Origin of the sequence: Streptomyces polygonati, assembly GCF_042650325.1 — a bacterium.
In the GTDB taxonomy this organism is placed as follows: Bacteria; Actinomycetota; Actinomycetes; order Streptomycetales; family Streptomycetaceae; genus Actinacidiphila; species Actinacidiphila polygonati.
The window spans coordinates 1-54,014 of the sequence record NZ_JBHSBB010000022.1 but is presented as its reverse complement, the minus strand read 5'-3'; the positions used below and the strand labels follow the sequence as shown (position 1 = coordinate 54,014).

The 54,014-nt window shown below is 72.1% G+C and carries 52 protein-coding genes and 1 other RNA gene (1 of these 53 running past the window's edge); 25 read left to right on the top strand and 28 right to left on the bottom strand.

Annotated features, from left to right (window positions below; genetic code table 11):
• Nucleotides 1–547: the 3' portion of an ABC transporter permease gene (locus ACFO3J_RS27715; RefSeq protein WP_386434826.1), read on the top strand. 290 nt of this gene lie to the left of the window's left edge; the window shows 547 of its 837 coding nt (coding positions 291–837); the start codon falls outside the window, past its left edge; the stop codon is at nt 545–547.
• Nucleotides 548–584: 37 nt separating this feature from the next.
• Here the strand turns inward: ACFO3J_RS27715 and ACFO3J_RS27710 are convergent, their stop codons facing one another.
• A complete protein-coding gene (locus tag ACFO3J_RS27710; protein ID WP_386434823.1) occupies nt 585–4,460 on the bottom strand; it encodes an AfsR/SARP family transcriptional regulator in 3,876 nt (1,291 codons plus the stop codon).
• A 221-nt stretch (nt 4,461–4,681) separates the two neighbouring features.
• Here ACFO3J_RS27710 and ACFO3J_RS27705 point away from each other — a divergent pair, with 221 nt between their 5' ends.
• Nucleotides 4,682–5,455, top strand: a complete 774-nt coding sequence (locus ACFO3J_RS27705; RefSeq protein WP_386435014.1) for a site-2 protease family protein — start codon at nt 4,682–4,684, stop codon at nt 5,453–5,455.
• A gap of 43 nt (nt 5,456–5,498) precedes the next feature.
• Here the strand turns inward: ACFO3J_RS27705 and ACFO3J_RS27700 are convergent, their stop codons facing one another.
• Entirely contained in the window at nt 5,499–5,684 is a 186-nt protein-coding gene (locus tag ACFO3J_RS27700) for a hypothetical protein (protein WP_386434820.1), read from the bottom strand.
• 122 nt (nt 5,685–5,806) lie between these two features.
• Nucleotides 5,807–6,535 carry an NADPH-dependent F420 reductase gene (npdG, locus tag ACFO3J_RS27695; RefSeq protein WP_386434817.1) on the bottom strand — a complete coding sequence of 243 codons (729 nt, stop codon included), beginning with the start codon at nt 6,533–6,535 and terminating at the stop codon, nt 5,807–5,809.
• 124 nt (nt 6,536–6,659) lie between these two features.
• Here npdG and ACFO3J_RS27690 point away from each other — a divergent pair, with 124 nt between their 5' ends.
• Nucleotides 6,660–7,979: an MFS transporter gene (locus ACFO3J_RS27690; protein WP_386434814.1), complete on the top strand. Its 1,320-nt coding sequence runs from the start codon at nt 6,660–6,662 to the stop codon at nt 7,977–7,979.
• Nucleotides 7,980–7,997: 18 nt separating this feature from the next.
• Here ACFO3J_RS27690 and ACFO3J_RS27685 read toward each other — a convergent pair whose 3' ends face one another.
• Nucleotides 7,998–8,231, bottom strand: a complete 234-nt coding sequence (locus tag ACFO3J_RS27685) for a hypothetical protein (RefSeq protein WP_386434811.1) — start codon at nt 8,229–8,231, stop codon at nt 7,998–8,000.
• Nucleotides 8,232–8,307: 76 nt separating this feature from the next.
• Here ACFO3J_RS27685 and map point away from each other — a divergent pair, with 76 nt between their 5' ends.
• Both map and ACFO3J_RS27675 read left to right on the top strand, forming a co-directional pair.
• On the top strand, nt 8,308–9,165 hold the full coding sequence (map, locus tag ACFO3J_RS27680) for a type I methionyl aminopeptidase (RefSeq protein ID WP_386434808.1): 858 nt from the start codon (nt 8,308–8,310) through the stop codon (nt 9,163–9,165).
• Between the two features lie 92 nt (nt 9,166–9,257).
• The gene (locus ACFO3J_RS27675) at nt 9,258–10,223 is read left to right on the top strand and encodes a hypothetical protein (protein ID WP_386434806.1); all 966 of its coding nucleotides are present in this window, start codon (nt 9,258–9,260) and stop codon (nt 10,221–10,223) included.
• Between the two features lie 33 nt (nt 10,224–10,256).
• Here ACFO3J_RS27675 and ACFO3J_RS27670 read toward each other — a convergent pair whose 3' ends face one another.
• A complete protein-coding gene (locus tag ACFO3J_RS27670; RefSeq protein WP_386434803.1) occupies nt 10,257–11,039 on the bottom strand; it encodes a bifunctional DNA primase/polymerase in 783 nt (260 codons plus the stop codon).
• 235 nt (nt 11,040–11,274) lie between these two features.
• Here ACFO3J_RS27670 and ACFO3J_RS27665 point away from each other — a divergent pair, with 235 nt between their 5' ends.
• From ACFO3J_RS27665 to corA, 4 genes are all read left to right on the top strand, one after another.
• Nucleotides 11,275–11,952 (top strand): biliverdin-producing heme oxygenase, encoded by a 678-nt coding sequence (locus ACFO3J_RS27665; protein WP_386434800.1) that lies wholly within the window; start codon nt 11,275–11,277, stop codon nt 11,950–11,952.
• A 177-nt stretch (nt 11,953–12,129) separates the two neighbouring features.
• The gene (gene ddaH / locus ACFO3J_RS27660; RefSeq protein ID WP_386434797.1) at nt 12,130–12,951 is read left to right on the top strand and encodes a dimethylargininase; all 822 of its coding nucleotides are present in this window, start codon (nt 12,130–12,132) and stop codon (nt 12,949–12,951) included.
• A 47-nt stretch (nt 12,952–12,998) separates the two neighbouring features.
• Nucleotides 12,999–14,549 carry a phytoene desaturase family protein gene (locus ACFO3J_RS27655; RefSeq protein ID WP_386434794.1) on the top strand — a complete coding sequence of 517 codons (1,551 nt, stop codon included), beginning with the start codon at nt 12,999–13,001 and terminating at the stop codon, nt 14,547–14,549.
• Nucleotides 14,546–15,679: a magnesium/cobalt transporter CorA gene (gene corA, locus ACFO3J_RS27650; protein WP_386434791.1), complete on the top strand. Its 1,134-nt coding sequence runs from the start codon at nt 14,546–14,548 to the stop codon at nt 15,677–15,679. Before ACFO3J_RS27655 ends, corA begins: the two co-directional genes overlap by 4 nt.
• A 279-nt stretch (nt 15,680–15,958) precedes the next feature.
• Here corA and ACFO3J_RS27645 read toward each other — a convergent pair whose 3' ends face one another.
• Nucleotides 15,959–16,969: a small ribosomal subunit Rsm22 family protein gene (locus tag ACFO3J_RS27645; protein WP_386435013.1), complete on the bottom strand. Its 1,011-nt coding sequence runs from the start codon at nt 16,967–16,969 to the stop codon at nt 15,959–15,961.
• A 348-nt stretch (nt 16,970–17,317) separates the two neighbouring features.
• On the opposite strand from ACFO3J_RS27645, the gene ACFO3J_RS27640 reads away from it, so the two are divergent.
• Nucleotides 17,318–18,799, top strand: a complete 1,482-nt coding sequence (locus tag ACFO3J_RS27640) for a sugar transferase (RefSeq protein WP_386434788.1) — start codon at nt 17,318–17,320, stop codon at nt 18,797–18,799.
• A gap of 120 nt (nt 18,800–18,919) precedes the next feature.
• Nucleotides 18,920–19,402, top strand: a complete 483-nt coding sequence (locus ACFO3J_RS27635; protein ID WP_386434785.1) for a VOC family protein — start codon at nt 18,920–18,922, stop codon at nt 19,400–19,402.
• 225 nt (nt 19,403–19,627) lie between these two features.
• Here the strand turns inward: ACFO3J_RS27635 and ACFO3J_RS27630 are convergent, their stop codons facing one another.
• The gene (locus ACFO3J_RS27630) at nt 19,628–20,827 is read right to left on the bottom strand and encodes a glycosyltransferase family 4 protein (protein ID WP_386435010.1); all 1,200 of its coding nucleotides are present in this window, start codon (nt 20,825–20,827) and stop codon (nt 19,628–19,630) included.
• Between the two features lie 244 nt (nt 20,828–21,071).
• Here ACFO3J_RS27630 and ACFO3J_RS27625 point away from each other — a divergent pair, with 244 nt between their 5' ends.
• On the top strand, nt 21,072–21,857 hold the full coding sequence (locus ACFO3J_RS27625) for a polysaccharide deacetylase family protein (RefSeq protein ID WP_386434782.1): 786 nt from the start codon (nt 21,072–21,074) through the stop codon (nt 21,855–21,857).
• Nucleotides 21,857–23,119 carry a YVTN family beta-propeller repeat protein gene (locus tag ACFO3J_RS27620; RefSeq protein WP_386434779.1) on the top strand — a complete coding sequence of 421 codons (1,263 nt, stop codon included), beginning with the start codon at nt 21,857–21,859 and terminating at the stop codon, nt 23,117–23,119. Before ACFO3J_RS27625 ends, ACFO3J_RS27620 begins: the two co-directional genes overlap by 1 nt.
• Nucleotides 23,120–23,160: 41 nt before the next feature.
• Here the strand turns inward: ACFO3J_RS27620 and ACFO3J_RS27615 are convergent, their stop codons facing one another.
• The 3 genes from ACFO3J_RS27615 to ACFO3J_RS27605 are packed head-to-tail and all read right to left on the bottom strand — an operon-like array spanning nt 23,161 to nt 25,882.
• The gene (locus ACFO3J_RS27615; protein ID WP_386434776.1) at nt 23,161–24,327 is read right to left on the bottom strand and encodes a serine hydrolase domain-containing protein; all 1,167 of its coding nucleotides are present in this window, start codon (nt 24,325–24,327) and stop codon (nt 23,161–23,163) included.
• Nucleotides 24,293–24,508, bottom strand: a complete 216-nt coding sequence (locus ACFO3J_RS27610) for a hypothetical protein (RefSeq protein WP_386434773.1) — start codon at nt 24,506–24,508, stop codon at nt 24,293–24,295. Before ACFO3J_RS27610 ends, ACFO3J_RS27615 begins: the two co-directional genes overlap by 35 nt.
• A gap of 48 nt (nt 24,509–24,556) precedes the next feature.
• Nucleotides 24,557–25,882 carry a multidrug effflux MFS transporter gene (locus ACFO3J_RS27605; protein WP_386434770.1) on the bottom strand — a complete coding sequence of 442 codons (1,326 nt, stop codon included), beginning with the start codon at nt 25,880–25,882 and terminating at the stop codon, nt 24,557–24,559.
• A gap of 56 nt (nt 25,883–25,938) precedes the next feature.
• On the opposite strand from ACFO3J_RS27605, the gene ACFO3J_RS27600 reads away from it, so the two are divergent.
• Nucleotides 25,939–26,991, top strand: coding sequence for a Gfo/Idh/MocA family protein (locus tag ACFO3J_RS27600; protein WP_386434767.1), 1,053 nt, complete (start codon nt 25,939–25,941; stop codon nt 26,989–26,991).
• A gap of 84 nt (nt 26,992–27,075) precedes the next feature.
• Here ACFO3J_RS27600 and ACFO3J_RS27595 read toward each other — a convergent pair whose 3' ends face one another.
• Nucleotides 27,076–28,350, bottom strand: a complete 1,275-nt coding sequence (locus ACFO3J_RS27595) for a glycoside hydrolase family 71/99-like protein (protein WP_386434764.1) — start codon at nt 28,348–28,350, stop codon at nt 27,076–27,078.
• Nucleotides 28,351–28,813: 463 nt separating this feature from the next.
• On the opposite strand from ACFO3J_RS27595, the gene ACFO3J_RS27590 reads away from it, so the two are divergent.
• Nucleotides 28,814–30,340 (top strand): flavin monoamine oxidase family protein, encoded by a 1,527-nt coding sequence (locus tag ACFO3J_RS27590; RefSeq protein ID WP_386435007.1) that lies wholly within the window; start codon nt 28,814–28,816, stop codon nt 30,338–30,340.
• Nucleotides 30,341–30,443: 103 nt separating this feature from the next.
• On the opposite strand, the gene rnpB is transcribed toward ACFO3J_RS27590, so the two are convergent.
• An RNA gene (gene rnpB, locus ACFO3J_RS27585) (RNase P RNA component class A) lies at nt 30,444–30,844 on the bottom strand.
• Nucleotides 30,845–31,019: 175 nt separating this feature from the next.
• Here rnpB and yaaA point away from each other — a divergent pair.
• Nucleotides 31,020–31,802, top strand: coding sequence for a peroxide stress protein YaaA (gene yaaA, locus ACFO3J_RS27580; protein ID WP_386434762.1), 783 nt, complete (start codon nt 31,020–31,022; stop codon nt 31,800–31,802).
• 11 nt (nt 31,803–31,813) lie between these two features.
• Here the strand turns inward: yaaA and ACFO3J_RS27575 are convergent, their stop codons facing one another.
• The 3 genes from ACFO3J_RS27575 to ACFO3J_RS27565 are packed head-to-tail and all read right to left on the bottom strand — an operon-like array spanning nt 31,814 to nt 35,199.
• The gene (locus tag ACFO3J_RS27575) at nt 31,814–32,386 is read right to left on the bottom strand and encodes a YbhB/YbcL family Raf kinase inhibitor-like protein (RefSeq protein WP_386434759.1); all 573 of its coding nucleotides are present in this window, start codon (nt 32,384–32,386) and stop codon (nt 31,814–31,816) included.
• On the bottom strand, nt 32,383–34,731 hold the full coding sequence (locus ACFO3J_RS27570; protein WP_386434757.1) for an isochorismatase family protein: 2,349 nt from the start codon (nt 34,729–34,731) through the stop codon (nt 32,383–32,385). Before ACFO3J_RS27570 ends, ACFO3J_RS27575 begins: the two co-directional genes overlap by 4 nt.
• Nucleotides 34,732–34,761: 30 nt before the next feature.
• On the bottom strand, nt 34,762–35,199 hold the full coding sequence (locus ACFO3J_RS27565) for a MarR family winged helix-turn-helix transcriptional regulator (protein WP_386434754.1): 438 nt from the start codon (nt 35,197–35,199) through the stop codon (nt 34,762–34,764).
• A 127-nt stretch (nt 35,200–35,326) separates the two neighbouring features.
• Here ACFO3J_RS27565 and eda point away from each other — a divergent pair, with 127 nt between their 5' ends.
• Nucleotides 35,327–35,944: a bifunctional 4-hydroxy-2-oxoglutarate aldolase/2-dehydro-3-deoxy-phosphogluconate aldolase gene (eda, locus tag ACFO3J_RS27560; protein ID WP_386434751.1), complete on the top strand. Its 618-nt coding sequence runs from the start codon at nt 35,327–35,329 to the stop codon at nt 35,942–35,944.
• Nucleotides 35,945–36,000: 56 nt separating this feature from the next.
• Here the strand turns inward: eda and ACFO3J_RS27555 are convergent, their stop codons facing one another.
• The 3 genes from ACFO3J_RS27555 to ACFO3J_RS27545 are packed head-to-tail and all read right to left on the bottom strand — an operon-like array spanning nt 36,001 to nt 38,280.
• A complete protein-coding gene (locus ACFO3J_RS27555; RefSeq protein ID WP_386434748.1) occupies nt 36,001–36,639 on the bottom strand; it encodes a histidine phosphatase family protein in 639 nt (212 codons plus the stop codon).
• Between the two features lie 7 nt (nt 36,640–36,646).
• Nucleotides 36,647–37,390 (bottom strand): zinc ribbon domain-containing protein, encoded by a 744-nt coding sequence (locus tag ACFO3J_RS27550; RefSeq protein WP_386435005.1) that lies wholly within the window; start codon nt 37,388–37,390, stop codon nt 36,647–36,649.
• Entirely contained in the window at nt 37,387–38,280 is an 894-nt protein-coding gene (locus ACFO3J_RS27545; RefSeq protein WP_386435003.1) for a Nif3-like dinuclear metal center hexameric protein, read from the bottom strand. The genes ACFO3J_RS27550 and ACFO3J_RS27545 overlap by 4 nt, the downstream gene beginning before the upstream one ends.
• 233 nt (nt 38,281–38,513) lie before the next feature.
• Here ACFO3J_RS27545 and ACFO3J_RS27540 point away from each other — a divergent pair, with 233 nt between their 5' ends.
• Together ACFO3J_RS27540 and ACFO3J_RS27535 are read left to right on the top strand one after the other, a co-directional pair.
• The gene (locus tag ACFO3J_RS27540) at nt 38,514–39,977 is read left to right on the top strand and encodes a hypothetical protein (RefSeq protein ID WP_386434745.1); all 1,464 of its coding nucleotides are present in this window, start codon (nt 38,514–38,516) and stop codon (nt 39,975–39,977) included.
• Nucleotides 39,978–40,369: 392 nt separating this feature from the next.
• Nucleotides 40,370–40,501, top strand: a complete 132-nt coding sequence (locus tag ACFO3J_RS27535) for a hypothetical protein (protein WP_386434742.1) — start codon at nt 40,370–40,372, stop codon at nt 40,499–40,501.
• Between the two features lie 122 nt (nt 40,502–40,623).
• On the opposite strand, the gene ACFO3J_RS27530 is transcribed toward ACFO3J_RS27535, so the two are convergent.
• Entirely contained in the window at nt 40,624–41,877 is a 1,254-nt protein-coding gene (locus ACFO3J_RS27530; protein ID WP_386434739.1) for an NAD(P)/FAD-dependent oxidoreductase, read from the bottom strand.
• A gap of 89 nt (nt 41,878–41,966) precedes the next feature.
• On the bottom strand, nt 41,967–42,809 hold the full coding sequence (locus ACFO3J_RS27525) for an NAD(P)H-binding protein (protein WP_386434736.1): 843 nt from the start codon (nt 42,807–42,809) through the stop codon (nt 41,967–41,969).
• A 157-nt stretch (nt 42,810–42,966) separates the two neighbouring features.
• On the opposite strand from ACFO3J_RS27525, the gene ACFO3J_RS27520 reads away from it, so the two are divergent.
• The gene (locus ACFO3J_RS27520) at nt 42,967–43,365 is read left to right on the top strand and encodes a winged helix-turn-helix transcriptional regulator (RefSeq protein ID WP_386434733.1); all 399 of its coding nucleotides are present in this window, start codon (nt 42,967–42,969) and stop codon (nt 43,363–43,365) included.
• A 157-nt stretch (nt 43,366–43,522) separates the two neighbouring features.
• Nucleotides 43,523–45,286, top strand: coding sequence for a tetratricopeptide repeat protein (locus ACFO3J_RS27515; protein WP_386434730.1), 1,764 nt, complete (start codon nt 43,523–43,525; stop codon nt 45,284–45,286).
• 139 nt (nt 45,287–45,425) lie between these two features.
• Here the strand turns inward: ACFO3J_RS27515 and ACFO3J_RS27510 are convergent, their stop codons facing one another.
• The 4 genes from ACFO3J_RS27510 to ACFO3J_RS27495 all read right to left on the bottom strand — a co-directional run bounded on the left by ACFO3J_RS27510 (nt 45,426) and on the right by ACFO3J_RS27495 (nt 47,357).
• Entirely contained in the window at nt 45,426–45,794 is a 369-nt protein-coding gene (locus ACFO3J_RS27510; RefSeq protein ID WP_386434727.1) for a DUF2267 domain-containing protein, read from the bottom strand.
• 110 nt (nt 45,795–45,904) lie between these two features.
• Entirely contained in the window at nt 45,905–46,285 is a 381-nt protein-coding gene (locus ACFO3J_RS27505) for a hypothetical protein (RefSeq protein WP_386434724.1), read from the bottom strand.
• Nucleotides 46,286–46,311: 26 nt separating this feature from the next.
• Nucleotides 46,312–46,524 (bottom strand): DUF397 domain-containing protein, encoded by a 213-nt coding sequence (locus tag ACFO3J_RS27500; RefSeq protein WP_386434721.1) that lies wholly within the window; start codon nt 46,522–46,524, stop codon nt 46,312–46,314.
• Nucleotides 46,521–47,357: a helix-turn-helix domain-containing protein gene (locus tag ACFO3J_RS27495; protein ID WP_386434718.1), complete on the bottom strand. Its 837-nt coding sequence runs from the start codon at nt 47,355–47,357 to the stop codon at nt 46,521–46,523. Before ACFO3J_RS27495 ends, ACFO3J_RS27500 begins: the two co-directional genes overlap by 4 nt.
• Before the next feature lie 130 nt (nt 47,358–47,487).
• On the opposite strand from ACFO3J_RS27495, the gene ACFO3J_RS27490 reads away from it, so the two are divergent.
• Nucleotides 47,488–47,937, top strand: a complete 450-nt coding sequence (locus tag ACFO3J_RS27490; protein ID WP_386434715.1) for an ATP-binding protein — start codon at nt 47,488–47,490, stop codon at nt 47,935–47,937.
• A 49-nt stretch (nt 47,938–47,986) separates the two neighbouring features.
• Here the strand turns inward: ACFO3J_RS27490 and ACFO3J_RS27485 are convergent, their stop codons facing one another.
• Entirely contained in the window at nt 47,987–48,871 is an 885-nt protein-coding gene (locus ACFO3J_RS27485) for a class I SAM-dependent methyltransferase (protein ID WP_386434712.1), read from the bottom strand.
• Between the two features lie 47 nt (nt 48,872–48,918).
• Here ACFO3J_RS27485 and ACFO3J_RS27480 point away from each other — a divergent pair, with 47 nt between their 5' ends.
• Together ACFO3J_RS27480 and ACFO3J_RS27475 are read left to right on the top strand one after the other, a co-directional pair.
• A complete protein-coding gene (locus ACFO3J_RS27480) occupies nt 48,919–49,497 on the top strand; it encodes a helix-turn-helix domain-containing protein (protein ID WP_386434709.1) in 579 nt (192 codons plus the stop codon).
• Between the two features lie 147 nt (nt 49,498–49,644).
• Nucleotides 49,645–49,947, top strand: coding sequence for a putative quinol monooxygenase (locus tag ACFO3J_RS27475; RefSeq protein ID WP_386434706.1), 303 nt, complete (start codon nt 49,645–49,647; stop codon nt 49,945–49,947).
• A 29-nt stretch (nt 49,948–49,976) separates the two neighbouring features.
• Here ACFO3J_RS27475 and ACFO3J_RS27470 read toward each other — a convergent pair whose 3' ends face one another.
• Both ACFO3J_RS27470 and ACFO3J_RS27465 read right to left on the bottom strand, forming a co-directional pair.
• Nucleotides 49,977–50,423: a VOC family protein gene (locus ACFO3J_RS27470; protein WP_386434703.1), complete on the bottom strand. Its 447-nt coding sequence runs from the start codon at nt 50,421–50,423 to the stop codon at nt 49,977–49,979.
• Nucleotides 50,424–50,624: 201 nt separating this feature from the next.
• Nucleotides 50,625–51,788 (bottom strand): helix-turn-helix domain-containing protein, encoded by a 1,164-nt coding sequence (locus ACFO3J_RS27465; protein WP_386434700.1) that lies wholly within the window; start codon nt 51,786–51,788, stop codon nt 50,625–50,627.
• A 176-nt stretch (nt 51,789–51,964) separates the two neighbouring features.
• Between ACFO3J_RS27465 and ACFO3J_RS27460 the strand changes: the two genes are divergently transcribed.
• The gene (locus ACFO3J_RS27460; RefSeq protein ID WP_386434697.1) at nt 51,965–52,945 is read left to right on the top strand and encodes a hypothetical protein; all 981 of its coding nucleotides are present in this window, start codon (nt 51,965–51,967) and stop codon (nt 52,943–52,945) included.
• Here the strand turns inward: ACFO3J_RS27460 and hemC are convergent.
• Nucleotides 52,938–53,876 (bottom strand): hydroxymethylbilane synthase, encoded by a 939-nt coding sequence (gene hemC, locus ACFO3J_RS27455; RefSeq protein ID WP_386434694.1) that lies wholly within the window; start codon nt 53,874–53,876, stop codon nt 52,938–52,940. The two genes, ACFO3J_RS27460 and hemC, sit on opposite strands and share 8 nt — an antisense overlap.
• Between the last annotated feature and the right edge of the window lie 138 nt (nt 53,877–54,014).

Sequence of the window (54,014 nt, the reverse complement as noted above, 5' to 3'; positions counted from 1 at the left end):
CGCCCAGGCGGTCGGCACCGGGATCAACGACGACTTCAAGAAGGGGGTCATGGACCGGTTCCGGACGATGCCGATCGCCCGGTCGTCGGTCCTGATCGCCAAGATCGTGGTCGAGGTCGGCCGGATGATGATCGCCACCACGATCCTGCTGGGGATGGGCTTCGCGCTCGGGCTGAGCATCAAGACCGATGTGCCGCACCTGCTGGCGGCGATCGCGTTGTCGACGGTGTTCGGCGCCTCACTGATGTGGATCTTCATACTGCTGGGGCTGACCATGAAGACGCCCCAGGCCGTCCAGGGGGTGGCCCTGCTCGTGCTGATGCCGCTGCAGTTCGGAAGCTCGATCTTCGCCAAGCCCACCACGATGCCGGGCTGGCTGGAGGGATTCACCAAGGTCAATCCGCTGTCGAATCTGGCGGACGCGGCCCGGGCGCTGATCAACGGCGGTCCGGTGGCCCACTCGGTCTGGGTCACCCTGGCCTGGGCGGTCGGCATCACCGTGGTGACGGCGCCGCTGGCGGTGGCGCGCTTCCGCAAGAAGACCTGAGGGCCGGGGAACGGGCCACCCGGGCCGGGTCCGGCGGTCAGTCCATGTCACGCATCAGGGCGAAGGCCTCCTCGAAGGGGAGCCCTTCGCCCTCGGCGTACTCGGCGTCGAAGACTTCTTCGCCCAGCAGGGCCCGCAGCAATGCGATGTCCTCGTCCAGTTCCCGCTGTTCGGCGGGCGGGATCGCGGACGGGCGCAGCCGGTCGTGGGCGCCCACGAGGGCCGCGGCGCGGCGGAGCCTGCGGTGGTTCCGGCCGTCCCGGTCGGCCTGACGCGGGGGAGCGCCGTCCGGGGCGCCAAGCATGCGCAGCAGCCGTATCCCGGCCGGGGCGAGCAGGACCGCCAGCCGCGGGGTGATCACATTGGTCAGCGGATGGTCGGCCAGCTCGTCCAGGCCTTCGGAGAGCAGGGCGAGACCCTGCTCCGGTTCGCCCAGCTTGCCGAGCAGGGCGCCCTTGACGCCCCTCAGCATGCCGCCGACGAAGCCGGGGATGCCCGGCCCCGCGTTCTCGTTGCGCCGCATGGTCTCATCGATCAGCTCCAGCGCCTCGGCGGCGTCGTCGTGGCGGCCGAGCGCGCCGACGAGCAGGATCTTGCCGAAGAAGGAGGCACCGTCACTGGTCGACCCGAAGCGCTCGGCGTCCTCGATGCCTTCGTGCAGCAGCCGTACGCCCTCGTCCCACTCGCCGCAGTTGATCAGGGCGTCGCCCATCCGGACGGTGAGATTGGGGACATGCTGGTGCGAGCCGATCCGGCGGGCCAGCGCGATGCCCTGGACGCAGCACTCGACGGCGCGCGGCCAGTCGCCCGCGTTGCCGGCCGCCTCCGCCTCGGCCGACAGGGTCTCGGCCATCCCCCACTCGTCGCCCAGCCGCTCGAACAGCCGCCGGCTCTCGCTGATGTCCCGGAAGGCCTCCTGCCGGCGCTCCCGCACATCGTTGTTCACCTTCGCCCGCAGTTGCAGGGCGTAGGCGAGTTCCCAGGTCCGGTCGTAGGCGCGGCAGCACGCGACCGTCTCGTCCAGCAGGAGGTGCAGCCGGTCGAACTCGCCGGAGAAGAAGGCGCCGTAGGCGCGCAGGATGCCGGGAACCCGGGCGGACTGCGGCAGATGCGGCGGGTAACTGTCGATCAGCGCCTTGCCGATCCGCATCAGGGCCGGGTCGGTCCACCACTCGCCCTCGCCGTCCCGGGAGGCCAGGTCGATGAACCGGGCGTGGCGGCGGGCCTCCAGCAGCCGCTCGCCCCGGAGCGGCGGCGGGTCCTCCAGCGGACCGCGTTCCACCGGCACCAGGTTGGGCGGCTCCGCGAACGGGTCGGGGGCCATCGCGGACACCGTGCCCGGCCAGTAGCGGCGCTCCGAGGCGTAATTGCGCACCTCCCAGAACCAGTTGCAGCCCAGCACCAGCATCAGTGCTTCCTGCTCGTCCCCGGCGGCCACCGCCCGCCGCAGCGCGGCCCGCAGATTCTCGTGTTCCGTCTCCAGCCGGTCGAACCAGACGAGTTGCTGCGTGCCGCGCAGCAACGGGTCGGCGGTGCGGGCGTATTCACGGAAGTACGCGATGTGCCGCCGCTCGACGGCGGGGCGTTCACCGGTCGCGTCCAGCCGCTCGGCCGCGTACTCGTGAATGGTCTCCAGCATGCGGTAACGGGCGCCGCCGGCGGTGAGGTCGGCGAGGACGAGTGACTTGTCCACCAGGGAGGAGAGCAGGGCGGCGGCGTCCGGGGCGTCGATCCGGTCGGCGGCGGGATCGGCGGGGCTTTCAGGAGCCGGGGCGGCCGGGGCGGCCCGGGTGTCCGGCGGGTCGGCGCAGATCGCCTCGGCGGCTTCCAGGGTCCAGCCGCCCCGGAAGACGGCGAGGCGGCGCAGCAGGACGCGCTCGGGCGGGTCGAGGAGGTCCCAGGACCAGTCCACCACGGCCCGCAGCGTCTGCTGGCGCGGCAGCAGCGTGCGGCTGCCGCCGGTGAGCAGCCGGAAGCGGTCGTCCAGGCGGTCGGCGAGCTGCCGCGGCGACATGCTCCGCAGCCGGGCCGCGGCCAGCTCGATGGCCAGCGGCAGCCCGTCCAGCCGGCGGCACAGCTCGGCGCAGGCCACCGGATCGTCCTCGACGGAGAAGCCGGGCCGGGCGGCGGCCCCCCGGTCGGCCAGCAGCCGCAGCGCGGGCGGGTCCGGGAGCGGGTCCAGCGGGCGTACCAACTCCCCCGGTACGCCCAGGGGTTCACGGCTGGTGGCGAGGACGGAAACGCCTGGGCAGCTGGCCAGCAGCAGCTCGGTGAGGGTCGCGGCGGCGTCGATCACATGCTCGCAGTTGTCCAGCACCAGCAGCAGGTCGCGGCCCGCGCAGTAGTCGGCGAGCTGCCGGGCCGGGTCCTTCGCCTTGGTCTCGGCGGCTATCGCGGCCTCGGCGGCGCTGCCGGTGTGCAGCAGGGTGTCGCGCAGGCCCAGTGAGCTGATCACGGCCTCCGGCAGTGTGCGCGGGTCGCTCACCGGCGCGAGTTCGGCGTACCAGACGCCGTCCGCCCACCGCCCGGCCACCCGGTCCCCGGCCTCCTGCGACAACCGGGTCTTCCCGGTCCCGCCGGGCCCGGTGATCGTCACCAGCCGGGCCCGCCCCAAGTCGCCTTCCACCGCGGCGAGATCGGCCTCCCGCCCGACAAAGCTCGTCAGCCGCGCCCGCCCGTTCCCGGGCAACCGCCCACCCCCACCACCCGCACCCCGCCTCCCGGCGCCGCCCTCCTGCCCCGCCGGACCACCCGCCCCGCCGACCGGCCCCGCGGCCCCGACCCCGGACGCGTCTCCGTCGACAGCGACGCCCCGGCCGGCGCTGGACCAGTAGCCGCCAGCGGGCGCGCCTTGCCCGGCGCCGGACCGGTCGCCGTCGGCAGTTGCGTTCCGGCCCGGGGCGGGCGGGCAGCCGCCGGCCGTGCCACGCCCGGTCCCCGGCGGCTGGCCACCGACCGCGCCGCCCCGCGTCGGCTCGCCCTCAGCGGGGCCGCCCTGGCCGGCCCCGGCGCCAGCCGGAGACCCACCGACTCCATCCCGCCTGGCCCCCGCCGGCCAGTCTTCGGCGGCGCCGCCTCGCTCCGGCCGGGCGCCGATGGGGCCACGCCCGCCGGGCCCGCCCGCCCCGGTGCCAGCCGGAGACCCGCCGGCCTCGGCGCCACTGCCGCCGCTGCCGCCGGGCGGCGGCAGCGGCGCCGGGGCCAGCAGTTCCGCGTGCAGCATGCGCAGCTCCACGCTCGGGTCGGTGCCGAGGCGGTCGGCGAGGTCGCGGCGGACCGCCTCGTACGCGGCGAGGGCGTCGGCGGTGCGGCCCGCGGCGCGCAGCGCGCGGATGTGGAGGGCGCGGAGCGGCTCGTCCAGCGGGTGGCCGGCGGCCAGCTCGGCGAGTTCGGGGAGGATCTGGCCGGCCCGGCCGAGGCGGAGTTCGGCGGTGAGCCGGTGGCGCCGCGCGTCGAGGCGGTGCGCCTCGACGCGCACCGCGGCCGTACCCCGGTCCGGGAGGTCCGCCAGGGCCGGCCCGCGCCAGAGGGCCAGCGCGTCGCCGAGCAGGCCGGACGCCTTGACCGGGTCGCCGTCGCCCAGCGCCCGCGCCCCCTCCTCGGCGAGCCGCTCGAAGCGGTAGAGGTCCACCTCGTCCCTGGCGACCTCCAGCCGGTAGCCGCCGTCGACCGAGGCGACCGCCTCGTGCCCGATGGCCCGCCGCAGCCGTCCGACCAGTGCCTGGAGCGCCCCGGTCGGGCCGGCCGGCGGATCGCCGTCCCAGACTTCCCCGATGAGTGTCTCCGCGCCCACCACCCGGCCGGGCCGCAGCGCGAGCGCCGTCAGCAGTGCGCGCAGCCGCCCGCCCGCGAGCGTGGCGGGCGTACCGTCGTCGCGGAGGGCCTGGGTGGTGCCGAGGATCGCATAGCGCACCGCCCCATTCTTACGGAGTACGCGCCCCCCGCGCGCCCCGGTTACCCATCGGCGGAACACCACCCGCTCGCTGTGCGTTTTCCGGGCAGCGCCTGTGCCGGCAACGCCGCGGGTGGCATGATCGGGCGGCTGGGCCCATCTCCCGGCCCGTCCCCCCGTACACCGGTCACTCGTCCCCGCACCATGCCCCAGCAGGAGCCAGTCCCATGAGCGTCATCCAGATGCGTCGCGCGCGCAGCAGCGGCGGCGACAGCCGTGTCAGCCCGATCTTCCTCGGCATCGTCGCGGTGATGGTCGTCTCGGGCTGGGCGGTGTGGTCCGATTTCGCCGCCGACAGCCGCTTCGCGGTGTTCCTGTTCGTGGTGTCCGGCTGGGTCGTCTCGCTGTGCCTGCACGAATACGCGCACGCCCGCACCGCCCTGCACAGCGGCGACACCTCGATCGGCGAGAAGGGTTATCTGACCCTGAACCCGCTGAAGTACACGCACGCGCTGCTGTCGATCGTGCTGCCGGTGCTGTTCCTGCTCATGGGCGGGATCGGCCTGCCCGGTGGCGCGGTCTTCATCGAGCGGAACCGCATCCGCGGCCGGCTGAAGCACAGCCTGATCTCGGCGGCGGGCCCGCTGACCAACGTGCTGTTCGGGGTGCTGCTGATGCTGCCGTTCGCGCTCGGCGCGGCGGACGGCTGGCCGATCGAGTTCCAGTCGGCGCTGGCCTTCCTGGCGATGCTCCAGGTGACCGCGGCGCTGCTGAATTTCCTGCCGGTGCCGGGCCTGGACGGCTACGGGGTGGTAGAGCCGTGGCTGTCGTACGACATCAAGCGCCAGGTGGCGCCGTTCGCGCCGTTCGGGCTGCTGGCGGTCTTCGGGATCCTGTACATCCAGTCGGTCAATGTGAAGTTCTTCGAGCTGATCTACACGATCGTCGGCTGGTTCGGCGTGCGCCAGGAGTTCGTCCAGTACGGCGACTTCCTGTTCCGCTTCTGGCAGCGCTGAGCCGCTGCTGAGCCACTCCCCCGAGGCGGCGGCGGCCCGGTCCTCAGCGGGCGTTCGCCGGGTCCGCGTCCGCCTTCGCCTTGCGCCGGTAGTACCACCACATGTTGCTGGTCAGCCCGGCGAAGAGGATCCAGACGATGCCCAGCAGGCTGCCGTTGACGAAGGACACCACCGCGGCGGCGACCGCCAGCAGGCAGATGACGAGGGCGAAGACGGCGAGGCGGGGCATGGGTGGCGTGGCTCCTGTCCGGACGCGTACGGCGTTGCGTCCGGACATTGTCCCCCATGCCCCGCGCCGCTCACCGCGGTGCCCGGCCGGGCACCGGCAGGGGCCTCGGCAGGGCCCCCGGCTCAGACGTCGGTGACCCGCAAGCCCGCGTGCGCCTTGTACCGGCGGTTGATCGAGATCAGGTTGGCGACGAGCGACTCGACCTGGTGGGCGTTGCGCAGCCGCCCGGCGAAGACACCGCGCATACCCCGGATCCGTCCGGCCAGCGCCTGCACGATGTCGGTGTCCGCGCGGGACTCGCCCAGCACCATCACATCGATGTCGATCTCGTCGATCTCCGCGTTCTGCAGCAGCGGGGCCGACAGGTGGTGGAAGGCGGCGGTGACCCGGGAGTCCGGCAGCAGCGCGGCGGCCTGCTCGGCGGCGCTGCCCTCCTCGACGGTGAGCGGGTAGGCGCCCTTCTTGTCGAAGCCGAGCGGGTTCACGCAGTCCACCACCAGCTTGCCGGCCAGCTCCTCGCGCAGCGTCTCCAGCAGCTTGGCGTGGCCTTCCCACGGCACCGCGACGATCACGATGTCGCTGCGGCGGGCACACTCGGCGTTGTCGGCGCCCTCGACGCCGTGGCCGAGTTCGGCGGCGGCGCTCTGCGCCCGGTCGGCGGCGCGGGAGCCGATGATCACCCGCTGGCCGGCCCGGCCCAGCCGGTAGGCGAGGCCGCGGCCCTGGTCGCCGGTGCCGCCGAGGACGCCCACCACCAGGCCGGACACATCGGGCAGATCGCGCGGATCCTTGGCCGGAGTCTTGGCGGGGGCCTTGTCGGGAGCGGTCTTGCCATCGTCAGCGTCAGTCATACGGGTGATCCTGCCAGGTCGTACGGGAGTCGTACCGGAGCCCCGGACAGCTCGGCGCGCAGCCGCGCAGAATAACCGGAAAATACTTTGCCCGACCGGCCCCGAGCAGGGAGCATGCGGCCACGTGACCGACGCTCCCCCCGATCCCCCGCCGCCAGCAGCTCCGCCGTCCTCCCGGGGGCACGCGCTGCTGCCCGATCTGACCCCGTGGCGGACCTCGCGCGACTTCCGCCTGATGTGGCTCGCGGGGGTGATCACCACCTTCGGCAGCTTTCTGACGGTGGTGGCGCTGCCGGTGCAGCTGAAGGACCTCACCGGCTCGGCGGCGGCGGTCGGCGCGATCGGCGCGGTCCAGCTGGTGCCGCTGATCGTCTTCGGGCTCTACGGCGGCGCGCTCGCCGACGCGATGGACCGCAAGCTGCTGATCAACGCCACCGAGGCGGCGCAGGGCCTGATCGCCGTCGCCCTGCTGGTGAACACGCTGCTGCCGCATCCGATGGTCTGGCCGCTGTATGTGATGGCCGCGCTGTCCAGCGCGCTGGTCGGGCTCCAGCGGCCGGCGCTGGACGCGATCGTGCAGCGGATAGTGCCGCGCGACCAGCTCGCCGCGGCGGCCTCGCTCAACGCGCTGCGCTGGCAGGTCGGCGCGATCGCGGGCCCGTCGGTGGCCGGTCTGGTCATCGCCTGGGCCGGTCTGAGCTGGGCCTACGCCGCCGATACGGTGACCTTCGCCATCTCGGTCTGCCTCGGCCTCGGCCTGCGGCGCTCCCCGGCCGCACACGACGCGCAGCCGCCCTCGCTGAGCGCCATCGCCGAGGGCGCGCGCTACGCCTGGGGCCGCAAGGAGCTGCTCGGCACCTACGCGATCGACCTGGCCGCGATGTTCTTCGCCTATCCGGTGGCGATCTTCCCCTTCCTCGCGGACGACCTGCACGCCCCCTGGTCCCTCGGCCTGATGTACGCGGCCGGCTCGGTGGGTTCCCTGCTGGTCAGCCTGACCAGCGGCTGGTCCTCCCGGGTGCACCGGCACGGGCGGATGGTGGTGCTGGCGGCGGCCGGCTGGGGCGCGGCGATGGCCTGCGCGGGCTGGGCCGGGAAGATCTGGCTGGTGCTGCTCTGCCTGGCGGTGGCCGGCGGCCTGGACATGATCAGCGGCATCGGCCGCTCCACGATGTGGAACCAGACGATCCCGGACGAGTTGCGCGGCCGGCTCGCCGGGATCGAGGTCCTGTCCTACTCGGTGGGGCCCCAGCTCGGTCAGGTCCGCTCCGGCGGGGTGGCCGCGATCAGCTCCACCCGTGTCTCGGTCTGGTCCGGCGGCCTGGCCTGTGTCGCCGCGGTCGGCATGCTGGCGGCGGCCCTCCCGGCCCTGATGCGCTACGACGCCCGCCCGGCCCCGAGCGACCCGGCCGTCGGCGCCGGCGAACGTCGAGTCGCCCTGTAGGGGGCGGCCGGTCGGCGGCTACTTGTCCTCGTCGGTGGGGGCGCCGCGGTCGTGCCAGCGGGGGTCGGTGTCCCATGCGTGGTTGCGTTCGGCGGCGGCCTCCATCGCGCGCTGGGCCTCGGCGCGGGAGGGGTAGGGGCCGAAGCGGTCCTTGGCGGGACAGTCGGGGCCCTCCTCGACGGTCTTGTGCTCGATGCAGTAGAACCACTCTCCGGGCTTGCCGGCCGGCTTGCGGGCCTTGAACAGGGCCATGGTCGTCCTCCGAAGGTGATCAGGCGGGTGTCCCTGCCGCCAGCTTGCCCCGAGGAGCGCCGATACACTCGTCGGTATGTCTGGTCAGTCGCTGCTCGTCCCCGGGAAACTGTCGCCCACCCGGCCGGTGCCCGCCTCGATTCCGCGCCCCGAGTACGTGGGGAAGCCGGGTCCTACGCCGTACACGGGACCGGAGGTGCAGGACGAGGAGACGATCGGGAAGATGCGGATCGCCTCCCGGATCGCCGCCCAGGCGATGGAGGAGGCGGCGAAGGCCATCGCGCCCGGGGTGACCACCGACGAACTGGACCGGATCGCCCACGAGTTCATGGTGGACCACCAGGCGTACCCGTCGGACCTGGGCTACCGGGGGTTCCCGAAGTCGCTGTGCACCTCGCTCAATGAGGTGATCTGCCACGGCATCCCGGACTCGACGGTGCTGCGGGACGGCGACATCGTGAACCTGGACGTGACCGCGTTCATCCACGGGGTGCACGGCGACTGCAACGCCACCTATTTCGTCGGCGACGTGGCCGAGGAGTCACGGCTGCTGGTGGAGCGCACCCGCGAGTCGCTGGACCGGGCGATCAAGGCGGTGCGTCCGGGGCGGCAGATCAATGTGATCGGCCGGGTCATCGAGTCGTACGCCAAGCGCTTCGGCTACGGCGTGGTACGGGACTTCACCGGGCACGGCATCAACACCTCCTTCCACTCCGGGCTGATCATCCCGCACTACGACGATCCGCGGGCGACCACGGTGATGCGGGCCGGCATGACCTTCACCATCGAGCCGATGCTGACGCTGGGCACCCACGAGTACGACCTGTGGGAGGACGGGTGGACGGTGGTCACCAAGGACCGCAAGCGCACCGCCCAGTTCGAACACACGCTGGTGGTCACCGCGGACGGCGCCGAGGTCCTGACGCTGCCGTGACCGGCTCCCGATAGGGTGGCCGCGTTTTTCCGCGTGCTCGCGCCGTGCGCGTGACCGCGATTCCGCGTGGACGTGAGGGGGGCCGGCACGGCATGATCCGCCGCAGGTTGTGCTCGGGGGCCGCGGCCCTGGCACTGGCCGTGCCGCTGGCCGGCTGTGTGACGGTGCACGGCGAGCGCGCGAGCATCCCGTCGGTGCGGCCGGCCGAGGCGGCCCGGGTGCTGGCGCACTTCGCCGCGGTCAGCAACGCGGCGGCCAGGGCGTACGACCCCGCGCCGGTCACCGGGATCGAGGCGGGGCCGCTGGGCGCGATCGACGAGGCGGGTCTGCGGGCCAACCACGCGGTCCGACCGGCCGGCGATGCCGCGTACGCCCCGCTGGTCTTCTCCGACCCGCGGTTTCTGATACCCCGTCAGATCGGCTGGCCGAAGTTCTTCGTCGCGGACACCGCCGTCAATCGCGGTACGGACGCGCGCTGGCTGCTGGTCTTCCGCCGGGCCGCAGCGGACCGGCCCTGGAAGGCGGACTTCCTGGCGGCACCGGCGGCCGGCGCGCTGCCCGCGATGGCCGCCGACCGGCACGGGAACGCGGTGGCGGTACCGGCGGCCGGCACCGATCTGCTGGTGCAGCCGGGGCAGGCGGCGGCCTCGTACGCCGACTACCTCCAGCAGGGCGCCGGGGCCGTCTTCGCCGGGGGTCCGTCCACCTCGGAGCTGCGGGCGGCGCGGGAGGAGCACGCGCGGACCCCGGACTCGGTCACGCAGTACGCCGACCAGCCGGCCCAGGGCGGCGACTTCGACCCGGTGGCGCTGCGGACGAAGGACGGCGGCGCGCTGGTCTTCTTCGGCACCCGTCACCAGTCCCGCGCGACCTACCGGGCCGGCCACCGGCTGGCGATCGACCCGGACACCCAGGCGCTGATGACCGGCACGCCGCGTACCTCGGTGACGCTGTCCACGGTGGGCCAGCAGCTGGTGGCGGTGCCGAGGGCCGGGGGGACGGCCCAGGTGGCGTTCCTCAGCCGGATCATCGGGCTGGTCGGCGCGAAGGGCGCGTGAGGCGCGTGAGGCGCGTAAGGCGCTGCCCCGGGCTCAGCGGCCCCAGGCGACGGACTCGGTCTCGCTCTCGTAGCCGAACTGCGCGCACGCGTCGCTGAGGATGTCCAGCACCGGCAGCGGGTCGGGCAGCGGCAGGTCGGGGCCGTGCTCGGGCAGCCAGCTCATGATGCCGCCGGAGGGCAGCCGGGCCGGGGGCAGCAGGACGTAGCTGCCGCGGCAGTGCCAGCGGATGCCCGGGTGCTCGTCGGCGGTCTCGGGGTGGCAGTCCAGCTCGCAGGGCCACCACTCCTCCTCGTCGACCGGCGTACGGGTGGCGGTGAAGAACAGCAGCCGGTCCTCTTCCTGCGCGGCGACCGGGCCGAGGGTGGCGGCGTCGGCGGTGAGCCGCTCCAGCGCGAGGCGGCCCGCCTCGGCGGGGACGTCCAGCACGTCGTGGCTGATGCCGGTGGCGGTGATGAAATTGGCCAGCGGCTGCGTGCGCAGCCACTGGCCGATGCGTTCGGGTTCGGTGCTGGCCTGGGTCTGCCAGGCCAGGGAGACCGGATGCAGCCCCGGGATGGGACAGCCGATCCGGTCGCAGGAACAGCCGAAGCCCTCGGGATACACGGCGGGCGCGAGCGGCAGGCCGGCCTCGGCGGCGGCGGTGATCAGCTCGTCGCGGTGCGCGGTGACCAGGGCCTGGCGGGCGTCGCGGGCGCGCGAGCCGCGGGTTTCCTTGGGGGGGCGGGCGAAATCGTGGGTGAAGCCGCGGGCAGAACCTGACGCACCATCCGTACGGCCTCGCAGCCAGCCGGACAACCTGTTCCTGCCTGCCATCGAACTCCTTCCCTCGCCCCCGGGCCGTCTCCGGACCGTCCCTGTACACGGTACGCGGACGGTGGGGGTCATCCTTCCTCTTGACGGGAATGAACACCCGCCGGGGGTGGAACTCTTCCCGCGGACCCTTTCCGACACGGCGTCGGGAAACCATTGACCGCGGTCTGTCCGAGTTGCGAGGATCGGGCGGACGGCACCGCCCGGAACCACTCCCCTGCCACCCCGGAGGTTCTCCTTGACGCCGCCGCCCTTCTCCACGGTCATCCGCACCGCGAGCCGTGACCGGCACACCGAGGCGGAGAACTCCGCGTTCATGGGGGACCTGCTCGGGGGCCGGCTCGGCGTGGAGGCGTACGCGCGCTACACGGAGCAGCTCTGGTTCGTCTACCGCGCCCTGGAGGACGGTGCCCGGGCCCTGGCGGGCGACCCGGTGGCCGGGCCCTTCCTGCGGCCCGAGCTCTTCCGGCTCCCCGAGCTCGAACGTGATCTCGACCACTTGCTGGGCGCCGGCTGGTCCTCCCGGGCGGTCCCGCTGCCCGCCACGGCCCGCTACGCCGACCGGGTCACCGAGGTCGCCGGCGGCTGGCCGGCCGGTTACGTCGCCCACCACTACACCCGCTACCTCGGCGACCTCTCCGGCGGCCAGCTGATCCGCGACATCGCCGAGAAGACCTGGGGCTTCCGCCGCAAGGGCGACGGCGTCCGCTTCTACGTCTTCGAGGCGATCCCCAACCCGGCCGCCTTCAAGCGCGAGTACCGCGCCCTCCTGGACGACCTCGCGGTGGGGGCGGAGGAGCGCGAGCGGGTCCTCACGGAGTGCGCCACCGCTTTCGAGCTGAACACGTCCGTCTTCGCGGACCTCGCGGTGGCGGTGACCGGGGCGCCCTCTCGTCCCGGACCCTCCCGGGGCTGACGGCGCGCGGGGGCGGCGAGGGGCGCCGGGGCGCATCAGCGCGCCCCGCCGAGCGGGGCGGGCGTGCCGCACAATGCAAGGAAGACCCCGTGGTCTCCGGTCGGGCCGATCGTCCGGCCGGGGAGGCGGGGTCCCCGGGAAGGAACAGGAAGCCTCACACCCTTCGAGGAGCCCACCTTGCGCAGAGCGACGCCCCGTAGGTATCTGATGTGTCCGCCGACACACTTCCAGGTGACGTACCGGATCAATCCGTGGATGGACCCGGCCAAGCCGGTGGACCGGGTGCTCGCCGTCTTCCAGTGGGAGGAGCTGCGGGACCGCTACCGGGCGCTGGGGCACACCGTGGAGGTGCTCGACCCGCTGCCGGAGCTGCCGGACATGGTCTTCGCGGCGAACGGCGCCACCGTGGTGGGCGGCCGGGTGCTGGGCGCGCGGTTCGCCAACCCGGAGCGGACCGAGGAGGCGCCCGCCCACCTCGCGTGGTTCCGCGCGAACGGCTTCGGCGACGTCCGCGAACCCGAGCACGTGAACGAGGGCGAGGGGGACTTCGCCGTCACCGCGTCGTGGATCCTGGCCGGCCAGGGCTTCCGCAGCAGCCCGCTCGCGCACGACGAGGCGCAGGTGTTCTTCGGCCGCCCGGTGATCAGCCTGGAGCTGACCGACCCGCGCTACTACCACCTGGACACCGCGCTGGCGGTGCTGGACGACGCCGGCGACGAGATCATGTACTACCCGGGCGCCTTCTCCCCCACCAGCCGCGACGTACTGGCCCGGCTCTTCCCCGACGCGCTGCTGGCCACCGCCGAGGACGCCGCCGTCCTCGGCCTGAACGCGGTCAGCGACGGCCGCAACGTCCTGCTCCCCCGAGCGGCCCGCGGTCTGCGCGACCCGCTGCGGGCCCGCGGCTTCGAACCGGTCCCGATGGACGTCTCCGAGCTGCACAAGGCCGGCGGCAGCGTGAAGTGCTGCACCCAGGAACTGCGCCCGGCCGCTCGATAGGCCACGTCGGCTCCCCCCGCCGGGGGCGGGCCCCATAGGGTGCCGCCATGCCCTCCGTGACCCACGCTTCGTACGACGCCGTGATCGTCGGCGGCGGCCACAACGGCCTGGTCGCCGCCGCCTATCTGGCCCGCGCCGGACAGCGGGTGCTGCTGCTGGAGCGGCTGCCCGTGACCGGCGGGGCCGCGGTGTCCACCCGGGCCTTCGCCGGGGTGGACGCCCGGCTGTCCCGCTACTCGTACCTGGTGAGCCTGCTGCCCCGGAAGATCGTGGCCGACCTCGGCCTGCGGTTCGCGGTGCGGCGCCGCCGGATCTCCTCGTACAGCCCGCGCGGCGACGGCGGGCTGCTGGTGGACGCCGAGGACACGGGCCGCACCCGCGAGCAGTTCGTCCGGCTCACCGGCTCGGACCGGGACTTCGAGGCGTGGCAGCGGTTCTACGGCATGACCCGCCGCGTCGCAGAGCGCGTCTTCCCGACCCTCACCGGCCCGCTGCCGACCCGCGCCGAACTGGAGCGCCGGATCGGCGACCCGGCCGCCTGGGAGGCGCTGTTCGAACGGCCGCTCGGCGAGACGGTGGAACGGGAGTTCGCCGACGACCTGGTGCGCGGAGTGGTCCTCACCGACGCGCTGATCGGCACCTTCACCCACGCCCACGACCCCTCGCTGCGCCAGAACCGCTGCTTCCTCTACCACGTGATCGGCGGCGGCACCGGCGACTGGGACGTGCCGGTCGGCGGCATGGGCGCGCTCACCGACGCGCTGGCGGACGCGGCCCGCGCGGCCGGGGCGGAGATCGTCACCGGCGCGGAGGTCACCTCGATCGCGACCGACGGCGTGCACGCGGAGGTGGTCTACGGCGAGGACGGCCGTACCGTCGGCGCCCGGCACGTCCTGGTCAACGCGGCCCCGTACACCCTGGCCGGACTGCTCGGCCGGCAGCCCCCGCCCCGCCCGGAGGGCGCCCAGCTCAAGGTCAACATGCTGCTGCGGCGGCTGCCCCGGCTGCGCGACGCCTCGGTGGACCCCCGGGAGGCCTTCGGCGGCACCTTCCACATCGGCGAGTCGTACGCGCGGTTGCAGACCGCCTACGACCAGGCCGCCGCCGGCCGGCTGCCGGACGCGCCGCCGTCGGAGATCTACTGCCACAGCCTGACCGACCCGTCGATCCTCTCCCCCGAACTGGCCGCGAGCGGCGCGCACACCCTGACCCTGTTCGGACTGCACACGCCCGCCCGCCTGTTCGAGCGCGACCCACGGGGCGCCAAGGACGCGCTGCTCAAGGCCACCCTGGCGCAACTGGACGCGGTGCTGGCCGAGCCGATCGCGGACTGCCTGGCGCTCGACGCGGACGGCCGGCCCTGCCTGGAGGCGAAGTCGCCCCTCGACCTGGAACGCGAGGTGGGGCTGCCCGGCGGCCACATCTTCCACCACGACCTGTCGTGGCCCTTCGTCTCGGACGGGCCGGATACCGGCCGTTGGGGCGTCGGCACCGGGTATGCGAACGTCTATCTCTGCGGCGCGGGCGCGGCCCGCGGCGGCGGAGTCAGCGGTGTCCCCGGCCACAACGCGGCGATGGCGGTACTGGAGAAGGCATGATGACCCACAGGCCCAGGATCATTCACCACAAGGACGGCACTCGCCGGACCATCGGCCGGCAATGGCGCCGCGGCGGCAGCAAATGGCACACCCTCGCCAAGGACGGCGACCTGCCCGAGCAGCGCCGCATCACCGCCGACGTCGTCGTGGACTGCGCAGTGTACGAGGACGGTTGCCGGGTCGCCTCGATCCCGCCGCAGGAGGCGCTGACCGAGGCCAGGAAGCGGCCGGGCGGCTTCGCCTGGATCGGCCTGCACGAGCCGGAGCACGAGCATCTCGCCGAGATCGCCGAGGTGTTCGGCCTGCACCCGCTGGCGGTGGAGGACGCGGTGCAGGCGCATCAGCGGCCCAAGCTGGAGCGCTACGGCGAGACGCTGTTCCTGGTGCTCAAGACGATCGTGTTCGTCGAGCACGAGAAGCTCACCGCGACCAGCGAGGTGGTCGACACCGGCGAGGTGATGATCTTCCTGGGCGCGGACTTCGTGGTGGTCGTACGGCACGGCAGCGCGCCGGGACTGTCCCGGGTCCGCCGCGCCCTGGAGAACCGCCCCGACCTCCTCGTCCACGGCCCGGCGGCCGTCCTGCACGCCATCACCGACCAGGTGGTGGACGACTACCTGGACGTGGCCGACGCGGTGGAACTCGACGTCGAGGAGATGGAGTCCGACGTCTTCTCCGCCGCCCACGGCGACGACGCGGAGCGGATCTACCAGCTCAAGCGCGAACTCATCGAGTTCAAGCGGGCGGTGCACCCGATGGCCCGGCCGCTCCAGCGGCTCAGCGAGGAGACCGACACGCTGATCGGCGCGGAGATCGGCCGCTACTTCCGCGATGTGGCGGACCACCTGTCCCAGGTGCGGGAGCGGCTGGCGAGCTACAGCGAGCTGGTGGACGGCCTGCTGGCGGCGAATCTCAGCCAACTGGCGGTGCAGCAGAACGTGGACATGCGGCGGATCAGCGCGGCGGCCGCGATCCTGGCCATCCCGACGATGATCGCCGGCTTCTACGGCATGAACTTCCAGCACATGCCCGAGCTCCGCTGGACCTTCGGCTACCCCCTCATGCTGGGCGTCACGGCCACCCTCTCCGCCCTCTGCTACCGCGCCTTCCGCCGCTACGGCTGGCTGTAGGCCCTCTTTTTGCCGCCTTCTCGGCGGTCCGTTTCATCTGACGCCCGACGGCTCGCCGGTAGCCAGCGAGCCGAAGGGCGCGCCGGTGTCGAAAGGAAGAACGCGCGGAGGTCCTGAGGAACGAAGGACCGAGCACGATCGACCGTCGACACCGGGTCTAAGCGCCCGGAGGCGAGAGGGCGGCAAAAAAAGGGAAAGGGCGGCACCCTCACGCCCGACGGCACCCACGAAACAGCACCCCCACGCTGGGCGGCGCCCACGAACCGGCCCTGCCCCCCTTCACCCCTCCCCCCACTCGTCCCCCCAGTCCGCGTCACGGGCCGCCCGGTAGAGCGGCCCGTGGCGTTTGGTGACCGTGGCGCGGGTGAGGGCCTCGTCGCGGGTGCAGAGGTCCAGGAGGACCAGGCCCTTGCGGATCTGGGGGTGGCGGACGACGCGGTTCGGGGCCGGGGCGGCGGGGACGGCGGCCGGGCGTACCGCCGCCACGTAGCAGAACTTCTCGTCCTCGTAGGGCAGGGTGCCGCCCTTCATCTGCCGGTGCAGGGAGGTGCGGGGCACCCGGGCGGCGAAGTGGCACCAGTCGGCGCCGGCCACCGGGCAGGCCGAATCGTGCGGGCAGGGCGCGAGTACGGTCAGGCCGGCCGCGATCAGCCGCTCGCGGGCCTCGGCGATCCGGGCGAAGCCGTCGGGGGTGCCGGGCTCGGCGATCACCAGGGCGCCGCGGCTGGCGGCGGCCGCGGCGTCGATCAGGGCGGTCCGGTCGGCGGGGGTGAGCTCGCCGATCACGTACGAGACGGTGATCAGGTCGGCCTCGGGGAGCCGGGCGGTGCCGAGCGGCGCCCTGGTCCACTCGGCGGCGCGTACCGCGGCGGCTTCGGCGTGCCGGGCGAGCCGGCGGCCGAGGTCGAGGGCGGGCTGCGACCAGTCCAGCACCGTACTGGTGTGCTCGGCGGGCGCGTCGGCGAAGGCCTCCGCCACCGCCCAGGTCGCCGCGCCGGTGCCGCCGCCGAGGTCCAGGTGGGTGGCCGGCGCCCAGTCCCCGGCCCGGTCGCGCAGCGCGTCCAGCGCCGAGCGGACGGCGGCGTAGGTGGCGGGCATGCGGTACGCGGCGTAGGCCGCCGCGTCCGCGGCGTCGCGCAGGATGGGCGCGGCGGTCGGGGTCGCGCCCCGGTAGTTCTCGATCAGCCGCTCGACCTGCGGCTGGGCGCGGCTCGGCGCCGTGGCGTGCAGCTGGTCGGTGAGCGCGTCGCGCAGATCGTCGGGGAGGGGCACGGTGGGCACAAGCCCCAACTGTAAGGGGCGGGCCCAATTGAGCGGCACCCCCTACATCCATAACCCCCAGAAGCGCCATAGTTGCGTGAACTCGGTCATAACATCGGCGCGAATCTGTGCAATCCGCAGCGGAAGACCACCCGGTTGGCCTAACGTTCGCAGATGTCAGGGCGAGTCCAGTGCTTGGGGAAGTGCTGGAACGCTCAGTAGGTCGCGATGTGCCATGGGGGGTCCATGCGGCGTGTCGGAGCAAACCCGGTGATACCGGGCATGTCCACAACGATGGAGAGCGAGCCAAGACCAGTGCGGAGTCCCGCTCCGCACCCCTTCGAGACCAGGGCATCGGGTACAACCGATGCCCTTGGCGTGCCCGGCCGCTATCGGAAAAGGCAGCGGCGCAGGCACGGCAAGCACAGTGTGCACCGGGCACACAGCACGTACGGCGACAAGGCGGGCTGGTATCTGCCGCTGGCCGTCGCCGTGGACGCCCTCGGGACGGGCGTTCCGGTCCTGGAGATCCTGCGGCACACCGGCCAGCCGCATCCGCTGGAGTGCGCCCTGGTCGTGGCGGCCCTGTGGCCGTCCGTCCGCGCGCTACGCCGGCGGTACGCGGCCGACGTACTCGGTGAGACCCGCGGTGTTCTCGCCGCGCTCAGCGACTGGCTGGTGCTCCTCGGGGTGCTGGCGATGCTGCGCACCGCGTGCGGCGAGATCGTCAGACCGGTGGTGGCCCTGGCCGGGGTGGCGCTCGCGCCGCTGCTGACGATGGCCGCCAGCAATCTGTCCCAGCGCCATCTCATCTCGGCCCGCCGTTCGGCGCAGGCGGTCCGGAAGGTGCTGGTGATCGGTGAGCCGAGCACCGCCGACCATGTGGTGGGGCACCTCGCGGGGCGCACCGACCACGCGTACGTGGTGGTCGGGGTCGTGCCGGTGGGCAACGCCAAGCTGGAGTGCGGGGCCCCCGTCACCGCGCGGCTCGGCTCGGTGGACCCGGAGAACATCACCGAGGACGCCTCCCGGGTGCTCGGCGCGGCCCGCGAGCACCACGCGGAGCTGGTCCTGGTGTCGCCGGGACCGCGGTTGTCCGCGGACCGGCTGCGCAGGCTCTGCTGGGCGCTGCACGACGCGAAGGTGCCGGTGGCGATACTGCCGGGGCTGATCGATGTCGCGGTACGCCGGGTGCAACTGGACGCGCCCGCCGGGCTCGCCATGCTGCACATAGCGCCGCCGCTGCGCCGCGGCCTGCAAGTGGGCCTGAAGTCCCTGGTGGACCGGCTCGGGGCCGCCTTCGGGCTGATGCTGCTGGCGCCGATGTTCGCGGTGGTGGCGCTGGCGATCCGGTGCACCTCGCCGGGGCCGGTGTTCTACAAGCAGACCCGGTACGGGCAGAACTGCACGCCGTTCCTGATGTGGAAATTCCGCACCATGGTCGTCGACGCGGATGCGCGCAAGGCGGACCTGGAGAGCACGGGTGCCAACGAGAACGACGGCCTGATGTTCAAGATGCGCCGCGACCCCCGGGTGACCCGGGTCGGCCGGGTGCTGCGCCGCTACTCGCTCGACGAGCTTCCCCAGCTGGTCAACGTGATGCGCGGCGAGATGTCCCTGGTCGGACCGCGACCGCCGCTGCCCGACGAGGTGGCGCGCTACGACAAGGTCGAGGTGCGGCGGCTGGCCGTCAAGCCCGGCATCACCGGGCTGTGGCAGGTCAGTGGCCGCAGTGACCTGTCGTGGGACGAGACCGTCAGGCTCGACCTCCGCTACGTCGACAACTGGTCCTTCACCGCGGACGTCGATGTCATGGCCCGCACCCTGCGGGCCGTGGTCGACGGGCGCGGGGCGTACTGACCGCTGCCGCGTAGGTCCGACCGCACCACCGGACCGGTCCGCCCCCGGACAACCGATGAGTTTCCGGGGGCGGGCCGGTCTTGTTGGGTGTACGCGCATTCGAGCGTTTCGGAGGTACTGATGACTGCCAGAGGATTCACCGCCGCCCTGTGGTTCGACGGGCAGGCCGAGGAAGCGGCCGAGTTCTACGTCTCCGTCTTCGAGGACGCGGAGATCGGCCGGATCGCCCGCTACACGGACGCGGGTCCGGGTGAGCCGGGGTCCGTGGTCACGGTGGAGTTCACCGCCAACGGCCAGAAGTTCGTCGGCATCAACGGCGGCCCCCAGTTCACCTTCGACGAGGCGATCTCCTTCGTGATCCACTGCGACGACCAGTCCGAGGTCGACCACTACTGGGCCGCCCTCACGGCCGGCGGCGGCCAGGAGTCCCAATGCGGCTGGCTCAAGGACCGCTTCGGCCTCTCCTGGCAGGTCATCCCCACCGAACTCATCACCTTGATCAGTGACCCCGACCCGGCGAAGGCGGCGCGGGCGACGGAGGCGATGCTCTCCATGAAGAAGCTCGACCTGACGGAGCTGCGCCGCGCACACGACGGGGGCTGACTCCCCGTCACCCCCTTCGGGGCCGGTGGTGGGTGGTGCGGTCCATTCCCGGGCGCGGGCGCGCTGTGGCTTGTCGCGCAGTTCCCCGCGCCCCTGGCCGGGCGTCCTCCGCCCGGGAGGAGAACCGTGCCCCGAAGGGGCGCGGGGAACTGCGCGACTCACAAAACTTCCGCGCCCCCGGCCCGGCGCGTGGCAGGGCTTCCGGGTGGGCCGCCGGAGGCCGAGTCAGGTGGGGGGTCGGGGCGGGGCCGTGGGCATGGGGGGAATGGTCGGGCGGGCGGGGGGTGGGAAAGTCAAGGCCTCCGCCAGGAGCGCGTCGACGCGGGTGAGCGCGGCCTCGCGGGTGAGATGGGTGGTGGTGTAGGCGGGGCCGGCGGAGGAGAGGGTGGCGGTGCGGGGCGGGTCGGCGGCCAGGGAGTGGATGGCGGCGAGGAGGGCGCCGGCGTCCTCCGGGGGGACGAGCAGGGCCGCCCCCGAGCGGTGGAGTTCCTGGGCGGTCGCGCCGAGCGGCGGGACCGCCGCGACGATCGGGCGCCCGGCGGCGAGATACGCGGGGAGTTCCGGCGGGACCGCCGTCCCGCCGAGCGCCGCCCGCTGGGTCAGCAGCAGCGCGTCCGCCGCCGCCAGCACATCCGGGTACTCCGCGTCCTGCGGCGTCGGCGGAAAGTCCAGGTTGGGCAGCCCGCCGGCCAGCGCCCGCAGCTCCTCGCGCCGCTCGCCCGCCCCCATCAGCACCACCCGCAGCCCGGGATCGAGCCGGGCCATCCGTATCAGCACGTCGAGGTCCTGCTCCGCGCCCATCGCGCCGGAGTACAGCGCCACGGTCTGCCCCGGCCGCCACCCCAGCCGGGCCCGCATCTCCTCGCGCGGCCGGGACGCCCCGGGCAGATGCGACCAGTTGGGTATCAGCCGGATACGGTCGGCCGGCACACCCATCGCGGCGACCTCCGCCACGATCGACTCGTGCACCACGCCGACCAGCGCGGCCCGCCGCAGGGCGTATCTCTCGACCGCCCCGGCCAGCGCCGACCAGGCCCGGCCCCGCCCGCCGCCCGCGCCCAGCAGATTGCGCACCACGGGCACATAGGGAACCCCGTACCGCTGCGCCAGCCGCGCGCCGATGACGCCGGCGGCCGGCGTCGGCAGCTGGGCGAAGACCGCGTCCGGCCGCTCGATGCCGGGCGACGCGCCCAGCCCGCCCCGCAGCAGCGACAGCTCGAACCGCACCCGGCCCAGCGGGGTCTGACGGGCCGGCACCGTATGAGCGCGCCGGTGCACCCGTACGCCGCCGCGCTCCTCCTCGGCGCGCCGGACGCCCGCGTAGGCGGGGTCGAGCCGCCAGGCCGGATAGTGCGGCATTCCGGTGAGGACATGCACCTCGGCCCCGCCGGCCGCCCAGTGCTCGGCGATCTGCGTCGCGTACATGCTGGTGCCCGCCTGCTCGGGCGCGTAATTCGTGGAGACCAGCAGCAGTCTGCGGCGCGTGCCGGAACCGGCCACGGCGTGTTCCTTCCCCCGAAGTCGACAAGAGCCCCACCCTATGGCCCGTACGGCCGAAGGGGTGCCGTCCCCACCGGCCACAGCCGCCCCTTCGGCCGTACGGGCCATCCGCGCGACGCGGGCCCGACCAACCGGGCGAATCGGTCATTACGCCCTACAGTGATGCGCGATGTCCATCTCGCGCCGCAATCTCCTCCAAGTGACCGCCTCGGGCGCCCTGCTGGCCGGCTGCGCGCCGGCCGCCGGGCCGTCCGCCGGGGGCCGCGCGCCCGCCGCCGGTCCCGCGCCGACCACGGCCGCCGCCCCGAAGCCCGTCCACCCTCCCCACAGCTCGGCTCCCCCGCTGCCGCCCGGACTGCCCGACCAGATCGAGCACGGCCCCCGGGACCGCCCGCAGGTCGCCCTCACCTTCCACGGGCAGGGCGACCCGGCGATGGCCACCGCGCTGCTGACGGCGGCCGAACGGGCCGGCGCCCGCGTCACCGTGCTCGCCGTGGGCAGCTGGCTGGACAGCCATCCGCAGCTGGCCCGCAGGGTCCTGGACGGCGGCCACGAGCTGGGCAACCACACCCAGACCCACCGGAACATCGGCGCCATGGACGCGGCGGCGGCCACCGCCGAGATCGAGGACTGCGCCCGGCGGCTGCGCAAGCTGACCGGTTCGGCCGGCCGCTGGTTCCGGCCCTCGCAGGCCCGGCTGACCACCCCGATGGTGGTCCGGCTGGCCCAGCGGGCCGGCTATCCGCACCTGCTGTCCTACGACGTGGACTCGCTCGACTACACCGATCCGGGCCCCGCGCGGGTCCGGGCCGAGACCGCCCGGCTGACCGGGAACGGTTCGGTGGTCTCCCTGCACTTCGGACACGCCGGCACCGTGGCGGCGCTGCCCGGAATCCTCGACGACCTGCACCGCCGGGGCCTCCGCGCGGTCACGACCTCGGAGCTGCTTGCCTGATGCGCCGCACCCGCCGTCCCCGCCGCCTCAGCCGCCTCGGCCGCCTTGACCACCTCGGCCACCCCGACCGCACCCGCAGGACCGGGAAGTCCCCCGCGCTGTCCGCCGCCCTGACCGCCGCCGTCCTCGCCGCCCTGGCCACCGGCTGCGGCGGCGGGGGCAAGCAGGCCTCTCCCCCGGTCCACAGCAAGGCCGCCGTCGCCCCCCAGGCGGTCCGCCCGGCGGTGCCCGCAGGACTGCCCGGCATGCCGCCGCTGCTGGACCCGAAGGACGTCTACGCCGCCGACCGGCCGAATCAGCTGTCGCCGGTGGTGAAGAACTTCCCGTCACTGGTCTACGTCCCCAACACCGAGTCCAACACGGTCTCGGTCATCGACCCCAAGACGTACAAGGTGGTCAAGACCATCCCGGTCGGCGCCCAGCCGCAGCACGTGGTGCCGTCCTGGGACCTGAGGACGCTGTGGGTCAACAACGACGTCGGCAACTCGCTGACCCCGATCGACGCGGCCACCGGCCGGATCGGCAAGCCGGTCGACGTGCACGACCCGTACAACCTGTACTTCACGCCGGACGGCAAGTACGCGGTGGTGATGGCCTCGCTGGACCGGCAGCTGGTCTTCCGTGACGCGCACACCATGGCGGTGAAGAAGACCGTGCCGGTGAGCTGCTTCGGCGTGAACCACGCCGACTTCTCGCCGGACGGCCGCTACTTCATCGTGTCCTGCGAGTTCAGCAGCGAGCTGCTGAAGGTGGACACCGCGCGGATGAAGGTGATCGGCCAGCAGAAGCTGCCGATGGACGACGCGATGCCGCAGGACGTGAAGATCGCGCCGGACGGCAAGACCTGGTACATCGCGGACATGGTGGCCAACGGCGTGTGGATGATGAACGGCGACACCTTCTCCAAGCCGACGCTGCTGCCCACCGGGGCCGGCGCGCACGGCCTGTACGTCTCCCGCGACTCGAAGTCGATGTACATCTCCAACCGCGGCGAGGGCTCCATCTCGATCCTGGACTTCGCCACCCGCAAGCTCACCGCCAAGTGGCACATCGACGGCGGCGGCAGCCCCGACATGGGCGGGGTGTCCGCCGACGGCAAGGTGCTGTGGCTGTCCGGGCGCTACAACAGCGAGGTCTACGCGCTGGACACCACCACCGGCAAGACGCTGGCCAAGATCCCGGTCGGCGCGGGCCCGCACGGCCTGGCCGTCTACCCGCAGCCGGGCCGCTACTCCCTCGGCCACACGGGCATCTTCCGCTGAGCCGCCCGCGTTTCCGCCGCCGGTGAGCCCGGACGCCGACCTCAGCCGGCCCGCACCGCGCGGGCCAGCCGGGTGGCGGCGGCGGCCCGGGGCGCGCTGCCGTCACGCCAGGTGCGGGACGGGTGGACGGAGTTGGCGAGCAGCACCAGGAAAGTGTCGGTGGCCGGGTCCAGCACCAGGCTGGTGCCGGTGAAGCCGGTGTGCCCGATCGCGCCGCGCCCGGCCAACTCGCCCATGAACCACGGCTGGTCGACCTCGAAGCCGAGCGGCCGGCGAGCACCGCCGGGCTCGGCGACGCCGCCCAGCAGCAGCGCCGCCGAGTCGGTGCGCAGGATCCCGGCGCCGCCGTCCAGCAGGGCCCGGGCGAACAGCGCCAGGTCCCAGGCGGTGGAGAACAGGCCGGCGTGCCCGGCCACCCCGCCCATCGCGTACGCGTTCTCGTCGTGCACGACGCCGTGCACCATGCCCCGGTCCAGCCGGCCCCAGGGCCTGCGCTGGTCCTCGGTCGCGGCGATCCGCGGCAGCCAGGAGGCAGGCGGATTGAAGCGGGTGTCGGCCATGCCGAGCGGTCCGGTGACGCCGTCGGCGATCAGCCGGTCCAGCGGGGTGCCCGCCACCTGCTCCACCACGGTCTGGAGCAGCAGCAGATTCAGGTCGGAGTAGCGGCGCTGGGTGCCGGGCGCGGTCAGCGGCTCCTCGGCGGCCAGCCGGGCGGCCCGCGCGGCGGCGTCCGGGAGGTCGTAGAGCGGGAGTTCCGGGCGCAGCCCCGAGGTGTGGGTGAGCAGGTGACGGGCGGTGAGGCCGGAGCGGGCGGCGGCGGTCAGCGCGGGTACGTACCGCGCGACGGGGGTGTCCAGCCGCAGGGCGCCGTACTCGATCTGCTGTACCGCGACGACCGCCGTGAACAGCTTGGTCAGCGAGGCCAGGTCGACCACGGTGTCCGGCCGCATCTTCACCCACGTGGCACGGGGCAGCTCCACACCCCGCTCGGTGCGCTCCTCGTAGCCCGCGTAGCGGACCGCCCAGCCGATCGCCTCGTGCAGCGCCACGACGCGCCCCCGCCCGGCCAGCACCACCGCTCCCGCGCACCAGGGATGCTCGGGCGCGGGGCGCAGGTACGCGGTCAGCTCGGGGACGATCCGGTTCAGCTCGTCGTTGTCGAGGCCCGCCTCGTCAGGGCAGGTACCTCTCGACAGCGGCGCTGCCATGCTCCTCCATCGCTCGGCGGGCCTTCTCGATCCGTTCCGGGGTGGGCTCCCGCCCGGAGGCCATCACCAGGTCCACCGGGTCGACGGCGTGCTCACCGCCCGTGTGCAGCGTACTGTCGGCGGCCTTGAAGGCCCAGGTGCTCTCGTCCGGAACCTCGGACATAGCTTCCACGTCGGCCATCGCTTCCTCCTGACGAGGGTGGCGGCGCCTGTCCCGCTCGGGGTGCGCCTACGCTCTTTCCACGGTACGCCGCCCGCGCACACACAGCCCCACGAAGGCCGCGCACGCGATGAGTGTGCAGCTCAGCTGGGTGATCGCCATCGGCACCGCGGTTCCGTCACCGGCCACGCCGGCCAGCGGCGACAGCACCGCGCCGATCAGGAAGGACGAGGTGCCGATCAGCGCCGAGGCGGAGCCGGCCGCCCGGCGGGTGCGCAGCAGCGCCTGGGTGTTGGTGGTGGGCAGCACCAGGCCCAGCGACGCCATCAGCACGAAGAGGCCGGTGGCGATGGCCGGGAGCCCGGCCTGTCCGAAGACCCCGGTGGTGAGCAGCACCAGCGCCACCGACGCGGCGGTGACCAGCGCCAGCCCGACCGCCAGCACCTTGTCCATGTCCACCCGGCCGACCAGCACCTTGCCGTTGAGCTGGCCGACGGCCACGATGCCGACCGAATTGAGGCCGAAGAGCAGGCTGAAGGTCTGCGGGGAGGCGCCGTAGATGTCCTGCACGACGAAGGGCGAGGCGGACACATAGGTGAACAGCGCCGCGAAGGAGAAGCTGCCGGCCACCACATAGCCGGTGAAGACCCGGTCGGCGAGCAGCCGGCGCATCGAGCCGAAGGTGCCGAGCAGCTCGCCGGCGTGGCGGTGCTCGGGCGGCAGCGTCTCGTGCATCCGGCGCCAGACCACCAGGGTGAGCAGGGCTCCGACGGCGGTGCAGACGTAGAAGATGCCGCGCCAGTCGGTGAGCCGGAGGATCTGGCCGCCGATCGTGGGGGCGATGATGGGCGCGACCCCGGAGATCAGCATCAGGGTGGAGTAGAAGCGGGCCATCTCGACGCCGTCGAAGAGGTCGCGCACCACCGCGCGGGAGATCACGATGCCGGCCGAACCGGCCAGTCCCTGGAGCAGCCGGAAGCCGATCAGCAGCCCGGCGGAGGGGGCGAAGGCGCAGACCGCGGTGGCCAGCACGTAGATGACCATGCCGATCAGCAGCGGGCGGCGGCGCCCGAAGCGGTCGCTGAGCGGGCCGACCAGGAGCTGGCCGAGGGCCATGCCGGCCAGGCAGGCGGTCAAGGTGAGCTGGACGGTGGCCGCCGGGGCGTGCAGGGAGTCGGTGACCTGCGGCAGCGCGGGCAGATACATGTCCATGGACAGCGGCGGCAGGGCGGTGAGGCCACCCAGCACCAGGGTGACCAGCAGGCCGGTGCGGCGCTGGGCCTCGGCGGGGAGCGAGGAGATCGAGGTCGGAAGGGCGGGATTCGCGGTGGTTTGCGCGGGGATTGACGGCCCGGCGTCCGGCACGGCGGCACTCTCCATCGGAAGTAGGTGCATCGATCCATATTCTTTCAGTCGGCGAAGACCACCGAGACCGAAAAAAGGACGACCCGATGAGCGAGAACGCGACGATCGACGACGAGGTGCGGGGGAGCGGGGAGATACGGAAGATCCGCTGGGGAATCCTGGCGACCGGTGGGATCGCCGCGACCTTCACCGAGGCGCTGCTGTCCATGCCGGACGCCGAGGTGGTGGCGGTCGGCTCCCGCAGTGAGGCGGGTGCCAAGGCCTTCGCCGAGCGCTATGACATCCCGCGTGCGTACGGCAGTTGGGCCGGGCTGGCGGCGGACGACGCGGTGGACGTGGTCTATGTGGCCACGCCGCACTCGGCGCACCGCGCGGCGGCCGGGCTGTGCCTGGAGGCGGGGCGGGCGGTGCTGTGCGAGAAGGCGTTCACCATCAACACGCGGGAGGCGCGGGAGTTGGTGGATCTGGCCACGACCCGCGGCCTGTTCCTGATGGAGGCCATGTGGACCTACTGCCATCCGCTGGTGCGCCATATGGCCGCGATGATCGCCGACGGCGCGATCGGTGAGGTCCTCGACATCTCGGCGCACTTCGGCTTCGTCGGGGACTTCGGGCCCGAGCACCGGATGCGCGACCCGAAGCAGGGCGGCGGCGCGGTGCTCGACCTGGGGGTCTACCCGGTGTCCTTCGCCCAGCTGCTGCTCGGCGAACCGGACGAGGTGCAGGCGGTGGCCCGCCACACCCCGGAGGGCGTGGACGACAACACCGGCATCCTGCTGGGCTGGAACAGCGGCGCCTCCGCCACCCTCAGCTGCACCTTCACCGCGGAGACCGGTTCGCCCGCCACCATCAGCGGCAGCGAGGGCCGGATCGAGATCGCCGAGGAGTTCTTCCGCCCGTCGAGCTTCACGCTGCACCGCCGCGGCGAGGACACCCCGCAGGTGGTCCGGCTGGCCGACATCCACCCGGACCCGGACAGCGGCACCATGCGGCACGAGGCCGCCGAGGTGATGCGCTGCCTGCGGGCCGGCGAGAAGCAGTCGCCGCTGGTGCCGCTGGCCGGATCGCTGGCGGTGATGACGACGCTGGACCGGATCCGGGAGCGGATCCAGGTGCGCTACGCCGGCGTGGACCGGTGATGACGCGTGCGGTGGCTGCCCAGGACAAGTGAGCGGCCACCGCACGCCGAAGGGGTGGGGCCGCCGGCGCGGCCCCTCAGCGGGTCAGGGCGTGGGTTTGGTGGGCCGGGTGGCGGTGAGCGCGATCTGCTTCTTCAGCATCCGCCCGCCGTCGCCGGTCAGCCGCAGGTAGTAGTCGGCGGAGCAGGGCGTGCCGTCCTCGTCCAGCGCCCACAGCCCGGACCCGGACGGCACCATCGAGGCGTTCTCGGCGGTCTTGGCGATCTGGTTGCCCTCGCCGTACTCGTCGAACATCGAGATGTAGATGCCCTGCGCGCCGACCCGGACCATGTTGTAGAACTGCCGCCACATGAAGTCGCCGTGCTTGCGCTGCCGGGCCGACACATCGCCGGGGAGCACGCACGGCTGGTAGTCGATGCCGTGGGAGTTGCAGTCCGCCTGGTCGGGCACGTTGATGTTCTGGTAGACGGAGTCCGAGCCCGCCGCGTCGCCGATCGCGCCGACCATCCACGGCGAGATCATGTTCATCGCGTGGTAGACGTCGGCGAAGCCGCCGCGCGAGCCGCCGGTCCCGGTCCGCCATTCGCGCGGCACTCCGCCGATCACGTAACAGCCCTGCGACTTGAACCAGTTGAGGACGTCGAGGCAGGCGGCGGCGCTGAACGGATGGTTGTTGTCGTTGAAGCCGAAGCCCCAGATGCACACCACCGGCTTGCCGTTCTGCTTCGCGTACGCCGACGACGAGGTGTACGCCTTCATCTTGTTGGTCCAGTCGGTCTTGATCTCCGACTGCATGTTCGTCCAGCCGGAGACGTCGTACATGATGTAGAACTTCCGGCCGTGCGACTCGGCGGCGCTGCGCACCTTGGGCACCATCGCGTCCCGGGTCGGGCCCTCGCCGCCGTTGGGGTTGAAGCGCTGGAGGGCGGCGGTGTCGCAGCCGTAGCTCTGCATCCAGGCGAAGTGGGTGTCCACGGTCTGCTGGTCGTACGAGGAGAACAGCGTCGCGGCCTGGCCGCCGTTGAGGTTCGGGTACGCGGTCGGGTACTTCTTGGTGTACTCGCGGGTGTCGGGCCAGGCCTTGATCGCGTTGTTGGAGATCGAGGGCGTCTGTCCCCAGTTCTGGCTCCAGTGCCACCAGCCGTTGATCGGCGCGCCGTCGCCGGCGCAGGCGAACCAGCCCTGGTAGCCGACGGTGATCTTCCCCACCACATCGCCGGCCGCGCTGGCGGCCGGCCGTAGCGCGGCGGGCGCGGGCGCGGCTCCGGCGGTCCGGGCGCCCAGCCCGATGGCACCGAGGCCGGCGGCGGCGGTCGCGCCCGCGGCCGTACCGATGAACGAACGACGTGAGACTCCCATGGGAATCGCTCCAATACGGGGGATCAGCTGTGGGGGGACCCGGAGAGCGGGGGCAGGCGCGGCGAACCCCACCCGCCCCACTGGACACTTCCGCCCGCGTGACTCCAGGTGCTGGTGATTCAACTGCCGAACCCCTGGCCCGTCAATAGTCCTAGCTCTCAAAGCCGTTATCCACCGAATACTCCAACTTGTCCTAGCTATGGGCCCGTTGGCCGAGCGGAAATTCGATGAGTCATCGGATGACCTCCCCGATCGCCTGACGCGCGCCCGTGCGACTCCCGCCGCAGACGCGGGACAAGCCCGGTGAGCCTTCCCTCATGCCCGTGTCACATCCGGACTGACGGCGTGTAACAACGCGCTGTCAGAGTCCCTGCGCCAGTAGCGAAAGGGGACATGACACATGAGTCAGTTCAACCGCCGTGACTTCCTGCGCGCGGTCGGTGCCACCGGAGGCGCCGGCGCTATGTTCGCCACCATGGGGGCGCTGGGCCTGGCGCCCACCGCCGCCGCGGCCGCCGGCCGCGAGGCGCCCTTCCGGGCCCCGCGCCCGGGGGACTTCCACCTCACCCACAAGGCGGCCGCCAAGGTCGTGATCCTCGGCGGCGGCATCGCCGGGCTCACCACCGCCTACGAACTGGGCAAGGCCGGCTACGACTGTACGGTCCTGGAGGCGCAGAACCGCACCGGCGGCCGCAACTTCACCGTCCGCGGCGGCACCAGCACCACCGATCTCTACGGCCACCAGCAGACCGCCCGCTTCTCCGACGGCCAGTACATGAACGCCGGCCCGGCCCGGATCGCCCAATGGATGCTCACCCTCGACTACTGCCGTGAACTCGGCGTGCCGATCGAGGTGTTCACCAACGAGAACGCCGACGCCTACCTCTACAACGAGAAGTCCGGCATGACCGCGCCGGTGCGCTACCGCACCGCCAAGGCCGATGTCTACGGCTATGTCTCCGAACTGCTCGCCAAGGCCAGCAACCAGGGCGCCCTCGACCAGGATCTCACCGCCGACGACAAGGAGCGGCTGATCACCTTCCTGAAGGGGTACGGCGACCTGGGCAGCACCCTGGACTACACCGGCAGCGAGCGGCGCGGCTACTCGGTGGTGCCCGGCGCGGCCGGCACCCCCGGTGTGGAGTACGGCGGCCCGCCCACCGCCTCCGAGGTCTTCGCCACCGGCGTGGGCCGCTACTTCTCCTTCGAGTTCGGCTACGACCAGGCGATGCTGATGTTCCAGCCGGTCGGCGGCATGGACCGGATACCGCACGCCTTGACCGGGGCCATCGGCTCGCGGGTGATCCGCACCGGCTGCGTGGTCACCGGGGTCACCGACAAGGCGCACGGCGTCACCGTCACCTACACCCAGGACGGCCGCGCCCGCGCCATCGACGCGGACTACTGCGTGGCCGCCATGCCGCCCAATCTCATGGCCAAGGTCCCGCACAACCTGGGCAGCGACGTCCAGTCGGCGCTGCTGGCCATCACCCCGTCCTCCTCGGGCAAGATCGGCCTGGAGTACCGCTCGCGCTGGTGGGAACTGGACCACGGCATCTACGGCGGCATCACCGAGACCGATCTCGACGTCACCCACATCTGGCACCCGTCCTACGGCTTCCACGGCAAGCGCGGCGTGATCATCGGCTACTACAACACCGGCTCCAACGCGGACTCGTACGCTCCGCTGTCCCCCAAGGACCGCGAGACCCGGGCGGTCGCGGCCGGCGTCAAGATCTACGGCGACAAGTACCGCTCCGAGCTGGCCACGTCCTTCTCCCAGCACTGGCGCCAGTTCCCCTACCAGGAGGCCGCCTGGCACAGCACGCCCGGCGGCCCGGACGCCCCCCGCTACAACTCCCTCAACGACCCCACCGGCCATGTCTACTTCGCCGGCGACTGGCTCACCTACATGGACGCCTGGCAGCACGGCGCCTTCGCCTCGGCCCGCAAGACGGTGACGGCGCTGCACACGCGCGTGCTCGCCTGAGGCGGCTGAGCGTGTGACGTGAGAGGGGGTGGTGGACGGGCCCGCCGGGCGGTCCACCACCCGCTCCCGGTGCCACCGGAAGCGCGGCGGAACGCGAGGACGGCAGACGAGTCGAGCTCTACGCCGGATTCTGTCGCCGGTCGACCTCGCGGTCGGCCGGGAGACGGCCATCCATCTAGGACCGGCGTTGCCGCCGGCCTCATGCGGTCTACCCGCGGACTCGGGCGGGCAGCCCTCGAATGTCCGCGCAGAGCCGCCGCCGGCGGCTCCTTTTGACCTTGCTCCGGGTGGGGTTTACCGAGCCGTCCAGGTCACCCTGGACGCTGGTGGTCTCTTACACCACCGTTTCACCCTTACCGGGGACCGAGGTCCCCGGCGGTCTGTTTTCTGTGGCACTGTCCCGCGGGTCACCCCGGGTGGGTGTTACCCACCACCCTGCCCTGTGGAGTCCGGACGTTCCTCGGCAGGGCTTCTCAGTCCTGACGCGGCCGCCCGCTCGGCTCGTCTGCCGTAATGACCATGGTAGTGGACCAGGGGGGCGCCCGGGACCGGCGGCGTGACGGCGGCGGCGCGGCGGCGGGACGTAGGCTGCTGTGGGCTCGCCGCCGGTCCCCGTACGAGGGCGGCGGCGTGCGTCAGCCGTAGGTCCCGCCCGTCCCGCCCGTCCGAGGAGAATGCCGTGCTCGTCCTGCTGCCGCCGTCCGAGGGCAAGGCCACTCCGCTGCGGGGTCGCCCGGTCGCGCTGGACGCGCTGTCGCTGCCCGGGCTGACCGGGGCGCGGACCGCGGTGCTGGACGAGCTGACCGAGCTGTGCGCGGCCGACGCCGGCAAGGCCGCCGAAGTGCTGGGGCTCAGCCCGGGCCTGCGCGCCGAGGTCGCCAGGAACGCCGCGCTGCGCACCGCTCCCACCCTGCCGGCCGGCGAGCTGTACACCGGCGTCCTCTACGACGCGCTCGGCCTGTCCACCCTCGACCCGGCCGCCCGCCGCCGCGCCCGGCAGTCCCTGCTGGTCTTCTCCGGTCTGTGGGGCGCGGTACGTCTCGCCGACCGCATCCCCGCCTACCGCTGCTCGATGGCGGTGCGGCTGCCGGGCGCGGGCGGGCTGGCCGCGTACTGGAAGCCCTTCATGGAGCAGGTCCTGCCCGAGGCGGCGGCCGGCGGCCTCGTCCTCGACCTGCGCTCTTCCGCGTACGCCGCCGCCTGGAAGCCGCGCGGCGAGGTCGCCGGGCGGACGGCCACGGTCCGTGTGCTCCAGGTGACGGTGGTGGGCGGTGTGGAGCGGCGGGCGGTGGTGAGCCACTTCAACAAGGCGACGAAGGGCCGCCTGGTCCGGGCCCTGCTGACCTCGGGCGCCCGCCCCAGGACCCCGGCGGCGCTGGCGGAGGCGCTGCGGGACCTGGGCTTCACCGTGGAGGAGGGCCCGGGGGGCCGGCTGGACGTGCTGGTGCGGGAGATCCACTAGATCCCGGGTGGTCAGCGTTCGAAGGTACCGGTCACCCGGCCCCGGGCCAGCACGGGAACGGTGAGGGACGCGAGCAGGGCGCGGGGCCGGGCCCGGTCGGGTGCGGGGCTGCCGGGGGCGGTCCCCACGGCGCCGGCGAGGGCGAACAGCTGGAAGGTGTAGTGGTGCGGTCCGTGGCCCTTGATGGGCGCCGGGCCCTGGTATCCGCGTCCGATGGTGGAGCGCAGCACCCGTACTCCCGCTGCGGGCCGCCGCGCCGCGAGGGCGCCGGAGTCGAGGTGTCCCACCGCCGGATCGATCAGGGCCAGGCAGTGCACGGCGGGCCTGGTCAGGGGCACGTCGATGTCCTCCACGACCAGCAGCAGCTGCTCGGTGCCGGCCGGCGGCGGGCTCCAGGCGAGGTCGGGGGACAGATTCCGGCCGCCGATGTGCCGGGCGCCGTGCTCGCGCGGTATCGCGCCGCCGTCGTCGAAGTGATGGCTCGTCACGCCGAGCAGGTCGGGGCCCTGGAGCTGCGGCAGGTTCCATGCCGCGTGGGTCTCGCCCGCCCTGCGGTTCCTCAGCAGCCGGCCCAGCGGGCTCATCGTGCCCCCTCCACCATGTCGGTGATCTCGGCCGTGGTCGCGGTCTCGCCGGTCTTGGGGAAGACGCGCTCGACGCTGTTGCGGTGCGCGTCGGGGTCCGGGTCGCTCATGGCGTCGGTCGCCAGGACGACGTGGTAGCCGTAGTCGTAGGCCGCGCGTGCGGTCGACTCGACGCCGCTGCTGGTCGAGATGCCGGCCAGCACGACCTGGGTGACGCCGAGGTCGCGCAGGAGCGTGTCGAGCCCGGTGTCGTGGAAGGCGTTGCGCCGCCGCTTGGTGATCAGGTGGTCGGTCGGCTGTATGTCGAGTTCGTCGACGAGGTCCGACCAGCCGGGCGGGAAGGCGGCGGCGCCCGCGCGGCCCGGACCGGACCGGCCGGCGTCGGTTCGTCCCGGTGCCCGCCCGGTGACGTTGACCAGGACGACCGGCAGGCCGCGCCGGCGGAAGGCGGTCGCCAGCCGCGCCGCACGCTCCACGACCGGGGCGACGGGACCGCCGTCGCGGACCGGGACGATTCCCTTCTGCAGGTCGATGACGATGAGTGCGGGGGTGGCGTCGATCGTGGTCAGTGCCATGGTGCTCTTTCCCTGGATGCTCTGGAGGACGGCTTCGCCGGATGCCGGCGGGGTCGAGGTCGGGGCCGCGGGGGCGGGGGCAGGAGCGGAGCTGGTGCCGCGCAGCGCGGAGGCGGTCGCGGCCAGGAGGGCGAGGACGGCGCCGAAGGCGAAGACGACGACCAGGCCGGAGTGGAAGGGCCCGGAGATCAGCTTCGGGAAGAACTCGCGTCCGGTCAGGGCCTGCCGCTGCGCCGTCGTCAACGTGCCCAGCACACCGCTGGGTTGGAGCAGGTGCTGGACCGGGTTGACGCCCAGTTGCGCGGCGAACAGGGATGAGACCGGGGGCAGGCCCCCGACCTGCGCGGCGACATGGGCCGGCACGCCCTGCTGCCGCAGTCCGGCGGTGAGGGTGTGCGGGAGGCTGCTGGCCAGCCCGGCGATCATGAGGGAGAAGAACACCCCGATCGAGACGGCGGTGCCGGAGTTCTGGAAGGTGGCCCGCATGCCGGAGGCGACCCCGCGCAGGTGGGCGGGCACACTGCCCATGATCGAGGAGGAGTTGGGCGAGGCGAACATCCCGCTGGCGATCCCGTTGAGCGCGATGAGCACCGCGAAGACCCAGTAGCTGAACTCGATCGGCAGCAGCATCAGGCCCAGGAAGCTGGCCCCGAAGAGCAGGGCGCCGCCGGTGGCCAGGCCCCGGGAGCCGATCCGGTCGGACAGATAGCCGGACACCGGGCCCGCGGCGAGGAAGCCGGCGGTCAGCGGCAGCATGAAGATGCCCGCCCACAGCGGCGTGGCGCCGAAGTCGTAGCCGTGCAGTGGCAGCCAGATGCCCTGCAGCCAGATGATCAGTACGAACTGCATCCCGCCCCGGCCGATCGAGATGCCCAGGCCGGCCAGGTTGCCGAAGGTGAAGGCCCGCAGCCGGAAAAGGCTGAGCTGGATCATCGGGGCGGCCACCCGCTTCTCGATGGCCACGAACGCCGCGAGCAGCGCGAGGCCGCCGCCGACCATGGCGAGCACCAGCGGGTTGGTCCAGCCCATGGTGTGGCCGCCGTAGGGCTGGAGGCCGAAGGTGACCGCGATCAGGACCGCGCTCAGGCCCACCGCGAAGGTGATGTTGCCCCACCAGTCGATCCGGCCGCCGCCGCGCGGCCCGCTCTCGCGCAGGGTGCGGTAGGCCCAGACGGTGAAGAAGACGCCGACGGGGACGTTCACCCAGAACACCGCCCGCCAGTCCCAGGCCGACAGCAGCCCGCCGGCCACCAGGCCGATGAACATCCCGCCGAGCCCGGCGACCTGGTTGATGCCCAGAGCGAAGCCGCGCTGCTCCTTGGGGAAGGCGTCGGTGAGGATCGCGGCCGAGTTCGCCATCAGCATCGACCCGCCGACGGCCTGCACCACCCGCCAGCCGATCAGCCACATCGCGCCGTGGCCGCCGTCGAAGGGGTCGAAGGACAGCAGGATCGAGGCGAAGGTGAAGACCGCGAACCCGGAGTTGTAGATCCGCACCCGGCCGAACATGTCGCCCAGGCGGCCCACGGTGACCACCAGGACGGCCTGCACCAGCCGGTACCCCATGATCATCCACAGCAGGTAGGCGATGTTGCCCGGGGCCAGCGGGTCCAGGTGCACACCCCGGAAGATGGCCGGCAGCGCGATCAGCACGATGGAGCCGTCCAGCGCGGACATGAACACGGCGGCGGTGGTGTTGGTCAGCGCCGTCCACTTGTAGCGGTCACCGGCCGGGGGCTGCGGGGCGCGCGGCACCGCGGGAACAGTCATCAGGGGTCACTTTCCAGGTGTTCCTGCACGTCAGATGTTCTGCGCCAGCCGCTCCAGCAGCGGCGCCACCGCCGCGAACCGCTCCAGTTCCTCGGCGGTGAACGTGCTGGTGAGGACCCGGGAGAGCAGTTCGGTCCGGGCGTTGCGCTTGTCGCTGAGTTCCTGCCGGCCGGCGTCGGTCACGGTCAGGATCACCCGCCTGCCGTCCTCGGGGTCCTGGCGCCTCTCGACCAGGCCGCGTGCCTGCAGCGCGCCGAGGGTGGTCCCCATCGCCTGCGCGGTGATCTGCGCCTGCCGGGCCAGTTCCGAGGAGGTGGCGGGGCCGCCGCGGTCCAGCCGCGACAGCGCCTGCCGCTCGGGCATGGTGAGCCCGCCCTCGGTGGGGACCTGGCGGATCCGTCTCACCAGCAGGCTGACGCCGGAGTACACGGCTGCGGCGATCGCGTCGGTGTCGACCTCGTCACTCATATACTAAAGCTAACTTATCAATCTGCCTTAGTAAATAGCCGTCCGGGTGAATACTCGGTCCGGGCCCGCCGTTGCAGGGGCCGCAACGGTCGTTGCAGTGGGTGCGGGCGGCCGACAGGATGAGCGTATGAATTCGGTGCTCGGCCTCGCCCCCGTCATCCCCGTGGTCGTCCTGGAGGACGCGGCCGACGCGGTGCCGCTGGCCCGGGCGCTGGTGGACGGCGGACTGCCGGTCATCGAGATCACGCTGCGGACGCCGGCCGCGCTGGACGCGATCCGCGCGATCGCCCACGGGCTGCCGGATGTGCTGGTCGGCGCCGGGACCGTACTCACCCCCGACCATGTCGCCGCGGCGGGCGCCGCCGGGGCCCGCTTCGTGATCAGCCCGGGCTGGACCGACCGGCTGCTGGAGGCGATGCTCGGCTCGGGACTGCCCTTCCTGCCCGGCGTCTCCACCGCCTCCGAGACGCTGGCCCTGCTCGAACGCGGCGTCACCGACATGAAGTTCTTCCCCGCCGAGGCGGCCGGCGGCGCCGCCTATCTGCGCTCGCTGGCGTCCCCGCTCCCCCGCGCCCGCTTCTGCCCCACCGGCGGCATAGACGCGGCCAGGGCGCCGGAGTATCTGGCGCTGCCCAACGTGCCCAGCGTCGGCGGCACCTGGATGGTCCCGCCGCGGGCCGTCCGCGAGCACGCCTGGGCCGAGATCACCGAACTCGCCCACGGCGCCGCGGCCTTGGGCAAGTGACCGGGTCCGCGGGGCTCCTGGCGCGGCCCGTCGGCGCGGCGGAGCCGACGGCGGCGTTACGGCCGCAGGTGCGCGGTGTCGTTCCAGGAGCGCAACGAGGCGTTCCCGTCCGGGTAGTAGGCCACCACCGACAGCGCCGCCGGGTCCAAGTGCATCCGGAACAGCGCCTCTTCGGGCGCTCCCAGCGCGAGCCGCACCAGCGTCTTGATCGGTGTCACATGGCTGACCACCAGCACCGTACGACCGGCGTAGCCGGCCAGCACCGCGTCCAGCGCGCGGGTGACCCGGGAGCCGACCTCGGCGAAACTCTCGCCGCCGGGCGGGGCGACGGCCGGCGAGGCCAGCCAGTCGGTCATCTCGGCCGGGAAGCGGGAGCGCACCTCCTCGAAGGTGAGGCCGTCCCAGCTGCCGAAGTCCGTTTCGCGCAGGTCCTGTTCGATGTCGACCTCGACACCGAGCCGGGCGGCGACCGCGCCGGCCGTCTCCCGGCAGCGGGTCAGCGGCGAGCTGACCACGGCGTCCACCTTGCCGTGGGTCACCAGCGCGTTGGCCACCCGGGCGGCCTGCCAGCGGCCCCCGACGGACAGCGAGGGATCGGCGCCACCGCTCCCGGAGAACCGCTTCTGCGCGGTGAGCGGCGTCTCGCCGTGCCGTAGCAGCAGGAGTGTCGTGGCGACCTCAGTGGGCGCGGCCACCGCCGGCCTACAGCCCGGAGTCCGCGGTGCGGACGAGGATGCGGCGGCAGTTCTCGCACCGCACCACCGTGTCCGAGGGCGCTGCCCGCACCTCGTTCAGCTCGGTGATGTTGAGTTCGAGCCGGCAGCCCTCGCACCGCTTCTGGTAGAGGCGGGCCGCGCCGACGCCGCCCTGCTGCGAGCGCAGCTTGTCGTACAGCTTCAGCAGATCGCCGGGCAGGCCGGTGGCGAGCGTCTCGCGCTCCTTGGCGATGGTGAAACCCTCCGCGTCCAGACCGGCCAGCGCGGCGGACTTGCGCTGCTCGGCCTCGGCGACCTTCGCCTCCAGGGATTCCACCCGGCCGGTGAACTCGGCGGCGCGCTCCTGGGCGTTCTCCCGGCGCTCCATGACCTCCAGGACGATGTCCTCCAGGTCGGACTGGCGCTTGGCGAGCGAGGCCAGCTCCCGCTGGAGGTTCTCCAGGTCGCGGGGCGAGGTGAGGACGCCGGCGTCCAGCCGCTGCTGGTCGCGGACCGCGCGGGTCCGTACCAGGTCGACGTCCTGCTCGGCCTTGGTCTGCTCGCGGGCGGTGTCGCTCTCCTCGGTCCGGGCGGCGACCAGCAGGTCGCGCAACTGGGTGAGGTCGGCGCCGAGCCGTTCCAGCTCGGTGTGCTCGGGAAGGTTCCTGCGCTTGTGGTCCAGCTGCGCGATGCGCGCGTCGAGGGCCTGGACTTCGAGGAGTCGGATCTGGTCGGCGGGCGCGGCGTTCAGCGGGGGGCTCCTGAGCTGGAAGGGACGTGAGTAGAGGGTGCCTGCGCGGTCCAGGGATCGGTGACCGCGCCGGAGACATGGGTGCGCAGCGCCCAGCCGTGCCGGTCGGAGATCTCGTCGAGCTGCCCGGCGGCCTGCACGCACCAGGGCCACTCGGTGGCCCAGTGGGCGGCGTCCACCAGCACGGGCGCGCCGCTCTGCCGGGCCTCGGAGGCCGGGTGGTGCCGCAGGTCGGCGGTCAGGAAGACATCGGCGCCGGCCGCGCGCACCTCGGCGAAGAGGCTGTCGCCGGAGCCGCCGCACACCGCGACGGTACGGACCGGGGTGTCCGGATCGCCCGCGATCCGCAGCCCGGCGGCGGTGCGCGGCAGCCCGCGGGCGGCCTGCTCCACGAAGCCGGCCAGCGTCAGCGGGACCAGCGGCTCGCAGATCCGGCCCAGCCCGCGACGGCCGGCCGGATCGGCCGGGTCGGGCACCAGCGGGCCGGTGACCCGCAGGTCCAGCGCGGCGGCCAGCGCGTCCGAGACCCCGGGGTCGGCGCGGTCGGCGTTGGTGTGCGCGACGAGCAGGCCGATGCCGTTGCGGATCAGGTCGTGCACGACCCGGCCCTTGAAGCCGGCCGGGCCGACGGGCGCGACCGTGGTCGTACCGCGCAGGTAGAGCGGGTGGTGGGTGACCAGCAGGTCGGCGCCGATCCGCACCGCCTCGTCCACGACCTCCCGCACCGGGTCGACGGCGAACAGCACCCGGGACACCGGGGCGGCCGGATCGCCGCAGACCAGGCCCACGGCGTCCCAGGACTCGGCCAGCTCCGGCGGCCACAGGGCGTCGAGGGCCGCGATGACGTCGGACAGCGCCGGCGCGGCTGCCTCGGCGGGCGGGGCCGGCACGGGAACGGACGGGGGGACGGACGCGGGCACGGGCACGGGCACGAAAGGAAGGTTACCCGGATCACCGGGGCCACCGGGCTGTGCGGCGTCCGGGGGACGGAGCGGAGCACACCTGCCCCCGCGGCGTGCCGGAATCAGCCGAACTGCCATCCTTACGTGTGAACCGCCCGGCTTCGCGTTGATCGTCCGGAAGAAGGAAACCTACGGTCGTAGGGCGGAGGTGGACCACTCATATGACCGTCAATGCCTTGGACATCCCCCCGACCGGCCGGGTACGGCGCCGGTCGGGCTTCACGATCGCCGCGGACGGGTCCTATGCGGCGTGCCTCGCGGAGGCGGCACCTCGGCCGGCGGCGACGGACCCAGCGGCGGAATCGGTGGCGGATTCGGTGGCGCACCCGGTGGCGGACGGCGGGTCCGGCGCGGGCCGGTGGTTCGTCGAGCGGTGGACGCTGGGCGGGCCCGAGCCGTACGCGGTGCCGCTGCCCGGCGGCCGGCCCGAGGGGCCCGGTACACAGGTGGTGCCGCTGTCCGACGGGCGGGTGCTGGTGCGGCGGAAGGTCGGCGACCGGCACGCGCTGGCGCTGCTCTCCCCGACCGGTCCCGGCACCGGCGAACTGCCGCTGTGCTCCCTTTCCGGCGCCGAGGTGAGGCTGCTGCCGCCCGGGCCGGTGGCGGGCACCGCCTTCGCCCTGGTCCACGACGAGAATGTCACCACGATCTGGCAGGTGCACGGCCACGGCGCGGCCGACAGTTCGCCGGTACGGGTGATGACGGTGCCGGGCCGCTGCACGGGCGGGGTCTGGCTCGACCGGGCCGGCCGGCTGCTGGCCCTGGACCGGGAACTGGACGGCCGCACCAAAGCTGTCGCCGCCGATCTGGTCACCGGCGGGACGAGCCCGCTGCTCCAGCTGACCAGGGACAGCGACGACCGGCTGCTGCTGGCCGAACCCGACAGCGGGCTGCTGATGCTGCGCAGCGACGCGACCGGTGAGACCCGGATCGGCTGGGGGGTGCTGGGCAGCCGGCATCCCGTCCGCTTTCCCGACGTGCTCCAGGTGCCGGGCGCGCTGCTGACCCCGCTGGTCGCCCAGCCCGGGCAGATCCTGTCCCCGGACGCCACGGTGGTGGCGCTGCGGGCGGAGGTACCGGGCGGCGCGGAGTCGCTGGCGCTGTGGCGGCCGGGCGAGCGGCGGCTGCACTGGCGGGCCACCCCGCGCGGCTGGCTCGGCCCCGCCGCGTGCTGGCAGCCCGACCGCGCGCTGCGGCTGCCGTACGCGATTCCGGACTGGCCGTGCGGGCTGATCTCGTACGAGGCGCCGGAGGCGGAGGGCGAGGCGGTGGCCGGGGCGGAGGTCCGGTCGGGGGTGGCTTCGGGCGAGGCGGTGTCCGGGTCGGAGCTCGGGGCGGGGGTGGCGGCGGGCGAGGCCGTACCGGCGGGCGGCGGGCCGGACCGGCGGCCTGGTTCACCGGGTCCGCGCGCTGGTTCCGGGACCGACTCCGGGGCCGCCCGGCGTCCTGGTCCGCGCCCCGCGCCGCGTCCGCCGTCCCGTGCCATCCGGCAGCCGGGCGCCCGGGCGCAGGCATCCGGTGCGACCCCGGCCGCCGCGCCCACCGCCGGTCGCCGCAAGGTCGCCGTACTCCCCTTGCAGCAAGCCCCGTTGGCCACTCCCCTGGCCAGCACGCAGGCGGGGTGAGGCAGATGGCCGAGTCGGCGCGGGCGACGTCCTGGCTCCAACTACCCACCGGTACGCGCTCGTTCCGGGTCCATCCGCTGCCGCTGCCGGGGAAGCGATCGCCCACGGCACCGGCCGGAGCAGGAGCCCCAGCGGCACCCGGCGCCACCCCAGGAAGCACGGCCCCCGAACCGTTCGAGAACCGGCGGACACGCCGGGCGGGGGCGGTGCTTGCCGCGAGGAGCGGATCAGTAGACTCACCGGACATCGCGCACCCGGGTACCCGAGGTGACCGTCGCCAACTGGCGTATGCGGACCACGGGTTCACCCTCTTCGCGCGTTTCCGGCGCAAGCCGGCTCGCCGTTCAGCGGGAACGGCGGCACCGTCACTGGGGATCACGGGGAGACCGCACATGTCCGAATCAAACACGCCCGACCGCGCGGCCGACAGCGCCGCGGGCCGCCACCGCGGCCCTGCTTCGGCGGAAGAGGCCGACAAGTCCCAGCCGCCGCACGGCAAGCACCGCCGCCCGTCCGACGACTGACGACTGGTCACCAACTACCGGCCCGACGCTTCCGGCGCAGCGCTGCCCACCGCGCCGGGTCGACCGCCCGCCGCCTCCCCCCTGACGGGGGAAGCGGCGGGCGGTCTTCGTACGGGCGGCGCCTACGCCTGCGCGGACCGCTTTCCGCCCAGGTCCGCGAGGAGTTCGCGGGCGGCCCGGGTGCCGGAGGCCAATGCACCCTGGACGGAGCCGGTGGCCCCGTGGTCGCCGCACAGATAGAGGTGCGGCGTACGGCCCGGGGTGTGGCGGGTGGTCCGGCTGAGCGGCCAGGGCGGGGGCATCGCCGGCAGCGCGTGCTGGATTCGGTACTCGGCGAGCGGCTCCCAATCCGCCGTATCCGTCTCGTACAACTCGGCCAGCGTGCGCCGCAGTTCCGCCTCGTCCGGGGCACCGGCCGTGCCGAGCACCGAGGTGGCGACGAGGGCGCGGCGATCGGGGCTGTAGGTGGGAGCGACCTGGCTCAGCACCACCGTGTTCAGCACCCGCCGTCCGGTGTCGGTCAGCAGCGTGGGTTCGGCCAGCGGCGGGCCCGGCGCCGCGTGGTAGTAGGTGGTTACCGCCCGGGTCGGCACGGCGGGCAGTTCCGGCAGCAGGTCCACCGCCGCCGCGGGCCCGGTCGCCACCACCACGGCGGGCGCCGCCACCTCCTGCCCGTCGGCCAACAGCACCCCGTCGTCGGTCAGTTGCCGTACCGGGGTCTCCAGCCGTACGGTCCCGGCCGGCAGATTCGCTGCGAGTTGCGCGGGGACCGCGCCGATGCCCTCGGCCGGCAGGCAGAGGGTGCCGCGCAGCATCGAGCGCCACACCAGGTGGAAGAAGCGGCTGGAGGTCTCCAGTTCCTCCTCCAGGAACACCCCGGCCAGGAACGGCCGGAACAGCGTCTCGACCAGTTCCGCCGAGATCCCGGCGTCGGCCAGCGCGGTGAGGGTGGTGCGGTCGGCGGCCCGTTTGATCAGGCGCGGCGGGGTGAGCAGGTCCCGTCCGCCGAGGATCGCCAGCGCGGCCAGGTCACGCGGCGACGCGAGCCGCCCCGGCACCAGGTCACCCGCCTGCGCGGGCCGCCGGGTCGGGTCGACGAACCGCAGCCGTCCGCGCGGAGTTTGCAGCAGCACGCCCGGCGTGAAGGGCCGCAGTCGCAGCTCCCGCAGCCGCATTCGGCGCTTGACCTGCGGATAGGAGGTGTTGAACACCTGGAAGCCGCGGTCGAGCCGGAAGCCGTCGCGCAGGTCGGTGCGCATCCGCCCGCCCACCGCGTCGGACGCCTCCAGCACCCGTACGTCCAGCCCGGCCGCCACCAGATCACCCGCACACGCCAGCCCGGCGAGCCCCGCCCCGACCACTACCACGTCCGCCATGCCGTACTGCGTACCCCGGCATCGCCCCGGAAAGCCCGCGACCCGCCCGGGTGGCCCCCGGGTGGCGGTACCCGCTCCCGCGCGCCGTCTCAGCGGAAGGCGGCGAGGCTGCCCTGGACCCAGTCGGCGAAGGTACGCGCGGGGCGGCCGAGGACCTGGTGGATGTCGGGGCTGATCCGCTGCTCGGCGGGGGTCGGCTCGCCGAGGGCATCGAGGGTGGTGTCGATCACCGCCTCGGGCATGAACCGCAGCAGCTGCGCCCTGGCCTCCGCGCGGGTCTGCTCGACGAACCGGATCGGCTCGCCGAGCGCGGCCCCGATCGCCTCGGCTCGCTGCCGGGGCGTGGTGAGGGCGGGCCCGGTCAACTCGTATATACGGCCCCGGTGTTCGGCTCCACGCAATGCTGAGGCGGCGACCTCGGCGATGTCGGCCGGATCGACGGTCGGCAGTCCGACGTCCCCGAACGGCGCGGCGGCGGTCCGCTCCGCACGGATCGATTCGGCCCAGGCGTAAGCGTTGGAGTCGAAGGCGCCGGGCCGCAGGATCGTCCAGTCCAGCCCTGATTCCAGGACGGCCTCCTCGATGGCCCGCATCATGCCTCCGTGGGACGCCGTGCCCGGTCGGGTCGCGACCCCTATCGAGGACAGCAGCACGACGCGGCCCACGCAGGCGGCTTTGGCGGCATCCAGGATCTCCCGGGGGTTCAGCAGGTGCGCGCTGGCGCCGCCGTCGTGGAGGAACAGCGCGTCGGCGCCCTCCAGAATCGGCCCGAGGCTCGCCGGATCGGTCAGGTCCGCCTGCCCGTGGCGCACTCCCTCCGGCAGGGCCGCGTCCGGGACCCGCCGGGACACCGCCGTCACCTGCTCACCCGCCGCCAGCGCCTCTACGAGCGGTCGGCCGACGTTGCCGGTCGCTCCCGTCACCACGATCATGAGCAACTCCCGTGTCATTGCTGCGTGGTTCGCGCCCGAGCGGGCGAGAACGTCGCGGGGCCGGAGTGGCCCTGACGCGACCGGGCGAAGCTAACACCGCCGGTATAGTAGGTACCTAGGGGAAAGTGACTACCCGCAGCGGCTGGAAGGACCCGATATGACGGCGACCCAGGCGGCCGCGCCGAGTGCGTCCGCGCCGAGCGAAGCCGAACAGGCTTGCCCGATAAGCCCGGTGGTGGACATCGTCTTCAGCCGGTGGACCACGCCGATCCTGTGGTCCCTCAACGAGTACGGCCGGCAGCGCTTCGTCGAGTTGCAGCGAGGCATCGCCAGCATCACCCCGAAGGTCCTGACCCAGCGCCTGCGCCAACTGGAACGCGACGGCCTGGTCGTCCGCACCTACCACCCCGAGATCCCGCCACGCGTCGAGTACGACATCACCGAACTCGGCCGCAGCCTGGCCCCGTTGTTCGCCCACCTCGCCGAATGGGCCGACACCAACCTCGACAAGGTTGAACAGGCCCGCCGCGACCATGACGCCGCCGCAGCCGGGTAGTCACAGCGGGTCGCGGGTTTTGGCCCATGGGTCGGGCTCGCGGGTTTACGGTCAGTAGTCCGTTGGATTGCGGGGGCAGGGGTTTGGCCGTGAAGGATGCGGAGTTGGCGGTCGGCGACCGCCGGGACGCCGACAACTGGGCGGAGCGCTGATCGCGGTGGACGCCACCTTCAACGGTTCCAGCCAGGGGCAGTACGGGGACGGCAACATCCAGTACAACTTCGCTGATGTACCCCGCAGTTATGCCGCATGGCCGCATCAGGTCGGGGTGATACCGCCCCGGGCCGGCTGTTTCCAGGACCGGGCGGAGGCTGCCCGGCTCCGATCGGCAGTGGACGGCGGGGGCACGGCGGTGCTGGGGCAGGTGCTGACCGGGATGGGCGGCGTCGGCAAGACTCAACTGGCCGCCGAGTACGCCCGCAGCGCGTTGGCGGCCGGCGACATCGACGTACTGGTGTGGATCAGCGCGAGCAACCGCACCGCCACAGCGAGCGGTTACGCGCAGGCGGGTGTCGAGGTGCTGGGCGCTGATCCGGGTGATCCGGACCGGGCGGCGGCACGGTTCCTGGCGTGGCTGGAGCCCAGGCCCCAGGAGCGGCCCTGCCGTTGGCTGGTGGTCCTGGACGATGTGGCCGACCCCGCCGACCTGGACGGTCTGTGGCCACCGGCCAGCCCGCACGGCCGGACCCTGGTCACCACCCGCCGCCGCGACGCCGCGCTGACCGGCCATGGACGGCGGCTCATCACCGTGGGCGAGTTCACGCCCGGTGAGGCCGTCGAGTACCTCACCGCCGCACTGGCCGTCCACGCCCGGACCGAGCCGGACGAGCAACTCGCGGCCCTGGCAGCCGAACTCGGGCACCTCCCGCTGGCTCTGTCCCAGGCCGCCGCTTACCTCGTCGACGCCGGAATCGGTTGCGCCGCCTACCGGAAACTGCTCGCGGACCGGGCCCGCACCTTGGCCGACGCCAGCCCCGACGCGCTACCGGACGGCCAGACCCACACGATGGCCGCCGCCTGGGCTTTGTCCGTCGACCAAGCCGACCGCCTCCGCCCGACCGGCCTCGCCCGCCCCATGCTCGAACTCGCCACCTTCCTCGACCCCAACGGCATCCCCGCCACCGTCCTGACCAGCGAACCCGCCCTCGCCCACCTGAGCGCGGCCCGCACGGCCGAGGTCACCGCCGAGGAAGCAACCGGCGCCCTCCGCGCCCTGCACCGCCTCAGCCTGATCGACCACGACCCCGACGCCCCCAGCCCGTCCGTCCGCACCCACGCCCTCATCCAGCGCACCACTCGCGAGACTCTCGCCGCAGACCAGTACGGCCGGCTTGCCCGCACAGCCGGGGACGCGCTGCTCGCCGCCTGGCCCGACATCGAACGCGACACCGCCCTCGCCCGGACCCTGCGCGCCAACGCGACCGCACTGACCACCCTTGCCGAGGACGCCCTTCACCAACCCGACGCGCACTCGGTGCTGTATCGCCTCGGAAAGAGCCTCGGCGAATCCGGTCAGGTCAGCGCCGCCTGCGACTACTTCCAGTACCTTGTCGATACCACCCACTCTCATCTCGGCGACGATCACCTCGACACCCTGCTCGCCCGGAGCTACCTGGCGAGCTGGCGGGGGGAAGCGGGAGACGCGGCCGGAGCCGTCGCCACGTATACCGAGCTTCTCGCCCACCGCGAACGCTTGCTCGGCCCCGACCACCGGGACACCCTCACCACCCGCAACAACCTCGCCTCCTGGCGAGGAGAAGCCGGAGACGCGGCCGGCGCCGCCACCGCATTCGCCGAACTCCTCACCGACCGCGAACGCATACTCGGCCCCGACCACCCCAACACCGTCAGAACCCGCAACAACCTCGCCTACTGGCGGGAGCAGATGGCCGACAACCCGGCTGTACCGGAGCAGCCATAGGGGATGGCGATCGCCCAGCGCTCCGCGCGGTGCCGCACGCGGTCCTCACCGGGGTAGGCCAGGGCGGCCCGGCCGCTCGCTGAGCGGAGGGACGCCCGGGGCGCCCACCCCCCACGAGGGCCCCCGCAACGCCAGCAGCCTAAGGAATCACCTGAAGGAACTCGTGCCCGATCTGCGACATCGCGTTATTGAACGCGACCTCGCTGACCGCGTCGCGCAGCGTCGCCAGGACGGCCCGGATGCCACGGTCGCTCTCGGGCTCGGAGAGGCCGACCCGCTGGTGGATGCGGCGGACCGCCTCGTTGTAGTCGAACCGCTCGGTGTGCTCGGCGCCCTGGCGGACGTAGTCGCGCAGTTCGTCCGGGAGTTCCAGGGCGAATTCGCGGGCCTCGCCTGAGCTGATCAGGTGGCCGAGAAGTTCGAGGGTGGCCCGGCTGAGGTCGCGGGATTCCTCGCGCGAGAGACTCGCGCGGGTGGCTACCGACTGAACGAATTCCGGGAAGTCCATCGGTCATCCTCTTCTCGGTCCGAGGAATGCGGGAGCCGGCCGCCAGCGGCTGGCCGCCCACACGCTCTGACCATGGTCGCACCCGGTCTCGGGGCGCGCCCTCCGAACCGTCAGCGCGCTGAGCCGATCGGGGTACGGCCGCTGCGGCGACCGGCGAGCCACCAGGCGGCGGCCGAGCCGACGGTGACGGCGGCCACCGCAGCCGTCACCGTGCCCCGCAAGGGTCCGTCGGCCCGGCGGGAGAGAAGAGCGCCGTTGGACTGCCAGGACAGAACCGAATGGTTGGACTGGCCGGACAGGACCGAGGTGAAGGACTGGAACGAACCCGCCGAGAAGGCGGACATGGCCGAGGCGAACGACCCGAGCGAGGCGAACGACGCGCTGGAGCCGATCGACAGGGCGGACCCCGTCGAGCCGATCGACAGCACCGACTCCGAGGAGCAGATGGACAGCAGCGAGTTACGGGAACGGATCGACCATCGCGACGGCATGCCGCCATTCTCCACGGCGGCGGCCGTCACGCGGGGAAGTTGCCGGACTTCACTTCGCTGAGGAAAGCGGACCAAGCGGCCTGGGTGAAGCTGAGGGCCGGGCCCTGTGGATCCTTGGAGTCACGGACCGGGACGACACCGGGGAGACCACTGGCGACCTCGACACAGTTGCCGCCGTTATTACTGCTGTAGGAGGACTTGCGCCACGCCGCTCCCGGCAGGCTGTATGCGGTGCTCATGGGCTCAGTTCCTTCATGGTGGTGTGGATCAGGTCCAGCGACTTGCTGGGGGACAGTGCCACGGCGGTGAGCAGATCATAGACGCGCATCGCGGCCTTCACATTAGCCGGATCAGCCAGAATCTGTCCCTGCACAAAGGCCTCCACGTAGACCACATCCGGCCCCTCGTCCATGGTCAGCGCCGCGAACGCACCGCCCAGTCCGGCGTGGCCGCCAGCCGAGTGCGGGATCACCTGGATCACAGTGCTCGGTGTCTCGGCTTCCTGCACCAGCCGCGCCAGTTGGGCGGCGAACACCCTCGAACTGCCCATTTGCCGATTCAGCACGTTCTCGTCCAGAACAACCCACAGTTCCGGGGGGAATTCGCGGGTGAGGATGCGCTGGCGTTCCATCCGTGCTGCGACCAACTCGTCGAGCGAGTCCGTGCGCAGTCGGCCCGCTTCCAGCACAGCCCGGGCGTACTCCTCCGTCTGGAGGAGACCGGGGACGACCTGGACCTCGAACGACCGGATGGCCGACGCCAGCGCCTCCAGCTCCACGAACGGGCGGAACCATGACGGATACGCGTACTTGATGATCAGCGGCCACAGCCGTACGAACCTGCCGCCCGCCGTCGGGAACACCCGGTCGCAGGCCTCGGCGAAGTCCAGCGCCGGAAGTCGCTCGCCCTGCTCGATCTTCGCGACCAGCGAATATCCGCAGTGGGCGGCCTTGCCCAGCTCCGCACGGGACATGCCCAGCCGCTCCCGCTCGATGCGCACTTCCTTGCCGAAGTGCTTGAGCGGAGACATGGCGGGATCGGTCGGATCGGGATGCTCGGTTTTGACACTCATCTGGCACGCCTCCAGAGCTTTTCGGGACAGGTGAAGACGTCCATGTGACGCCTCTACCACTCTCTGTTGTCGAGCGACAGCCTAGGAGTAGCCAGACGCGCACGGGATGGAAATCGGAGAGGTTCATCACATGGAAGTACAGGCAGGGGCGGTGGCGACCGGCCGCGAACACCCGTCGCCCCCTCGGCCCTACACGCCGCCGCAGCGGCTCTGGCCCGCCACTCCCCGGGGTGTGAACGAGGCTCGCCATGCGCTCGCGGAAAAGCTCACCGAGTGGAGCCTGCCCGAACTGGCTGATTCGGCATCCTTGGTGCTGGCGGAACTCATGACCAACGCGCAGAAGCACGGCTGGGTGGACGGCCGGTCCATCGGCGTCAGCGTGAGCCGAATCGATACCGGCGTGCTCATCGAGGTCCACGACGCCCGGGGCGAACACCTGCCGAGGCTGGTGGCCGCGTCCCTCACCGACGTCGGGGGTCGCGGTCTCGCCATCGTGGACGCGGTCACCGGGCAGCGCTGGGGTGTCATGGAACGCGAGGGGCCGGGCAAGGTCGTCTGGGCGGTGTGCTCGGCGGCGTGACGGCCGCTCGGGCCCGCGGCCCGCGCCTGCCGTGCGTGCGCGGCCTGGCTTATGGCCGCCGGGCCACCCATACAGTCCTGGCGGCGCGGACCGTGAGGTCCTCGCGGCGCAGTACGCTCCCGGGCCCGTCGCTGTCGATGAGTGTGTCGAGCGCGGCCAGATCGTCGGCGCTCAGCAGGCTGTCGAGCCGGGACCGGAGCCGTCGCAGGAAGACCTGGGCGTAGCGGCCGGTGGCGGCGGGGAGCGGGGGCGTCAGGTGGATGGCGAAGGGGCGCTCGGCCTCGATGGTGAAGCCGGCGCCGGTCAGCCGCGCGGTCCAGTCGGAGCCGAGGTGCGGCAGGCGCTCGGCGTGCTCTTCGGCGATGGCGGCGTGACAGCGTGCTTCGAGCCCGGGGCGGGCACCGATGAGGTCGCCCGGGTCGCCGAGGTCGTCGGGCAGGAAGCGCGGGAAGGAGTCCATCTCGGCGACGGCCAGGAGCCCGCCGGGGCTGAGCGCGGCGAAGACGTCGGCGAGGACCCGGTCGGGGTCCGTCATGTGGTGGAGCGACACGGACGCCCATACCAGGTCAACGGCGTCGATGGCGGGCCAGGCGTCGTCCAGGTCCGCCTGGACCGTACGGACGCGGTCGGTCAGGCCGAGGTCGCGGGCTTTTGCCCGGAGGTGGTCGAGCAGGTGGGCGGAGACGTCCAGGGCGATCACCTCGGCCTCCTCGAAGCGCCGGGCGAGGGCGAAGGTGCCCGTGCCCGTCCCACTGCCCAGGTCGACGATCCGGCGGCGCGGCTGATCGGCGGCCAACTCGCCGATCCAGGACATCACTTCGGTGACGTAGGCGTGGGTCACCTCGCCATCGAGGTCGAGGAGTTCGACCATGGCGGCGTCGTCTTCGACGGCGGCCTCGGCCCCCGCGTGGTGGTGGTGCTGGTGGTTTTCCATGCTTCGACCGTACCGACACCTTGCGCCGAGGACATAGCATCTTGCGTATGACGCAAGACGGTGATCTCGACAGCCTGGTCCGCCAGCGGATCAGGGGGCTGCGGGTGGCCCGGGGCTGGTCCCTGGACGACCTCGCCGCCCGCTGCTATCTGAGCCCCTCCACCCTGAGCCGGATCGAAACGGGCCATCGGCGGATCGCGCTGGACCAACTGGCCCCGATCGCACGGGCCCTGGGCACCACCCTCGACCAACTCGTGGAGTCCGCCGACGACGAGGACGTGGTGATCAGGCCGCGCCGCGACGAGGTACGCGGGATGACGATCTGGATGCTCAGCGCCGAGGACGGCCCGCACGGCGTATCGGTGGCCAAGATGCGCATCACCCGGCCCGAACCCCGGCGCGGAACCGACGAATTGAAGGTGCATCCCGGCCGGGACTGGTTCACCGTGCTGTCCGGCACCGTCGTCCTGTTCCTCGGCGAGCGCACCATCGTGGTCAAGGCCGGGGAGGCCGCCGAGTTCTCCACCATGATCCCGCACGCCTTCGGGGCCCAGGACGGCCCGGCCGAAATCCTCTGCATCCTGGACCACGCCGGCCACCGCACCCATCTCCTCCCCTCCCCGTAGACCCAGCGCCACGACGAGGGAAGCCGTCCGGATGAAGTGCCGCCGAGTCGGCAGGGCTCGCGGTGATTTCCACGATATCGATGGGGTCAGGAACGCTCCGGAACACCCGGCATTTCCGGGACCGCTGTCGCCGTCAGGAGAGACGTGATGCCCAAATACGGTTTCCTCGTCGAATGCGAGGCCCGCCCAGGCAAAGAGGAGGAGGTCTCCCGGTTCCTCACCGAGGCCAAGGCATTGGTCGACCAGGAGCCGGGAACCCTGGCGTGGTTCTCCTTCCGCCTCGGCCCCTCGTCCTTCCGCATCTTCGACGCGTTCGAGACCCTCGACGATCGTGAGGCCCATTTCCAGGGCAAGGTCCGCGACGGTCTCATCGCCCGCGCCGATGAGCTTTTCAGCACCCCGCCCGTCATCACACCGGTGGAGGTCCTCGCCGCGAAGCTCCCGCACTGATCGACACTGACCGGCACTGATCGAACGCGTCAGCGCCCGGGGAGCCGCGTGGTGATCTCCTGCAACAGCCAGCCGTTGCCGTCGGGGTCGCTCAACGCGGCGAAAGAGCCGTAGCTGGCCCGATCGGGCGCCGGCCCGGGCACCCGGCCCACCTCACCGGCGCGATGGAACACGCCGGTGCCATCGTGGAAGACCGCGCTCACATCGACACCACGGGCCACCAGCTCCCCCCGGGCCTGCTCGATATCGGTGACGACGAGTTGCAGGCCTTGCGTCGAGCCGGGTTCGGCGGAAGTCACACCGGCGCCGAAAATAATGGAACATCCCGACCCGGGAGGCGTGAGCTGCACCACCCGATAGCCCTCCCCGACCGGCAGATCCGCGTCCAGGCGGAAACCCATCCGCTGCGCGTAGAAGTCCTTGGCCCGGTCGACGTCGGACACCGGAATCACCACGACTTCGAGTCTCATGTCCATACTGTGCTCTCACCTTCCTCGGGGAGCGCCGGCCGGCGTCGGCTGTCACTCTAAAAGCCGGACGCACCAGCGACCGCCCGCCGACCGCGCCCGCAGCGTAATTCGCACCGCATTACGCCGGATAGACCAACGAGTCGGCCAGCGGCCGAACCGGGGACGGGTCACCCCGGAGACCGTTCGCGGACGAGGGTGCGCCGCCTTTCAAAGGAAGATTCCCGCTCCCCTGGCGAGTCGAGTCAAACGCGGATTACTGCGTCTGTGCCGCGATGCCAGAACCCTGGTCAGCTCAAGACTGGTGGGGTGGACGGCTGTCATTTCGGGTGCCACGTTCCATGCCGTCTCAAGGGAGTCGAGTGCTCCGTCCCGGTCCCCCAGCGCCAATTGCGAGCGTGCCATGTTCATGTAGAGAGGGGCAGTGCGAATCGCGGGGAGCGTAAGACCTTCCCGGATGAGGTCTTCCGCCGTCCGCACGGCTTGTCTGTGCTGTTCCATGTCGGAAAAAGTGGCCATCACGTGGGTGGCGGTGTTCTCCTGACCGAAGTGAATCCCGTGTTCGGCGACGTCACGCTGAAATTCAGCAGCCGCGCGCCATGCTGAGCGGCTATGGCGATTCACCGTCTGCTTGTCCTTGAGGCGGCCGGCCAACGTGAGCCCGCGGAGATGAAGAATACCGAGGCTGAAGGCTCTGTCGTAGCCTCTCAGCGAGGATTCCGCCAGCACGATCGCGCGGTCGACAAGGGCGAGACCTCCGGCAAAGTCGCCTGAGTTCAGAAAGGTCCCCGCGTCGTCCCGCAGGGCTACGATTGCCGCAATGGGCTCGGCCCTCTCGGCGGCCAGCCGCTGTTTCGTGGTTGCCAATTCTGCTAGATACATCCACCTGTGACGGGCGGCGAGCCAGTAGACCGTACTATAGATGTCGGCCACGAGCGTCCAGGCTTCCGGCGAACTGACGCCATGCGCGTTGTTCGTTGCCTTGGTCAAGAGGGATGGCAGCTTTTGGGCGACCTCGGCCAGTTCGCTTTTCCAGCGATGACGGTTGAGCGCCGCCACTTCAGACGGTAATAGTTCGGGGCGGGTTGGCCGCTCTCCGGGGATGTCGAAACGCCGGATCGCATGGCTCAGGTCGGCGAGGTTCGCTGCAGATGTCCGGCCGAGCAGCTCATCAAGCGTCAAGCCCATCGCCCTGGCAAGCGATGCGGCGACGCCATGCGTAAGGGCCCGATCGCCCACCTCGATCTTGCTGAGGAGAGAGACGGACACGCCCGAGCGTCGCGCCAACGCCACTTGGCTGAATCCGTGATCTTTGCGAAGGGTCGCAACATTGGCTCCTGGGCCCGGGACATTCGCGCGCTTCATGGCTTCCATGGTTCCAGTCTTGCCCAAGTTCCCTGGCAGCAAGTGTGCAAGGAGTGTGCAAGTGAGCACTGTCTGCGTTCCCTTGACTGTGTTGATGGAAGACCTGGGCCCCGCTGTCAGCGCCGGAGTAGGCGCTGCCCTCGTCGACGCCCGCTTCCCCGAAACAGAGCCGGAAAGGAACCCCTATGGACGAAGCACGCAACACAGAGCGTGGTTTCCGAAGCGCCGCCGGTACGACGAGCCCACTTCGGAGCCGAGCGGCGGTACGGAACCTCCTGGAACCCAGGACACTCACTCCCGCCGACCTTTCCATGGTGCTTCTCGTCACCGAGGAGCCGGCCGACCGGCCCATGCCAACGGTCACCGTGAATGACATACCTCAGGTGGTACGCCAAGCAGCGGCGGTCGGCATCCGGTCCGTCAAGCTGTTCGCGGAGTCGGCCGAGCGGGACGCCACAGGACAACTGTCCCTCACCCGCCATTCCCTCATGGCCCGCGCGATCGAAAGCGCCAAGGAGGCCGCTTCGGATGTGGCCGTCATGACCGAGACATGCCTGTGCAGTTACACCGCCGAAGGGGTCTGCTACCTCACCGACCGGAACGGATTGCCGGACGTGGCGGCGATCGTGGACGTGACTGCTCGGCAGGCCGTGGCCCACGCCGAAGCGGGAGCGGACATCGTCGGTCCCGCCTCGATGATGCTCGGGACCACCGGGGGTGCTCGGCGAGCGTTGGACGAGACAGGGCATGGGGGTGTGTCCGTCATGCCGCATGTGATCCTTTGGAGTTCGCTCTATGACGGGTTCCGGCTCACGATGGGGGCGACCCCCAAAACCGGCGTCAATCGGGAGTTTCAGATCTCCCCAGGTTGCGCCGACCAGTTCATCGACGCCGCGCTGCGTATGGAGGCGGACGGAGCCGACATGCTCCTGCTGGAACCAGCGCTGTTCACGGCGGACGTGCTCGCCAGACTCAAAGGCTCAACCCTGGCACCGCTGTTCCCGTTCTCGGTGTCCGGTGAGTACACGACGCTCACGCGGATGGACACCGAGACGGGACGGCGGGACGTTCGCCGACTGATCGAGCTGTTCACCATGTTAAAGCGGGCGGGTGCGGCGGCGAGCATCACCTACGCCGCACTCGACATCGCCCGGCAGCTCAACTGACCGCCGTAGCTGCTCGTACCGCGTCAAGGATGGATCGCGCGCCCTGTCCGACGAGTTCAGCGGCCAACGCCGCACCGAGCTTTTCGGGCTCGGCGGCCGGACCGCTTCGGCTGCCTGAAACGCGTTCGGTTCCGTCCAGCGACGTCACTTGCCCGAACAGTCGCAACTCTCCGCCGGGCATCGTCTCGGCGTAGGCACCTACCGGCACGCTGCACCCGCCGTGCAGTTCGGCGAGGAACGCGCGCTCTGCCCGAACCTGGGCGTCGACAGCCAGGTCACCTGCGGTGGAAAGGATCTCGCGGAGAGTCGCGCTGTCCTCGCGGACTTGAATTCCCAATGCGCCCTGGCCCGGGCTCGGGGGGAACAGGTCGAGTGGAAGAACCTCACCGATGGCGTCCTCCAGACCGAGTCGGCGAAGCCCCGCTACCGCGAGGACAACCGCGTCCAGACCTTCCGTTTCGATCTTTTTGAGGCGCGGCGGAACGTTCCCACGGATCGGGACGATATGGAGATCAGGCCGCACCGCGAGGAGTTGCGCGACTCTGCGAGGGGCACCCGTCCCGACTTTCGCTCCCTTCCGCAATCCGGAGAGGGTGGAGCCGCACAGCGCATCGGCCACCTCTTCTCGTCCGGGTGGAGGAAGCAGCACGAGACCGGGCGGGTTTGACGTAGGAAGGTCCTTGAGCGAGTGGACGACCGTATCCACGTCCCCGCGCGACAAGGCTGCTTCCTGTTCCGAGCTGAACGCCGACCCGCCGCTGACCGCCGACACATTGGAGAGCAGTGATTTACGATCCTTGTCGCCTCCCTCCACAATGACCCGATGGGTGAAGGTGACAGCAGGAAACCGCTCACGCAAAGGACGTAGGTATTCGCGCACCTGCGCTCTCGCGAGATTACTGGCGCGCGAGCCGACGAGGTACTGAGCCACGATGACCAACCCTCCGAGCCTGAAGGTGATTCACGCCAGGCTACGCCCCTCGACGATCGGCTTTTACGGACACTGAGCTTTTTCCAACCTGCTGATGCGGTGGTGCAGTTGGAGTGACAACACGGCGAAGCCCCTGGT

What these genes read in the sequence shown, in the direction of transcription:
- ACFO3J_RS27475 (WP_386434706.1), top strand. Translation starts at nt 49,645, where the DNA reads ATGCCCAAATACGGTTTCCTCGTCGAATGCGAGGCCCGCCCAGGCAAA.
- ACFO3J_RS27510 (WP_386434727.1), bottom strand. Translation starts at nt 45,794, where the DNA reads ATGGACTTCCCGGAATTCGTTCAGTCGGTAGCCACCCGCGCGAGTCTC.
- ACFO3J_RS27620 (WP_386434779.1), top strand. Translation starts at nt 21,857, where the DNA reads ATGCGCCGCACCCGCCGTCCCCGCCGCCTCAGCCGCCTCGGCCGCCTT.
- ACFO3J_RS27705 (WP_386435014.1), top strand. Translation starts at nt 4,682, where the DNA reads ATGCGTCGCGCGCGCAGCAGCGGCGGCGACAGCCGTGTCAGCCCGATC.
- ACFO3J_RS27485 (WP_386434712.1), bottom strand. Translation starts at nt 48,871, where the DNA reads ATGGAAAACCACCAGCACCACCACCACGCGGGGGCCGAGGCCGCCGTC.
- ACFO3J_RS27540 (WP_386434745.1), top strand. Translation starts at nt 38,514, where the DNA reads ATGACCGTCAATGCCTTGGACATCCCCCCGACCGGCCGGGTACGGCGC.
- ACFO3J_RS27630 (WP_386435010.1), bottom strand. Translation starts at nt 20,827, where the DNA reads ATGTACGCGACGCAGATCGCCGAGCACTGGGCGGCCGGCGGGGCCGAG.
- ACFO3J_RS27610 (WP_386434773.1), bottom strand. Translation starts at nt 24,508, where the DNA reads ATGGCCGACGTGGAAGCTATGTCCGAGGTTCCGGACGAGAGCACCTGG.
- ACFO3J_RS27590 (WP_386435007.1), top strand. Translation starts at nt 28,814, where the DNA reads ATGTTCGCCACCATGGGGGCGCTGGGCCTGGCGCCCACCGCCGCCGCG.
- ACFO3J_RS27600 (WP_386434767.1), top strand. Translation starts at nt 25,939, where the DNA reads ATGAGCGAGAACGCGACGATCGACGACGAGGTGCGGGGGAGCGGGGAG.
- ACFO3J_RS27595 (WP_386434764.1), bottom strand. Translation starts at nt 28,350, where the DNA reads ATGGGAGTCTCACGTCGTTCGTTCATCGGTACGGCCGCGGGCGCGACC.
- ACFO3J_RS27635 (WP_386434785.1), top strand. Translation starts at nt 18,920, where the DNA reads ATGACTGCCAGAGGATTCACCGCCGCCCTGTGGTTCGACGGGCAGGCC.
- ACFO3J_RS27470 (WP_386434703.1), bottom strand. Translation starts at nt 50,423, where the DNA reads ATGGACATGAGACTCGAAGTCGTGGTGATTCCGGTGTCCGACGTCGAC.
- ACFO3J_RS27700 (WP_386434820.1), bottom strand. Translation starts at nt 5,684, where the DNA reads ATGCCCCGCCTCGCCGTCTTCGCCCTCGTCATCTGCCTGCTGGCGGTC.
- eda (WP_386434751.1), top strand. Translation starts at nt 35,327, where the DNA reads ATGAATTCGGTGCTCGGCCTCGCCCCCGTCATCCCCGTGGTCGTCCTG.
- ACFO3J_RS27500 (WP_386434721.1), bottom strand. Translation starts at nt 46,524, where the DNA reads ATGAGCACCGCATACAGCCTGCCGGGAGCGGCGTGGCGCAAGTCCTCC.
- ACFO3J_RS27495 (WP_386434718.1), bottom strand. Translation starts at nt 47,357, where the DNA reads ATGAGTGTCAAAACCGAGCATCCCGATCCGACCGATCCCGCCATGTCT.
- ACFO3J_RS27535 (WP_386434742.1), top strand. Translation starts at nt 40,370, where the DNA reads ATGTCCGAATCAAACACGCCCGACCGCGCGGCCGACAGCGCCGCGGGC.
- ACFO3J_RS27670 (WP_386434803.1), bottom strand. Translation starts at nt 11,039, where the DNA reads ATGGCAGGCAGGAACAGGTTGTCCGGCTGGCTGCGAGGCCGTACGGAT.
- ACFO3J_RS27525 (WP_386434736.1), bottom strand. Translation starts at nt 42,809, where the DNA reads ATGATCGTGGTGACGGGAGCGACCGGCAACGTCGGCCGACCGCTCGTA.
- corA (WP_386434791.1), top strand. Translation starts at nt 14,546, where the DNA reads ATGATGACCCACAGGCCCAGGATCATTCACCACAAGGACGGCACTCGC.
- map (WP_386434808.1), top strand. Translation starts at nt 8,308, where the DNA reads ATGTCTGGTCAGTCGCTGCTCGTCCCCGGGAAACTGTCGCCCACCCGG.
- ACFO3J_RS27675 (WP_386434806.1), top strand. Translation starts at nt 9,258, where the DNA reads ATGATCCGCCGCAGGTTGTGCTCGGGGGCCGCGGCCCTGGCACTGGCC.
- npdG (WP_386434817.1), bottom strand. Translation starts at nt 6,535, where the DNA reads ATGACTGACGCTGACGATGGCAAGACCGCTCCCGACAAGGCCCCCGCC.
- ACFO3J_RS27605 (WP_386434770.1), bottom strand. Translation starts at nt 25,882, where the DNA reads ATGCACCTACTTCCGATGGAGAGTGCCGCCGTGCCGGACGCCGGGCCG.
- ACFO3J_RS27520 (WP_386434733.1), top strand. Translation starts at nt 42,967, where the DNA reads ATGACGGCGACCCAGGCGGCCGCGCCGAGTGCGTCCGCGCCGAGCGAA.
- ACFO3J_RS27530 (WP_386434739.1), bottom strand. Translation starts at nt 41,877, where the DNA reads ATGGCGGACGTGGTAGTGGTCGGGGCGGGGCTCGCCGGGCTGGCGTGT.
- ACFO3J_RS27565 (WP_386434754.1), bottom strand. Translation starts at nt 35,199, where the DNA reads ATGAGTGACGAGGTCGACACCGACGCGATCGCCGCAGCCGTGTACTCC.
- ACFO3J_RS27465 (WP_386434700.1), bottom strand. Translation starts at nt 51,788, where the DNA reads ATGGAAGCCATGAAGCGCGCGAATGTCCCGGGCCCAGGAGCCAATGTT.
- ACFO3J_RS27615 (WP_386434776.1), bottom strand. Translation starts at nt 24,327, where the DNA reads ATGGCAGCGCCGCTGTCGAGAGGTACCTGCCCTGACGAGGCGGGCCTC.
- ACFO3J_RS27575 (WP_386434759.1), bottom strand. Translation starts at nt 32,386, where the DNA reads ATGAGCCCGCTGGGCCGGCTGCTGAGGAACCGCAGGGCGGGCGAGACC.
- ACFO3J_RS27685 (WP_386434811.1), bottom strand. Translation starts at nt 8,231, where the DNA reads ATGGCCCTGTTCAAGGCCCGCAAGCCGGCCGGCAAGCCCGGAGAGTGG.
- ACFO3J_RS27625 (WP_386434782.1), top strand. Translation starts at nt 21,072, where the DNA reads ATGTCCATCTCGCGCCGCAATCTCCTCCAAGTGACCGCCTCGGGCGCC.
- ACFO3J_RS27655 (WP_386434794.1), top strand. Translation starts at nt 12,999, where the DNA reads ATGCCCTCCGTGACCCACGCTTCGTACGACGCCGTGATCGTCGGCGGC.
- ACFO3J_RS27460 (WP_386434697.1), top strand. Translation starts at nt 51,965, where the DNA reads ATGGACGAAGCACGCAACACAGAGCGTGGTTTCCGAAGCGCCGCCGGT.
- ACFO3J_RS27570 (WP_386434757.1), bottom strand. Translation starts at nt 34,731, where the DNA reads ATGACTGTTCCCGCGGTGCCGCGCGCCCCGCAGCCCCCGGCCGGTGAC.
- ACFO3J_RS27490 (WP_386434715.1), top strand. Translation starts at nt 47,488, where the DNA reads ATGGAAGTACAGGCAGGGGCGGTGGCGACCGGCCGCGAACACCCGTCG.
- ACFO3J_RS27505 (WP_386434724.1), bottom strand. Translation starts at nt 46,285, where the DNA reads ATGCCGTCGCGATGGTCGATCCGTTCCCGTAACTCGCTGCTGTCCATC.
- ACFO3J_RS27480 (WP_386434709.1), top strand. Translation starts at nt 48,919, where the DNA reads ATGACGCAAGACGGTGATCTCGACAGCCTGGTCCGCCAGCGGATCAGG.